The sequence below is a fragment of the Sanguibacter antarcticus genome (assembly GCF_002564005.1).
GTDB classification, from domain to species: Bacteria; Actinomycetota; Actinomycetes; order Actinomycetales; family Cellulomonadaceae; genus Sanguibacter; species Sanguibacter antarcticus.
On record NZ_PDJG01000001.1, the window covers coordinates 1,897,026 to 1,954,696 of the forward strand.

Sequence of the window (57,671 nt, forward strand, 5' to 3'; positions counted from 1 at the left end):
CTCGACGTGCACCACGTGCTCCCGGTCCCTGGCCCGGACGGCTTCGACTGCGCTGTGGCCATCGACTCCGAGAGCCGACGCTGGGTGGTGCGCGCACCGAGCACAGCCGCTGCCGGCGCAGCGCTCGAGGCCGAGGCCGCGTTCCTCGCGGGCCTCGAGGCGCACGTCGACTCCGGGCTCCTCCCGTTCGTCGTCCCGCGCCCTGCAGGCTTCGTCGCGCTCCCCGACGGCGGCCGGGCGGTCGTGTACGAGGAGCCTCCGGGCCACCCTGTGAAGGTCCACCGCCTGCAGCCTGGGCCTGGTATGGCGGCGAGCGTCGGCCGTGCTGTCGCCGCCCTCCACGAGCTTCCCGTCTCGCTCGTCGAAGCATCGGGGCATCCGACGTACTCCGCCGAGGAGTATCGCCAACGGCGGCTGTCCGAGGTCGACGAAGCGGCGAAGACCGGTCGTGTCCCCGCGACGCTCCTGCGCCGGTGGGAACGTTCCCTCGAAGACGTCTCCGTCTGGCGCTTCCGGCCGACGATCACCCACACGGCGCTCTGCCCGGAGAACGTCCTCGTCCAAGCAGGTCAGGTCAGCGCACTGACCGACTTCTTCGAGGTGCAGGTCGGTGACCCCGCCGACGACCTCGCGTGGTTGCTCGTCTCCGCGACGCAGGAGGCCGCCGACTCCCTCATGGAGGCATACCAGATCCGCCGCACCGAGCTCATCGACCCGCACCTCGTCGACCGTGCGCTGCTCGCGAGCGAGCTGGCCCTGGCACGCTGGCTCCTGCACGGCGTCCGCAACGACGCACCCGACGTCGTCGAGGACGCTGTCGGGATGCTCAAGGACCTCGACCGGGCAGCCACCGAGGTCGGTGCCTTCAGCGTCGCGTCCGCCGGCTGGGACGACCCCGCGCCGGAGTCCCACGAGACCCCTGCACCAGCGTCCGACGAGACGGCTGACGAGGAGCCCGACGAGCTGCCCGACGAGGAGCCGTACGCGGTCCCGGACTACGAGCGGGTCATGCCGCGGCCGCTGGGCGACGTCGCCACCACGAGTTACTCCGTCGTGGGACAGGACGCGCCCGGTCCTGCGGAGACCGGCGACGAGCCCGCAGGCGACGAGCCGGGTCGCTCCGCCGAGCACGATGGCAACGAGGACGGCTCGCGCGAAACCTAGTCGGCCTCACCCCGGGTCCGTCTCACCGCGAGATCGGCTCACTGGAGGTCTGTCTCCCCGCGGACGAGGCGCTCGAGCTCGGACCTGTCGGCGAGCCGTTCCGGACGGACGGTCGTGTCGTCGGCGACGTAGTAGAACGCTGCGGACACGTCGTCGAGCGGCACGCCCGCCCACTGCGACCAGGCGAGCCGGTACACGGCGAGCTGTACCTCTCGGGCGCGCCGAGCGTCCGGGTCGCTCGGTGCCCGGCCAGTCTTCCAGTCGACCACGACGACCCCGCCGGGGTGCCCGTCGCGAGGTGGGCGCTCGGGATCGGGGAAGACTGCGTCGATCCGCGTCCGCGCGATGACGTCGCCGATGACCGTGTCGATGGCGACCTCGACCTCCAGAGGCTCGATGCTTGCCCACACCGACGCCTCGAAGGTTCGCTGGAGCTCGACGAGCGCCTGGTCGCCGTCGATGTGGTCGTCGTCCGCGCCGGGCATGTCGCCGACGTCGAAGAGCGAGGTCGCCCCGTAGAAGCGCTCCACCCACAGGTGGAACGCGGTCCCTCGCCGGGAGTGCACGGACGGTTCCCGAGGGACGGGGCGACGCAGCGCCAGCGCGAAGGCAGACCGGTCGCGGGCGATCTCGACGAGCCCGGAGGCCGAGATGTGGCTCGGGAACTCGATACCCTGCGCCCCTCCGCGGGCCGCGGCTCGTTCGGCGAGCAGGATCGCGCTCAGCTCGACGAGATCGGTGCCGTCGCGTCCGCGGACGGGGGCCGTGCCTGCGTCGGGGTCCGGGGCCGGGAGCTCGAGCGCCTCGAGCACGACATCGCGGGACAACCGCACGAGATCGAGCGACGAGACGCGAGCGTCGTCGTCGTCGAGCGCGTCCAGGTCCTGCTCACCCGGCTCGCTCGTCGGGGCTCCTGGTGGCCACCACGCGTTCCGCACGTCGTCGTCGCGCGGGTTGGTCGCTCCGGGTGCGGGCTCGTCGGTGATCGTCAGCTCGTCGAGCGCACCGGCGTCTTGAAGCTCGGTGAGGAAGACGGACGGTGTCGTGGGCTTGAGCGCTGTGCGCCACCAGGCGCCGCTGAGCAGCAGGTGCGACCGCGCACGGGTGAACGCGACGTAGGCCAGCCGCCGTTCTTCGAGCACCTCGTGCTCACCGCAGCGGTGACGGAAGTCGGCCAGCCGTGCATTGAGGTCGGCGGAGTCCTCTGCCCCTGCGAGCTCGAGATCGGGAAGGTCGCCCGCGTCACCGCGCAACGGGAACGGCAGCGCACCGAGACCGGTCAGCCACCCGCTCGACGTGGGGCCCGCGTCGCTGTTCGTCCGTGTGGACGGGAACCCGCCGTCGACGAGCCCGGGGACAGCGACCACGTCCCACTCGAGCCCCTTCGAGGCGTGCACGGTGATGAGCTGGACGGCAGCAGGGTCAGGGGTGCTCACCGGTCGTCCGAGGCCCCGCTCACGCTGCTCCGCGGTCGTCAACCAGGCCAGGAAGGCGCCGAGCGTCGCGGTCTCGGCTGCGTCGGAGAAGGACGCTGCCACCGAGCGGAAGGCGTCGAGGTGCGCGCGGCCTCGCGGGTCCGAGGCAGGACGTGGCGCACCGGTGGCGTAGACCCGCTCGGCGGCGAGCGCCACCTCGATGTCGAGGCCGAGCGCCCGTTCCGCACGGTCGACGAGCTCCGGGAGGGAGAGGTAGGTCACGGCCCGGATCTCGCGCAGGGTCGCGGCGAGCGACCGGAGCCTGGCCCACCCCTCGTCCGTGAACGACCTGCCGTCCGGTCCGCGCCAGGAGGCGGGTGGCATGTCGTCCAGCGCATCGATGACGGAGCGCTCGTCGGTCGCGTCCCCTTGGGCCCTGGTGGCCGTCGTGTGCCTGCGGGCCAGCTCCTTCGCACGCGCGCCGAGCGCATGGAGGTCGCTCGCTCCGAGGTTGACGCGAGGCCCGGTGAGGAGCCGCATGAGCGAGTCGCCCCGGGAGGGGTCGTGCACCACCTCGAGGAGCGCGACGACGTCGACGATCTCCGGCGTGGTGAGCAGGCCTCCGAGGCCGACGACCTCGACGGGCAGGCCACGCCCGCGCAGCGCGGCCTCGATGACGGGGAACTGGCTGCGGGCCCGGCACAGGACCGCAGCGCTGGCCCGTCCGCCGTCACGGTGCTTGACCACGAAGTCGGCCACCGCCTCGGCCTCCTCCTCGAGCGTCGCTGCGTAGACCGCGTGCACGGTGCCGATGCCGGCTGCGGGGCGGGCGTCGAGAGACGGGAGCGAGTTCGCCGGGTCGGCCGAGTAGAGCGGAGCAGCCGTCGTGTTGGCGACGCGGAGGATCGCGAGGTCGTTCCTCCAGGACGTGCTCAGGTGGTGGACGGGCGCGCGTGCACCGTCGGCCGTGACGAACTGTTCCGGGAACCGCGCCGGCCCGGAGGCGCTCGCGCCGCGCCAGCCGTAGATCGACTGGTTGGGGTCGCCGACCGCGGTGACTGGATGACCGTCGCCGAAGAGCGCGGCCAGGAGCCGGATCTGGGCGTACGACGTGTCCTGGTACTCGTCGAGGAGGACCACCTTGAAGCGGTCTCGCTCGCCGACGGCGACGGCGGGCACTCCCTCGGCGAGCTGCGCGGCCAGAGCGACCTGGTCTCCGAAGTCCATCGCATCCGACGCGCGCTTGCGCGACTGGTACGCCTCGACCACGTCCAGCAGCCGGTGACGTTCCATGAGCGACTGGGCGAGCTTGACGATGTCGGCGTGCAGCGAGGTACGACGGCCGCCGAACGGGGTCGCCTCGATCGCTTCGACGAGCCGGCCGAGACCTGCGCGTGCGTCGTCGACGTCGAGCAGGTGCTCGCTCAGTGCACCGGAGAGGTCGAGCACAGCGCCCACGACGGTCGAGACTGCCGCGTCCGTGCCGAGGTCGTCGTGCCAGCTCTCGACGACGGTGCTCGCGATCTGCCACTGGCTCGCCTCGGTGAGGAGACGCGCGCCGGGCTCACGCCCGATCCGGAGACCGTGGTCCTGGACGAGCGACGCCGCGTAGGCGTTGTACGTCGAGACGGTCGGGCGGTCGAGCGCGTCGAGCGCACCTGCTGCCGCGCCAGGGCGGGCGCGCCGCAGCTGTCGCAAGCGCTTCGTGACGCGTTCGGAGAGCTCGCCGGCCGCTTTGCGGGTGAAGGTCAGCCCGAGGACCTCTTGGGGCTGGACGTGCCCGTTCGCGATGAGCCACACGACGCGCGCCGACATCGTCTCGGTCTTGCCGGACCCTGCTCCGGCGACGACGAGCATGGGACCGAGCGGTGCCTCGATGACGGCCGTCTGCTCGGGGGTGGGACGGTGCTGACCGAGCAGGTCGGCGATCTGTGCCGCGCTCGTCGGCGCGTCCCCTGGGAGAGGTGCGTTCATGACGTGGTCTCCTCTCGTCGGTCGCCGACGCCCGGCAGGCTCGGCGGGCCCGGCCGGCTCGGTTCGTCCGTCTCGTCTGTCTCGTCGGCCTCGTCGGCCTCGTCCGGAGCGTCGACCGCGTCCGGCTCGAGGCTGATGACGTGGCGGCCTTCGCTCTGGAGCGGGCAGGAGCGCCGGACCCCGCACATCGAGCACATCGCGTTCTCGACCGCCGAGAACCCGGCCCCTGCCATCGTCTCGGCCGCGTCCTCGACGAGAGCGCGCGCCCAGCTGGTCTCGGGGTCTCCGAGCGCGCCCTGAGCGCGCTTGGTCGCACGGACGCCCTCGCTGATGAAGACGAGCTGCGCGCCCGTGCTGCGCGTCCCGGCCGGCAGCGACGCGAACGCGCCCTCTTCGACTGCGAGCTGGTAGGCGCCGAGCTGCGCGTTCGTCTCGGCGTCGCGGACGCTCGGGATCCCCTTGCCGGTCTTGAGGTCTGTCACGCGCACACCACCGTCGGTGAGTTCGAGACGGTCGACCGCACCACGCAGGACGGCGCGCCCCACCTGGACCTCGAACGTCTCCTCGACGACGACCTCGCCGGTCACCTCCTTGTAGTACTCGGCGAGCCTGCGCACCATGCCGTCCGCGCGACGTCGGGCCTGGACCGTCGGCCAGCCGGCGGGCATCCGCAGCTCGTCCCAGCGACGGTCGAGCTCGGCAGCGAGCAGCGCGTGACCGGCGGCAGGAAGCTCGCGCGCGATGTCGTGGATGAGTGTCCCGACAGACTGCGAGAGAGCGTCGGCGCTGGTACCACCAGCGCTCTCGAGCGCCCAGCGCAAGGCGCACCGGTGCACCTGCTCGACCTTCGACGGTGAGACCGGGACCAGGGCCTCGGGTTCCCGGAGCGGTGTGGTCGAGGAGACCTCGCTCGATCCGTACCAGGTCCGGGGATCGGCCTCTGGGAGGCCCTCGCGGGCGAGCGACGCGAGGAGTGCCCCGATCGCGGGAGCCTCACCCGGGTGTCCGGTGCGTGCTGAGGTGGCGAGGTCGGCAGCAAGCTCCGTCCGCAAGGTGGCGACGACGCCTCGGAGGTCGAGCGGGGCGGCGAGGAGCGGCGAGGGCGCCTCGCCGGCAGCGTCTGCGTCCGGTTCGTCGTCAGACGGCGGGGCGAGAAGGTCGACGAGCACGGACGGTTCGTTGTCCGCGTCCCGCGTCGCTGTGACGACGAGCCGACGACGGGCCCGGGAGACGGCCACGGCGAAGGCCCGGAGCTCGTCGGCGAGCACAGACCGACGCGCCTCGGGCCCGACGCTGCTGGCGGTGTCAGCACGACCAGCGAGCAGCTCGACGAGCGCCTGGGAGCCCAGGAGCGAGTCGCGCAGGCGCAGGTCGGGCCAGGTCCCGTCCTGGACGCCGGCGACGACGATCACGTCCCACTCACCGCCGGCTGCGCCCGCGGGCGTGAGGAGCTGGACGGTCTCACCCGCGACGGCCCGGGCGGCGAGGCTGTCCGCCGGCAGGTCTTGTGACTCCAGGTACTCCGCGAAGGCGAGCGGTGGTGACTGAGGCATCCGATCGACGAACTGCTCTGCCGCCCGGAAGAGCGCCATGACGGCATCGAGGTCGCTGTCCGCACGCGCGGACCCCGGCCCTCCGTTGACCGCGATCGTGCGCCACGTCTCAGACACGTCTGCTGCCGACCACACGGCCCACAGCACCGTCTGCGAGGTCGCTCCGTCGACGTCGACGGCTGCGCGCCCGGCGGCAAGCATCGCGGCGACCCGTCGGGGCGCACGGCCGACGTCAGAGCGCAGCGAGGCCGCGTGCGCCGGGTCTGCGAGGAGCTCGACGAGCAGCGTGTCCGAGGATCGTCCACCACCCGCCGCGAGCTCTTCGCCGCGCAGCGCCCGTCGCAGACGCCGCAGGCCGACGGCGTCGAGACCCCCGAGCGGCGACGTGAGGAGGTCGACGACGACCTCGACGGTCAGGTCACCGGTGACCGCTGCACGCAGGGCCGCGAGCAACGGCCGGACGGCTGGCTCGTCGCGCAGCGGGACGTCGGCACCCAAGAGCGCGACCGGGACGCTCGCGCTGGCCAGCGCCCGACGCAGACGGACGAGCGTGCCACCGGAGCGCGCCACCACGGCCATCTGCGACCACGGCGTCCCTCGCAACAGGTGCTCGGCCCGCAGGGTGCGCGCGACGAGCGCCTCCTCACCGGCCGGGCTCGGCAGGACGACCACCTCGACGGCGTCCCCCTCGACTGTTCCCGGGCGTGCTCGTCGGTGCTCGGCACTCACCACGGAACCGATCTCTTGCGTGACGCGCGACGTCGCCCGACGGATCTCGGGACCGTGACGCCACGCCGTCTCGAGGACGAACACCTCGGCACCGAGCTCTCCCACGGCAGCGCCCACGTCGGGACGCGACCCGGGAGCAGGAGGGCGACCCGCCGCCGCACGGCCCACGAGCGCCGGGCTCGCGCCGCGGAAGGCCTGGACCGCCGAGTCGGGGTCAGCGAGGAGCACGAGCCGTGCCCCGTCCACGGCCATGAGGTGGCAGAGCCGTGCGGTCGCGGCCGTGCTCTCCTGGTAGTCGTCGACGACGACCAGCCGCCAGCGAGGCTTGTCCTCGCCGTCCCAGGTCGCGAGGGTCCGTGCGGCCTCGTCGACGACGACCGCCGGGTCGAACCGGGCACCCGCATCGGGAGTGAGCTCACGCAGCGCCATGACGTCGAGGTACTCCTCGTAGATCGCGGCTGCGGCCACCCACTCCGGGCGCCCGTGCCGTTCTCCGAGCTCAGCGAGCCCACGGGGACCGACCCCGCGTTCGGCCGACCGCATGAGCAGGTCGCGGAGCTCGTCCCGAAAACCGCGCAGGGCCAGCGTCTCAGGCGGGATCGTCGCGGGCCAGCCTGCCGGGATGCCCTCCCCCCGGGAGTGGCCGAGGAGCAGCTCGGAGAGCACGAGGTCCTGCTCAGGACCGGTGATGAGGGTGGGTGCGGGGTCGCCGAACGACTGCGCGCTCTTCGCGAGGATCGCGAACGCGGCGGACGGCGCCGTCCTGACGACCGCCCCGCGCACCGTCATCCCCAGCCGCGCAGCGAGCGCGTCGCGGAGCACGCCGGCGCCACGGCGGGTCGCGCTCAAGACGAGGATCTCGTCGGGCCGCAGCCCGTCGTCAGAGACTGCTGCCGCGACGAGCTCTAGCGCGAGGGTCGTCTTGCCCGTGCCCGCTGCACCGAGGACGAGCGCCACCGGGGCCTCGCGTGCCCCCTCGAGGGCGCGCTGCTGCGACGGGTCCAGCGCACCGGGGGTGCTCGCGGGGCCGGTGTCGAGCCCAGTCGACGGTGACAGGTGCAGCGCACGAGGGGGGAGGAGATCCACACCGAGATCTCATCACACACCACTGACATGTCGAGGCGCCGACACCCTGCGCGCCGGGTGGCGCGTACGGCAGTCAGGTCAGGGGAAAGGCCATCCGTTCGGGATGCAGGAGAGCGAGGCGCCGCTCTGCTGGACCATGACGTCCGCGAGGTTGTTGCTGCCCGTGCACAGCACGTGCTTGTAGCCGAGCACGTGACCGACCTCGTGGTTGATGAGGTACTGCCGGTAGGAGACCCGGTCGACGTCGTAGATCCCTGAGCCCTCGTACCACCGCATCGCGTTGAGCACAGCGTGCCCCTCGACCCCGCAGGACCACAGGCCCTCGGTGTCGAGCGGTGCGCAGAGCTCGTCGACCATGTCAGGGCTCGCGAGGGACACGGTCAGGGTGGCGTCGGCCGATTCGGTCCGGGCGAACGTCTGGGACCCGTCGCCGCCCCAGCTCCGTGAGTCGTTGAGGGTCGCGAGGACGAGGTCGGCGAACTTCTGGGCATCGACCTCGAGGCCGTTCTCGACCTGGATCCGGATCGTCGTGACCTCACCAGCACCCGGTGCGGCAACCTCGCCGGGGACGACGAGGAAGGTCCCGTCCCCCTCGTACGTGGACGACGCCGAGAGGATGCCTGCCATGAAGTCCGACTCGCTCACCCCGTCGGGGAGCGCCTCGGCTGCGGCGAGCGCAGCGGACTGCGCGGCCTCCACCTCGAGCGCCTCAGCATCAGCGTCGATCTGGGCCTGCGCAGCAGCGAGCGCCTCGGCGTCCGGCTCGACGACCTCAGCAGGCTCGACGACGGGCGACGGGGTCGGGGCGACCTCGCTCTCCAGCGCCTCGCGCGCGTGCCCACGGCTGGCTGCCCTGACGACAGGCGTCTCGCCGGGAGCGGCACTGACCCTGTCGACAGTGTCTGCGGCGTTGTCACGGACGAGCGCGGCCAGCCCGGTGATCCCGTCGTCGGAGGTGGAGGCACCTGCCCCCACGCCGGTGAGGATCCCGAGCAGCGTGAGCGTGACCACCGGCTGAGCGCGCATGCCGCTGCGGCGGGATGCGTGCGCGGCGGTGGCGGCCGTCTTCCGTGTCGTCGAGGACGCCTTCGCGGGCCGTCGCGAGCCACGTGCTGCCAGTGCTGCGGCCTCGCGCCGTGCGCGCCGGGTGCCGGGCGCGGCAGCGACATCGCTGGCGATGCCGTCTGCAGGAGCGTCCGGTGGGCGTGTCACCTGTCTATCGTGCCAGAAAACTGAGGCATTCCCCTAGTGTGGTGGCGTGACCCGCCCCACCCCGCGCGATCCCCCACGGAGGCTCAAGCCGCGGATGCCCCGCGTCGAGCGGCAGGCCCAGCTCTTGGCGATCGCGCAGGACCTCTTTGCCGCACAGGGCTTTCACCACATCTCCATGGACGACATCGCCGAGCGTGCTCAGGTGTCGAAGCCCATCCTCTACCGTCACTTCCCGTCCAAGCTCGACCTCTACCTCGCGGTCATCGACGACCGTGGGCAGGCGCTCGTCGATGCTGTGAGCACGGCGCTCGTCCCGGTCCGCGAACCACGAGACGGTCCAGGATCGTCCGCCGACGGGTATGACGTCGTCCACGCGGTCGTCCGCGCCTACGTGGAGTTCGCCGAAGGATCCGGGGTCGCCGCCTCGTTGCTCTTCGAGTCGGACGTCACCCGGGACGCCGTCGTCCGCAACCGTGTCGAGCAGCCCAACCGCCGCAACGCGGAGCTCTTCGCCCAGGTCCTCATCGATCTCACCGACCTCTCTCCGTCCCAGGCGCTCACGGTGGCACGCACGTCCACGGCCATGGCCCGCGTCGCGGCGGCGCACGCGCTGCCGCACGTCTGTGCGGACGACACGGGTGTCCCTGAGCCGTCGACCACCGAGACGGTCGATCTCATCGCGCAGTTCGCTTGGCGCGGAATACACGGGATGTTGCGCCGTGACGGAGAGAGCGGGAGCTCGACCTCAGCCTAGGATCAGAGGAGCCGGGCTGAGTACTCAGCCCTTGCACCAACGGAAAGTGGGACCTTGTGGAAATCACGATCGGCGTTCAGAACCTGGCACGCGAGCTCACCATCGAGACGGACGCGACGGCAGAAGAGATCAGCAAGGCCGTCACCGATGCGCTGAACGGGAAGCCGGTCCTCGAGCTGACCGACTCCCGGGGACGCAAGATCCTCGTGCCCTCCGCGACGATCGGCTACGTCGAGATCGGTGCCGAAGAACAGCGCAAGGTCGGTTTCGGTTCGCTCTGACCCTGCTCAGACCCCAGCACCACGGCTCGCGGCCGCTCGCTCCGCACGTGCCGGCCGCGAGCCACCGACGAGCGTGACGAGCCTGACGAGCCTCAGGCGGCCAGGCCCAGACGCCCCATGCGGCGGGTGTGCTCGGCAGTGAGCTGCGAGAAGACCCACGCCTGGTCGACCTCGGCAGACTCTTGGTGCTTGCGCGCACCTTCCACGACGAGGCGCCCGAGCGCCGGGTGGGCGACCAGGAGGTGCTGGACGAGCCCGAGCGCCTCACCGACGAGGCGCCGACCCCACAGCGCGAGCCGTGAGGCCAGGACCGTGTCCGCCTCTGATGCTTCGCCGAGAACCGCGACAGAGAGCTCCGCGCTGCGGTTGTCGTCGAGCACCTCGACGACGAGCGCCCGGGTCTGCTCGTCCAGGCCGTCGACAGCGATGCGGCAGAAGTCGTCCGCGACGCCGTTGCCCACGTATCCCTTGAGGACTCCTTCCCACCACGTCTGTGGTTCGGTGCGCGAGTCGTAGTCGTCGAAGGTGCCGGTGAACTGCAGCATCTCAGCGTCGGCGTCACCGCCGAGCTCGCTGATCCGGCGCAGGATCTGCTCCTGGCGATCGAGCGCAGCACCGGCGAGCCGGACCACGTGGAGGTGCTGGGCCGGCGTCGGCGCACCTGTCGCGACCGCCGCGAGCCGGGTGAAGGTTGCCAGCTCGGTGAAGGCGATGAGACCGAGGAGCCGGAGCACGTCCGCTCGCTCGGCCTCGCCCATCGGCGGTCCCTGCGAGTCGAGCGCTAGGTGGTCCCCCGCGCCGTCGCGGGTCGTCTTGGCGGGCGTCGTTCTCACGTCGTTCATGCAACCAGAGTAGGCGCGCGACGAGCGTGGCACGCTCGTGAGCCCGGCTGCGCGACGAGCGGAGGCGTCTGCACGCGCCGTCGTGACCGCCTTCACACGCCACGAGGCTGCGGTCCGATAGAGTGATGATGTACATCGGTTGCCCGGTCGTCTCGACCATGGTCGGACTGCACGCTCGAGAGAGCACCGCAGGCCCGACACCGCATACTCACGATCGGCTGCCGGCCACAGGCGAGCTTGCCCGTCCTGCCCTCGGATCGTCGTGATCTCTTCACGCCCGAGCCTCGCAGCGACGTGTGGCGCCGCCCAGACCTACATGAGGCAACGTGACAACCACTTCTAGCAGCATCCAGGCTGCTGACGCAACGTTCAGCGACTTCGGGGTCCGCCCCGAGATCGTCGAGGCGTTGGCCGAGGCGGGGATCACCTCCCCGTTCCCCATCCAGGCGATGACGCTCCCCGTCGCGATGGCCGGCCACGACATCATCGGCCAGGCCAAGACGGGAACGGGCAAGACGCTCGGTTTCGGCGTCCCGCTCCTGCACCGCGTCATCGCCCCCGGAGAGCCCGGGTTCGAGGACCTGCCGTCTCCCGGAAAGCCCCAGGCTCTCGTCATCGTCCCGACGCGCGAGCTCGCGGTCCAGGTCGCCAAGGACCTCATGGCCGCCTCGGTGAAGCGCTCGGTCCGCATCGTCCAGCTCTACGGCGGCCGGGCCTACGAGCCTCAGGTCACCGCGCTCACGCAGGGCGTCGAGGTCGTCGTCGGGACCCCGGGTCGTATGATCGACCTGCTCAACCAGGGCCACCTCAACCTCACGCGCGCACAGTGCGTCGTGCTCGACGAGGCCGACGAGATGCTCGACCTGGGCTTCCTGCCCGACGTCGAGAAGCTGCTCGCCCGCACGCCTGCCGTCCGCCACACGATGCTCTTCTCTGCGACGATGCCGGGCGCGATCGTCACGATGGCGCGCAAGTACATGAAGCAGCCGACGCACATCCGTGCCAACGACCCGGACGACGGCGGCCAGACCGTCAAGAACATCAAGCAGGTCGTCTACCGGGCGCACGCGCTCGACAAGGTCGAGGTCCTCGCCCGGCTCCTCCAGTCGGAAGGCCGCGGCCTGTCGATCGTGTTCGCACGGACTAAGCGGACCGCAGCAAAGGTCGCAGACGACCTCACGGAGCGCGGCTTCGCCGCCGGCGCCATCCACGGAGACCTCGGCCAGGGCGCACGCGAGCAGGCGCTGCGCGCGTTCCGCAACGGCAAGGTCGACGTCCTCGTCGCCACCGACGTGGCGGCGCGCGGCATCGATGTCGACGACGTCACGCACGTGGTGAACTACCAGTGCCCCGAAGACGAGAAGACCTACCTCCACCGCACCGGTCGCACCGGGCGGGCGGGCCACAAGGGCACGGCCGTCACGTTCGTCGACTGGGACGACATGCCCCGGTGGTCGCTCATCGACAAGGCTCTCGACCTCGGTATCCCCGAGCCGGTCGAGACCTACTCGACCTCGCCGCACCTCTACTCCGACCTCGGTATCCCTGAGGGCACGAAGGGGCGTCTGCCCAAGTCCGCGCAGGTCCGCGAGGGCCTCGGCGCCGAGACGCTCGAAGACCTCGGCGAGACGGGCAAGCGTGGCGGCAAGCCCGCGCGCGACAGCGGCTCACGCACCAGCGGTCCCCGCGACGGGGGCGACTCGCACGGCGCCCGGTCCGGAAGCCGGTCGACGCCGCGCGACGGCGAACGTCGTCCGCGTACACGCGGTGGCGAGCGCTCCGCCCAGGGTGCGAGCGCTGCCGGAGGAGCACCGTCGCACGACAGCGCTCCTGCTACCAGCTCTACCGGGCCCGACGCGAACGCGGCACCCGCCGTGAAGTCGGAGAACGGCGAGTCCACCAGGCCCCGCCGCAACCGCAACCGTCGCCGCACCCGCAGCGGCGGAGCAGACGGTGGGCAGTCGGTCACGACGCCGAGCACCGACGCTTCCTGACGACAGAGCACCTGCACCACCGCCACGCCGTCCGTCCCTCGTCCCGCTCACGCGGACGAGGAACGGGCGGCGTGCGTCGTCTATGCCGCCTGGACGAAGGCCGTGACAGCGTCCGCGACGAGCTGGACGGCGATCGCCGCGAGGAGGAGACCGGCGATGCGTGCGACGAGGAGCGTCCCGCTCTCCCCGAGGATCCGGTGGACGATGTTCGCGAACCGCATCGCAGCCCAGAGGCACACGCAGACGAGCACGAACGCGAGCACGATGGCCAGCCAGTCGCGCGACGACCCGTCGGCACGCTGGACGAAGAGCATCGAGGCAACGATCGCACCGGGGCCGGCCAGGAGCGGCGTCCCGAGCGGCACCATCGCGACGTTGACGCCCTTCGTCCCAGGCTGCGGCTCTTCCATCTTTCCGGTGAGCAGCTCCATGGCGATGAGCAGCAGCAGCAGCCCGCCCGAGGCCTGGAGGGCGGGCAAGGAGATGTGCATATAGCTGAGGAGCTGTTGACCGAAGAGCGCAAAGCTGACGATCACCCCGGCAGCGACGAAGATCGCGGTCCGCGCGGCGTGCGAGCGCTGCTTGTGCGTCATGGCCCCCGTGAGGCCGAGGAAGATCGGCACCGTCCCCGGCGGGTCCATGATGACGAACAGGGTGATGAAGACCTCGGTGAACAGCCGGACGTGCACGATGTCGTTCATGGTCGGACCACCGCGATGCGACCGAGCTCCTCGATCGCGTCGAGCACCTCGGGTGTCGTGGTGTTCTCGCCGAGGCGGTTCGGCTTGCCTGCGCCGTGATAGTCGCTCGACCCCGTGACGAGCAGCCCGAGCGAGACAGCGATCTCGCTCAGCCGTCTCTGCTGCTCCGGACCGTTGTCACGGTGCCTGACCTCGAGACCGACAAGACCTGCTGCGGCCATCTCTTCGATGACTGCGTCGGCGACCACCCGTCCACGCTGCTCGGCACCGGGGTGGGCGAACACGGCGACGCCGCCCGCAGCGCGCACCGCGCGGATCGCGTCGATCGCGTCGGGCGCGTAGTGCGGCACGTAGTACTCCGACCCCGCGTGGAGCATCGAGGCGAACGCCGCCGAGCGATCGACGACGTACCCGGCCGCGACGAGGGCGTCGGCGATGTGCGGGCGCCCGATCGTCGTCCCGAGCTCGGTCTGGTCCAGGACGTCTGCCCACGTGATCGCGAAGTCGCGACCGAGCCGACTGACGATGGTCCGAGCGCGCTCCGTGCGGGCGGTACGGACGCGGTCGTTCTGCTCCAGGAGAGCCGGGTGCTCGGGGTCGTGGAGGTAGCTGAGCAGGTGGACGCTCACGCCGTCGGCGCGCGCAGAGATCTCGGCGCCACGCACGAGGACCACACCGGTCCGCACGGCGGCTTCCTCGGCGGCGGCCCAGCCGGCTGTCGTGTCGTGGTCGGTCAGCGCGACGACGCTCAGCCCCGCGCGGGCAGCCTGCTCCACGACGACCGACGGGCTCTCCGTCCCGTCCGACGCTGTGGAGTGGGTATGGAGGTCGAGGAGGGGTTCCGTGGGCACAGGCACACTGTACTTTCACTGCGCCGCCCCGGTTCACGCCGCGCGGGGCGCAAGCCTGGCGACCTCCCACGAGACCTCACCGGTCAGGTCCGTGCTGCACCGAGGTGGGAGGATGGATCCATGAGCTCGGACACCACACACCAGCACACCCAGACCACCTCACCAGACGGGCAGCCGCTCAGCGACCGCGGGAGCAACCGCTCGCAGCGCCCCGCCTCCCCAGCCTTCCGATCGTTCATCATGAGCGCCTGGGAGCCGCGCGCGGACACCGCCGCACAGCCGTCGACGGCCGCCCCCTTCACGCAGGCACGACGCGACGCTCTCTCAGCAGCGTTTCCCGGCGACCGGCTGGTCGTCCCGGCAGGATCGCTCAAGCAGCGCTCCAACGACACCGACTACCGGTTCCGCCCGCACTCGGCGTTCGCGCACCTCACCGGGTTCGGCACGGACCAGGAGCCAGACGCGGTCCTCGTCCTGCACCCGCGCGCCGGCGCCGACAAGGGGACGACCGACGGCCACGAGGCCGTCCTCTACGTCCGCCCGCTCGCTCCGCGAGACACCGAGGAGTTCTACGCAGACTCCCGCTACGGCGAGTTCTGGGTCGGCGCACGCCCGTCCCTCGACGACGTCGCCCAGACGACCGGGATCCGCGCGGCACACATCGACGAGCTGCCGGACGCGCTCGCCAAGGACACCGGCCACGGCGGCGTCCGGCTGCGCGTGGTGCCCGGAGCAGACCAGACCACCGAGATCCTCGTCGAGTCGCTGCGCGCGATCGCCGGGACCGAGACCAGCGGCGACACGACGGACGTCGACGCACAGCTGGCCGAGACGCTCTCCGAGCTCCGTCTCATCAAGGACGAGCACGAGGTCGGCCAGATGCGTGAGGCGGTGGCTCGCACGATCGACGGCTTCGCCGAGGTCGTCCGCGCTCTGCCGCGCGCCACGACGCACCGTCGCGGCGAGCGCGTCATCGAGACGACGTTCGACGCGCACGCCCGGCTCGAGGGCAACACGGTCGGCTACGAGACCATCGCGGCCGCGGGCGACCACGCGACCACCCTGCACTGGATCCGCAACGACGGGACGGTGCACAGCGGAGACCTCGTGCTGCTCGACGCCGGCGTCGAGGTGGACTCTCTCTACACCGCAGACGTGACCCGTACCCTGCCCGTCGACGGGACGTTCACGGACGTCCAGCGCCGGATCTACACCGCGGTGCTGGACGCCGCCGACGCCGCCTTCGCGGTCGCACGTCCCGGAGCGAAGTTCTCCGACGTGCACGCCGCCGCGATGGAGGTCATCGCCGACCGCCTCGAGAGCTGGGGCCTCCTGCCGGGCACGGCCGAGGAGTCGCTGCTGCCCGAAGGTCAGTTCCACCGCCGCTGGATGGTGCACGGCACGAGCCACCACCTGGGCATGGACGTCCACGACTGCGCTCAGGCCCGCCGCGAGATGTACCTCGACGCGCGGATCGAGCCCGGGATGGTCTTCACGATCGAGCCTGGCCTGTACTTCAAGAGCGACGACCTCGCCGTTCCCGAGGAGTACCGCGGCATCGGCATCCGCATCGAGGACGACGTCCTCATCACGGAGACCGGGAACGAGAACCTCTCCGCAGCGCTCCCCCGACGCCCCGAGGACGTCGAGAGCTGGATGGCCTCGTTGCGCGCGTGACACCTGGCGCGACAGCCTCCGGCCTGCACGTGCGGGCCGGGGCTGTCGTCCTAGCGGGGGGTCCCTGCGCTGGCGTCGTCGTCCGGGGTCTCGCTCGTGCGAGGCGGCAGCCCGTCCGCGGTACGGACGCCGTAGCGCGGCTCGGGGAGCGGCAGACGCGGGCCCGGGGCGGTGGTCGACGGCGTGGACGGCTCAGGAGCAGGCGCAGCGACCGGGCCTGGGTTCATCAGCGTCGGGGTCGCGTGCACCGACGCGGCCTGGGCTCCGCCGAGACCGGACGCGTGGTTGTCCTGGAGGATGCGAGACGCCTCTCCAGACCGCTCGTGGTCGCACAGCAAGGCATAGGACGACGCCACGATCTGGCTCGCGGAGGTGAAGTCGCGCTTCCCACGCGTCATCGTGAACGACAGCACCGAGAAGAGCAGACCGAACCCCGCACCGATCCCGACCGCAGCGAAGATCGGCAGCGCGGTGGTCTCGCCCCCGAACAACGAGAGCACCAGCCCGACGAACAGCCCGAACCAGGCGCCTGATGCCAGGCCAGCGGCTGCGACGCGCGAGTAAGTCAGGCGTCCGGTCACCCGCTCGACCATCTTGAGGTCGGTGCCGACGATCGTCACGTGCTGGACCGGGAACCCCTTGTCAGACAGCAGCTCGACACCCTTCTGCGCCTCGAGATACGTGACGAAAGCGGCGATCTGGTCACCACGAGGAAGAGTGGGCAGCTTGGGCGGTGCGGTGCTCTTGAACATGCTCATGCCCCATCTTCCCGCACAGCCCACCCGGACGCGACGGGCAGCATAGGCTTACGGGCGTGAGCAGCGTCGGAACACACGTCTTTGTCGCGCGCCTCGCCGGGACGCTGGTCTTCGATCCGATCGGAGACCAGGTCGGGCGCGTGCGCGACGTCGTCGTGCTCATCCGGCCCAAGGGTGCTCCGCGGGCTGTCGGGCTCGTCGTGGAGGTCCCTGGCCGACGCCGCGTCTTCCTCCCGCTGACACGAGTCACGAGCATCGATGCCGGCCAGGTCATCAGCACAGGACTGCTCAACATGCGCCGGTTCGAGCAGCGGATGATGGAGACCCTCGCCGTCGGCGAGCTCCTCGACCGCACCGTCGAGCTCGTCGACGGTTCTGGCAGCGCGACGATCGAGGACCTCGCGATCGAGCAGCAGCGGACCGGAGACTGGTTGGTCAAGAGGCTCTTCGTCCGCCGCTCGCCCACCGGCAAGAGCGCGCTCGGCCTGCGTCGTCGTGGGCACACGCTCGTGGTCGACGTCGACGCCGTCACCGGTCTCGCCGACAGCTCGAGCGCACAGGGTGCAGCGCTCCTGCTCGCTGCCTACGACGACCTCAAGCCGGCGGCCCTGGCCGACGTCCTCCACGACCTGGGCTCGACGCGCCGCGTGGAGGTGGCGACCGCGCTCGACAACGAACGGCTCGCCGACGTCCTCGAGGAGCTCGGCGGGGACGACCAGGTCTCGATCCTCTCGTCTCTCGGCAACGACCGGGCCGCCGACGTCCTCGAGGCGATGCAGCCGGACGACGCCGCCGACCTCCTGCACGAGCTCTCGGACGACCAGGCCGCCCAGCTGCTCGAGCTCATGGAGCCGGACGAGGCGCGTGGCGTGCGACGCCTCCTCGCGTACGCCGAGAACACGGCCGGCGGCATGATGACGACCGAGCCGGTCGTCCTCTCGCCAGAGACCCCGATCGCGGCTGCGATGGCTCACGTGCGGCGGGCTGACCTCTCCCCCGCCCTGGCGTCCATGGTCTTCGTCGTGCGGCCCCCGCTCGAGACCCCGACGGGACGCTTCCTCGGCGTCGTCCACTTCCAGAAGATGCTCCGCGAGCCCCCGCACGAGCCGTTGGGCGCTGTCATGGACTCCGACATCGAGCACGTCACGACCGACGCCCCCTTGGGGCGTGTCGCGCGGCTGCTGGCTGCCTACAACCTGCTCGCGCTGCCGGTGCTCGACTCCGAACGACGCCTCGTCGGAGCAGTGAGCGTCGACGACGCCCTCGACCACATGCTGCCCGAAGACTGGCGAGAGACCGACGACCTAGACCTGGCGCCCCCGCGCGAGGCGCCCGCCGCGGCCGCCGGGGCGAGCGAGCACGCGAACGCTCCCACACCGCCACGAGCGATGCGAGCAGGTGGTCGCCGTGGCTGAGCGCCTCGACACGCCGAAGGAGTCCCGACGGCTCCTCATCCCGCAGATCAAGTTCCAGCAGGACGCCTTCGGACGGATCGCCGAAGGCATCGCACGGTTCATGGGGACGCCACGGTTCCTCATGTACATGACCGTGTTCTGCATCGCGTGGCTCCTGTGGAACACGGTCGCCGCACCGGAGTACCGCTTCGACAAGGCAGCGAACGGCTTCACTGCGCTGACGCTCATGCTCTCGCTCCAGGCCTCGTACTCGGCGCCGCTCATCCTTCTCGCCCAGAACCGGCAGACGGACCGCGACCGGGTCACCGCCGAGCAGGACCGGCAGCTGGGCGAGCGGAACCTCGCCGACACGGAGTACCTGGCGCGCGAGATGGCCGCGCTGCGGATCGCGCTCAACGAGGTCGCGACCCGCGACTTCCTCCGCTCGGAGATGCGCAACCTCCTCGAAGAGCTCGACGCCAAGTACGCCGAGCGCGACGCGGAGCGCGACGCCGAGCGCGAACCCTCTTCTGCACAGGTCGCCGAGGCGGCTCCTGGGACGAAACGCACACCGGAGGGTCAGCAGCGCTGAGTACGATGGGCTCATGTCTGACGCTCCCTCCGAACCGGTCGACCTGAACCTCGACGCCCTCGAGACCGCGGTCCGCGACGCTCTGACCCGGGTGATCGACCCGGAGATCCGGCGCCCGGTCACCGAGCTCGGGATGGTGCGCTCTGTCGAGATCCAGCCGACCGAGAGCGGCGCCCGCGCGGTGGTCGGGATCGACCTGACGGTCGCAGGGTGCCCGATGAAGGGGACGCTGACCCGCGACGTCACGGCCGCGGGCCTCTCGGTCGAGGGCGTCGACGACGTGGTGGTCGAGCTCGGCACGATGAGCGCCGAGCAGCGTGCGGGGCTGCGGTCGATGCTTCGCGGCGGCGCAGGCGAACCGAACATCCCGTTCTCCAAGCCAGGGTCCCTGACGAAGGTGTACGCGATCGCGTCCGGGAAGGGCGGCGTCGGGAAGTCGACCGTCACAGCGAACCTGGCGGCCGCGATGGCCGCAGACGGCCTCAAGGTGGGTGTGCTCGACGCCGACATCTACGGCTTCTCCATCCCTCGCCTCCTCGGGGTCACCAGCCAGCCCACACGGGTCGACAGCATGCTCCTGCCGCCGATCTCCCACGACATCAAGGTCGTGTCCATCGGGATGTTCGTGCCCGCGGGCCAACCTGTCGTGTGGCGTGGACCGATGCTCCACCGTGCTCTCGAGCAGTTCCTCTCCGACGTCTTCTGGGGCGATCTCGACGTCCTGCTCCTCGACCTCCCACCAGGGACCGGCGACATCGCGATCTCGGTCGCCCAGCTTCTGCCGTCGAGCGAGATCGTCGTCGTGACGACGCCGCAGGTCGCCGCGGCGGAGGTCGCCGAACGTGCAGGTTCCGTCGCGACGCAGACGAACCAGGGCCTCGCTGGTGTCATCGAGAACATGTCGTGGCTCGAGCAGCCCGACGGCACCCGTCTCGAGGTCTTCGGCACGGGCGGCGGCGGACGGGTCGCCGAGAACCTCAGCTCGCTCACGGGAACGACCGTCGAGCTCCTCGGGCAGATCCCGCTCGACATGGCGCTGCGCGAGTCGGGTGACGTAGGCCTGCCGATCGTCCTCGCAGCGCCGGACTCCCCGAGCGCTGTCGCGCTGCGCGAGATCGCACGGTCGCTCGCGTCCCGCTCCCGCGGGCTGGCCGGCCGTTCCCTCGGGCTGTCGCCCGTCTGAGCCACGGCGGCACCACACCGTCCGAGCCACTCCAGCCGCTGCGTGCGACGGGCCTCCGTGGTAGGACCGAGAGATGTGGTTCGACTCGTGGTCCGATCTTCTCCGCGTCCTGGCTGTAGGTTCGGCCGCCTACGTCACGCTGGTCCTCGTGCTCCGCGTCTCCGGGAAGAGGACCCTCGCGAAGCTCAACGCGTTCGACCTCGTCGTGACGGTGGCGCTGGGGTCGACGCTCGCGACGATCCTTCTCAGCTCCGAGGTCTCGTGGTCTGAGGGCGTCGTCGCGATGGTTCTCCTCGCCGCGCTCCAGGTGACCGTCTCGTGGTCCTCGGCACACCTTCCGCGAGGTCGCTCCGTCGTCACGGCCCGCCCGACGACGGTGCTGCGCGACGGACAGGTTCTCCATGACGTCATGCGCGCCGAGCGCCTGACGGAGGCGGACCTCCGACAGGCCGTCCGCGCCGCGGGTACCGGTGGGTTCGACCAGGTCGCTGCGGTCGTCCTCGAGAGCGACGGTTCGCTGAGCGTCATCTCGACGACGTCCTTGGGGGACGGTTCGGCGCTCGACTACACGTCGTAGTCGACGAGCAGCGGGGCGTGGTCGCTCCACCGCTCTGCGTACGACGCGGCCCGGTCGACGCGAGCGTTGGACGCCACCTCGGCCATGGACCGAGAGCCGAGCTGGTAGTCGATGCGCCACCCGGAGTCGTTGTCGAACGCCTGGCCACGATTGGACCACCAGGTGTACGGCCCAGGGCCTGGGCCGGCGAGGCGTCGCCCGAGATCGGCCCAGCCGAGCTCGTCGAACCACGTGTCGAGGTACGCGCGCTCCTCGGGGAGGAAGCCCGCAGACTTGAGGTTGCCCTTCCAGTTCTTGATGTCGTCGTTCGTGTGCGCGATGTTGAGGTCGCCGGCGACGACGACGTGGCCGCCTGCGTCCGTCAGCTCACGCAGGCGCTCGGTGACCTTGACGAGGTAGGCGTACTTCTCGTCCATCTTCGGTGTGCCTGCGGTGCCGGAGTGGATGTACGCCGAGACCACGGTCACGTGCTCGCCGGAAGGCAGGCGGACATCGGCCTCGACCCATCGCCCGGTGTCGACGGGCACCTCGGGCTCGCCCTTGCCCAGCCCGATCCGCACGGCGTCGAGCGGGAGCGCCGTGACGACGGCGACGCCCGCACGCCCCTTGATCTCGCACGCCTGGTGGACGCTGTTCCAGCCCTCCCCGAGCAGGCCTGAGAGGATCTCGTCCGTCGCCCGGACCTCTTGCAGCAGGAGGATGTCAGGCTTGCGGTCCGCGAGCCACCCGCCCATCCCGTGTCGGTAGGCTGCGCGGACTCCGTTGACGTTCACTGAGGCGATGGTGAGCATGTGCCCATCCAACCTCATCCCACCCACAGCCAGGGCGCACGTCCGCCGCGGTGCGCCGCCCACCGTGGTCGTGCGTGGACGAGCGCCCCGCCGGTCAGGCTCACCGTGCGGCGGCAGCCAGCCGTTCGGCCGTGTCGACGACGTTCGCGAGGAGCATCGCGCGGGTCATCGGTCCGACACCGCCAGGGTTGGGCGAGATCCACCCAGCCACCTCTGCGGCGGCAGGCTCGACGTCCCCGACGACCCGAGACCGTCCCGTCTCAGGGTCCGTCGTGCGGCTCACGCCGACGTCGATGACGACAGCGCCGGGTGCGACGTCCTGCGCCCGGACGATCCCGGGGACCCCTGCTGCAGCGACGATGACGTCCGCTGAGCGCAAGAGCGCAGGCAGGTCGCGCGTCCCGGTGTGGGTGAGCGTCACGGTCGCGTTGACGGCCTTGCGCGTGAGGAGCAGGCCGATCGACCGACCGACCGTGGTGCCACGACCGACGACGACGACGTGCTTGCCTGCCAACGAGATCCCGTTGCGCTCGACGAGGTCGATGATGCCGGCCGGGGTGCACGGCAGCGACGACGTGATCGGTTCGCTCGTGCGCAGCACGAGGCGGCCGAGGTTGGTCGGGTGCAGGCCGTCTGCGTCTTTCTCCGGGTCGACAAGCTCGAGCACCCGGTTCGTGTCGATGCCCGCAGGCAGCGGCAGCTGGACGATGTAGCCCGTGCAGGTCGGGTCGTCGTTGAGGCGGCGGACGGCTGCCTCGATCTCCTCCTGGGTCACCTCGGCAGGAAGGTCCACGCGGATGGACTCGATCCCCACCTCCGCGCAGTCGCGGTGCTTTCCCGCGACGTACCAGGTGGACCCGGGGTCCGAGCCCACGAGCAGCGTCCCGAGGCCGGGCACCGTCCCCTGCTCGCGGAGCGCAGCGACCCGGGTGGTCAGCTCGGACTTGATCTGGGCGGCCGCAGCCTTCCCGTCAAGAATCTGTGCAGTCACAAGAGTCCTCTCTCCTCGCGTCGGCCGCTCGCTCGACGCCTGCCGACAGGACGCACCACCGAGAGCACGGTGGTGCGTCCTGGGCGGCGTGTCCCAGCGGTCGCGCGCGCTCGTCAGTACTGGTGCAGCTGCGGGTACAGCGGGAAGTCGGCAGTGAGCCTGTCGACGCGCGCCTTGAGCGCGTCGACGTCCGTCGCCTGGCCGTCCTTGAGCGCGGTCGCGATGATGTCCGCGACCTCGGTGAACTCGGCGTCGCCGAAGCCGCGCGACGCGAGCGCGGGCGTCCCGATCCGCAGGCCCGACGTGACGCGCGGAGGACGCGGGTCGAACGGGACGGCGTTGCGGTTCACGGTGATGCCGACCGCGTGCAGGAGGTCTTCCGCCTGCTGTCCGTCGAGGACAGACGCGCGCAGGTCGACGAGCACGAGGTGCACGTCCGTCCCGCCAGTGAGGACCGAGACGCCAGCAGCAGCGACGTCCGGCGCGACGAGGCGCTCGGCGATGATCTTCGCCCCGCGCAGCACGCGGTGCTGCCGTTCGGCGAACTCCTCCGAGCCGGCGATCTTGAAGGACACGGCCTTCGCGGCGATGACGTGCATGAGCGGACCGCCCTGCTGGCCCGGGAAGACCGCAGAGTCGATCTTCTTCGCGTACGCCTCGCGCGAGAGGATGAACCCGGAGCGCGGTCCGCCGAGCGTCTTGTGGACCGTCGATGAGACGACGTCAGCGTGCGGGACCGGGCTCGGGTGCAGGTCTGCAGCGACGAGACCTGCGAAGTGCGCCATGTCGACCCAGAGCTTCGCGCCGACCTCGTCGGCGATCGAGCGGAACGCCGCGAAGTCGAGGTGGCGCGGGTAGGCGGACCAGCCGCCGATGATCACGTCAGGGCGGGTCGCGAGCGCAGTCTCACGCACCTTGTCCATGTCGACGAGGTGCGTCTGAGGGTCGACGCCATAGGCCGAGACCTCGTAGAGCTTGCCGGAGAAGTTGATCTTCATCCCGTGCGTGAGGTGACCGCCGTGGGCGAGCTCGAGACCGAGGATCTTGTCGCCCTTGTTGATGAGGGCGTGCAGCACGGCCGCGTTGGCGGTCGCGCCGGAGTGCGGCTGGACGTTCGCGTGCTCGGCACCGAAGAGCGCCTTCGCACGCGTGATCGCGAGCGTCTCGGCGACGTCCACCTGCTCGCACCCGCCGTAGTAGCGCTTGCCGGGGTAGCCCTCGGCGTACTTGTTCGTCAGGACGGAGCCCTGGGCCTCGAGGACGGCGCGAGGCACGAAGTTCTCGGACGCGATCATCTCGAGGGTGTCGCGCTGACGATCGAGCTCGCCGTCGAGGACTGCGGCGATCTCTGGGTCGACCTCGGCGAGGCCCTTGTTCATCACGGTGGTGTCTGTCTGGGCAGTCATTCTTCTCCTTGCAGCGTGAGGCGGCAGGCTGATCCCGTCGGGGACCTGCGCAGTCGGGCATCTGCTGTGCGGGCCGTGCCCGGTCGAGATCGTCCGGGCACCGCACACACGTGTGTGGTGACCCGGGGCCCAGGCGAACGACCCGAAGTCTGAAGAAAGCGTCGCTCCCCGGTGGTGGTCCACCAAGCCCTCACGCCTGCTCACGGCAGGTCGCTGCAGGTTGCGCCAGTCACGACAGGGAAACTCTACTGCACCACGGCGTGCGCTGACCAAGGCCGTCTCACGCCTGTGCCGACCCGCAGGCTAGTCTTCTCCTCGTGAACGCAAAGCAAGCGACGCCGGGGTCGCAGTCTTCGCTTCGCGAATCCAACCGGGCTCGCATCGTCGAGGCGATCAAGCACTACGGCGGGCTGACCCAGGTCGAGCTCGCCGGCGCGACGGGGCTGTCGCCCGCGACGGTCTCGAACATCGTCAAGGAGCTCGCTGTCGCGGGCATCGTCCACACCACGCCGAGCACACGCAGCGGGCGTCGCGCGCAGCACGTGACGCTCGCCCGGACCCTCGGGCTCGTCGTGGGCGTCCAGGTCGCGCTCCGGCACATGCGGGTGGCCCTCGCCGACGCGAGCGGCACCATCGTCACCGAGCACAGGCTCCCGCTCGGCAATGACCACCGTGCCGACGCCGGGCTCGACCGCGCGGCCCTGCTCATCGCCGACATGCTCGAGTCCGTCGACGCGATGAGCTCGGACGTCCTCGCCGTGACGATCGGTCTCCCGGCTCCGATCGATGCCCGGCGCGCCACGGTGAGCACACCCGGGATCCTCCGGGGCTGGGACAACGTCCCCGTCGCAGAGGTGATGCGCAAGCGCGTCGGCCGACCGGTCTACGTCGAGAACGAGTCCAACCTGGGCGCGCTCGGCGAGCTGCGCTATGGTGCGGCGCAAGGCTGCCAGCAGGCCGTCTACGTCCGCGTCTCCCAGAGGATCGGTGCCGGCATCATCATCGACGGTCGGGTCTACACCGGAGCGCAGGGCACTGCCGGCGAGATCGGGCACACGACCACCGACGACGACGGGCCGATCTGCAGGTGCGGCAACCGCGGGTGCCTCGAGACCCAGGCCGGGGCGCACGTGCTCCTCGAGTCCTTGCGCGGCAGCCACGGGGTGCTCACGATGCGCGACATGATCAACCTGGCGATCGAGGGCGACCCCGGCTGCCAGCGCGTCATCGCCGACGCCGGCCACCACATCGGCGCGGCCGTCGCCAACCTCTGCAACCTCCTCAACCCGACCCGGATCATCGTCGGCGGAGAGTTCGCCCGCACCGGCGACATCCTGCTCGACCCGATGCGTGACACGGTAGAGCGCAGCGCCCTCGCCAGCGTCGCCGAGTCGACAGAGATCGTCACCGGGACGCTCGGGGACGACGCAGAGATCCGCGGCGCGATCGCGCACGCGATCGACAAGGCCGGCATCCACGCCGACGTGGGTGCGACCGCGCTGGAGGTCCCGACCTTCAGCTACGAGACGACGAAGGCGGACCGGTGACCGAGACCGACAAGACCACGGCCCCCCTGAAGACCGAGCCACGCCCTGTGCTGTCGCTGCAGAAGATCTCCAAGCGGTTCGGCGCCGTCCACGCCCTCACGGACGTCGACCTCGATGTCCACGCAGGCGAGGTCGTCGCGATCGTCGGCGACAACGGGGCCGGGAAGTCGACGCTCGTCAAGGTCATGGCCGGAGTGCACCCCCAGGACGGAGGCACCGTCGTCTTCGAGGGCCGCACCGTGACTCTTCCGTCGCCCGGTGCGTCACAGAGCCTCGGGATCGCGACCGTCTACCAAGACCTCGCCCTGTGCGACAACCTCGACATCGTCGGCAACCTGTTCCTCGGCCACGAGGCCCTGAACGGCCCGTTCCTCGCGGACGGGTACATGGAGCAGGAGGCCATCCGCCTGCTCCGGACGCTCTCCGCCCGGCTCCCCTCGGTGCGGACGCCGGTGTCACAGCTCTCCGGCGGCCAGCGTCAGGCGGTCGCCGTGGCTCGCTCGCTGCTCGGCAAGCCGAAGGTCGTCATCCTCGACGAGCCGACCGCGTCGCTCGGGGTGTCTCAGGCCGCCGAGGTGCTCAACCTCATCGGGCGGCTCCGCGAGAGCGGGCACGCCGTGGTCCTCATCAGCCACAACATGGCCGACATCCAAGCGGTCTCCGACCGCATCGCGGTCCTGCGCCTCGGGCGCAACAACGGCACGTTCCACACGGCAGACGTGAGCTACGAGGAGATCATCGCGGCCATCACCGGCGCCACCGACGTGGCTCCTCGGCGCCTGGTGCCACCGCACGGCGACTGAACCGATCGACCCGGCCGGCTGTCCGTGCGAGCGTCGGCTAGACGCCGGAGCGTTCCTCGACCGCCGCGCCTGCCTGCTCCTCGTCCGTCTCTTCAGGGTCGCCGGCGTCGCCGAGGATCCTGCGGAGGTAGGCATAGGTGAGGTCGCCGGCGACCTGGTCGTGCTGGTGCTCGTACCCGGCCTTCTGGTACATCGCGAGGTTCTGCTTCGAGTCCTTGCCCGTGAAGACCCAGATCTCCGTGGTCTCCTCCGGGAGGTGCGGGAGGACCGCGAACATCATCTGCGTGCCGATGCCCTTTCCCTGGAGATCGGGAGCGACAGCGAGCCTGCCGAGCGTCGCCTTGTCGTCTTCGATCTCGACACGCACGGACCCGACGAGTCGCGTCCCTGCCCACGCACCGAGCGTGACGACCCCGTCAGAGGCAAGGTCGGCACGCACCTCCTTGAGCGTCTGGGTCAACGGCGGGATGTTCGGGTCCCCGTAGACCTGTGCTTCGGTGACGAACGCCGCACGACGCAACGTGAGGAGCTCACCGGCAGCGTCGTCGGTCACAAGTCCGATGGTGATGTCTAGGGCGCTCATGGGTCCATGATCTCAGACTTCCGAACGCCTCGGAGTGAGGCGACGGGATGAGGTCCACGGGCACGGCACTAACCTTGTGGGGTGACCACGCTCCCCCTCCCTGAACTCTCCGACGCCTCCAGCCACTGGGTGCTGACCCTCTCCTGCCCCGATCGCCCGGGCATCGTCCACGCTGTCGCCGGCCTGCTGGCCGAGCACGGAGGGAACATCACGGAGTCCCAGCAGTTCGGGGACCCCGACACCGACCTCTTCTTCATGCGGGTGCAGGTCCGGTCGTCGGCGTCCCGCGAGGAGCTCACCGACGCGCTCGACGCGCTCGCGTCGACCTTCTCCATGACCTGGACGCTCGACGTGGTCGGGCGCCCCGTCCGCACCCTCGTCATGGTGAGCAAGGCCGCGCACTGCCTCAACGACCTCCTCTTCCGCGAGCGCACCGAGGGACTGCCGATCGAGGTCGTCGCAGTCGCGGGGAACCACCGCGACCTCGAGGCGCTGACAGCGTTCTACGGCAAAGACTTCCACCACCTCCCGGTCACCCGGGAGACCAAGGCGGAGGCGGAGGCGGCCCTCCTCGCGCTCGTGCGCGAGCTCGACGTCGAGCTCGTCGTCCTGGCCCGGTACATGCAGGTGCTCTCCGACGACCTGTGCCGCACGCTCCACGGCCAGGTCATCAACATCCACCACTCGTTCCTGCCGAGCTTCAAGGGCGCCAAGCCCTACCACCAGGCGCACGACAGAGGCGTGAAGCTCATCGGTGCGACGTCCCACTTCGTCACCGGCGACCTCGACGAGGGCCCGATCATCGAGCAGGACGTCGAGCGGGTCGACCACACCCGCACGGTCGAGGACCTCGTCGCGCTGGGCCAGGACGTCGAGCGACGTGTGCTCTCCCGTGCGGTCCGGTGGCACGCAGAGCACCGAGTGGTGCTCAACGGCCACCGGACGGTCGTGTTCCGCTGACGGTGCGTGCCCGCTCGTCCTGACGGGCGTCGGTCACGCCTCGGCGTGCGCGCGCCGCCGTGCGCGCACCACGAGGACGACCGCGGCGCCCCCGAGCAGGAGCGTGATCCCGACCGCGACGATCCCGCCAGAGAATCCGGTCGTCCCGAGGAAGCCTGGCGACCCGGCGCCGGGTACGACGGTCACCTCCTGGGACACCTCCACCCCTGAGGTGAGCCCCACGAGGCGGACAGTGTGCACACCCGCCGCCGTGTCACGCGGGATGGTGACGGACACGGTCACCGTTCCGTCTGCAGCGGCCGTCTGCGCCACCAAGAGCTGGGGCGTGGAGTGGAGCCACACCTGGACGATCTCGCCGCCGGTGAAGCCCGATGCCGTGAGCTCGAGACGCCCTCCGGCAGCGATGGTCGTGCTCCGCACCGACATGGTGCCCTTGCCCGGCGTACCGGGCGTCCCGTGACCGGGGGTCCCTGCGCCCGGGGCCCCGCTCTCGGGTGCGCCGGTGCCTGGTGTGCCCGTGCCTGGGCTTCCGTGCCCTGGGGTGCCGTTCCCGGGGTTCTCGTCCCCAGGGCCCCCGCTGCCCGGCGTGCCGTCGCCCGGCGTGCCGTCGCCGGGGGTGCCGTCTCCCGGGGCTCCGTCGCCGGGAGCCGCCGCGTGTGCCTCGGTGAGGACGGCGACGCTCCGCGCCGGGACAGTCACGGTCCCGGTCTCCGTGCTCCACGCCGTCTGCCGCACGACGCTGTCCGCGCCTGCCGCCTGCACGCTCGAGAGCGTGAGCTCGTGCCCCGCCAGGCCGTCGACGGTCTGGGTCACCGGTTCCGGGCTCGCGTTGAAGACCACGAGGACACCGTCGAGGTCGGTGTCGACGTCTGTGCCTACGGTGTCGTCGATACGCATGACCACGACGCCGGGGGTGGCCGCAGGGCCAGAGCCTGGGAACGTGACCTTCTCGGTGATGAGGCCTGCGTCACCGAGACGGAAGAGCGGCGTCGAGTACCGCAGGCGGAGGAGGTCCTGGGCCGCCGCCGAGGACGCAGCCATGTCCTCGGCTCCGGGCTGGAGCGCAGGGTCGGCGAGCAGCGGGGCATAGAGCGACCAGCTCTCGCCGTTCTTGCCCTCGGGCGGGAGCCCGACCCCGAACGTGCTCGTCTGCCCGGTCCAGTCGATCGCGTTGAACCAGTCCCCGGAGTTGTAGCTGTCCCGGTCGAGAGACTTGCTGCGCAGGAGGTCGGTGCCGGCGTGCCAGAACGACGGCGTCTGCGCGAGCGCGGTCATCGACAAGGAGAGCGTGTTCATCCGCACCCGGTCCTCCATCGTCGTGGCGACGGGGAGCTTGAGCGTGAGGATGTCGAACAACGTCTGGTTGTCGTGAGCGTCGACGTACGAGACGACCTCGCCCGGCTCGTCTGCGTACCCCGCCGGTGAGCCGCGATAGTCGAGCTCGTCCCCCTGCTGGACGGTGCCGGCCGAGGTGAGGAAGGAGTAGCTCTTGAGGTTGCCTGCCAGGCCGAGCCGGACGAGGTCGCTCTGGTGAGCGAGGTCCGCCAGCTCTGCGGCAGACCCGTCGTTGACGACCGTCGGGTCAGCCAGGTTGGTCGGCTGTCCGTTCGGGTCGGTCGCGAGGCCTGTCCCGAAGCCCTGCTGGAAGAGCGAGCCACCGTCGACCGGGCTGCCGCCGTGCACGGCGTCGCGCAACCGGTCCGAGAACGTCCCGATGCCGGTGCCGCCGAGCTGGCCCTGGGTCGCTTGCGTGAAGAGCGCGTTGTCCGCGACCTCACCGAAGTTCCAGCCCTCGCCGTAGAGATAGACGGACGAGCCGTCCACGCCGTCGTCCTCGAGAGTGAGCTCGTCGAGACCAGCGCGCACCGCGAGGAGGTTCTCGACGGAGTGGTGGCCCATGAGGTCGAAGCGGAAGCCGTCCACGTGGTAGTCCCGTGCCCACAGCACGACGGAGTCGACCATGAGCTTCTGCGCCATCTCGTGCTCGGTCGCGACGTTCTGGCAGCACGTGGACGTCTGGACCGAGCCGTTGGCGTCGAGCCGGTGGTAGTAGCCGGGGACGACCTTGTCGAGAACCGACGTGTCGGCCTGCCCGCTCGACGCGGTGTGGTTGAACACCTGGTCGAGCACGACCTGGAGCCCGCTGCCGTGCAGCGCACCGACCATCGACCGGAACTCGGCGACGCGCGCCCCACCCGCCTGGGCGTCCGTCGTCGCGTACGAGCCTTCGGGCACCTGGAAGTGGTACGGGTCGTAGCCCCAGTTGAAGCCGTCTGTCTCGGCCACCGCGGTGACCGCGGCCTGCTGCTCGGTCGAGTCTGGGGCGAGCCCGCTGAGGTCGCCGACCGTCGCCTGGGCGCTGCGGTCCTCCTCGATGGTCGCGATGTCGAAGGTCGGGAGCAGGTGCACCGTGTTGAGGCCGGCGGACGCGAGCTCGCGCAGGTGCTCCATCCCGTCGGAGTCTCGGGTGAACGCCTTGTACGTGCCCCGCTCTGCCTCGGGGACGGTGGCGTCGCCGATGGAGAAGTCCCGCACGTGCAGCTCGTAGATGCTGCGGTCGACCGCGCGCTCCACGAGCGGCGCGGGAGTCGTGGCCCAGAGGTCCGGCTGGAAGTCCGGGTCGGCAAGGTCTGTCGCGACCGAGCGGGTGGAGTTCGTCGTTAGCGCCACGGAGTACGGGTCGGTGACCTCGTTGTGCTCGACCGTGCCGGTCGTCGGCACGTACACCTCGATGTCGTAGAGGTACTGCGCCCCCTGCAGGTCGGCGCTCCCGGCGACGGACCACGTGCCGTCGTCGCCGCGAACCATGGAGATCCTCTCCCCCGCGCCTGTCCCGTCGCCGGTCCACACCAGGAGAGCGGCAGAGCGCGCGGTCGGGGCCCACACCGTGAACGTGGGTGCCCCGTCGGTCCAGGTGAGGCCGAGCTCCGCGTCCGCAGCAGCGTCGCCGTAGAGGTCGTCGAGGACGCCGGGCACCTGCACGGCGGTGAGGGCGGCGAGCGCCCCGTCTGCACCGGTTGCAGAGACCTGCACCTCCTCCGTGAGCACCGCCTCGACGGCCGCGCGGTCGAGGTCGGTCCGCAGCGCGACGGAGTCGGCCAGCGCCGGGAAGAGCGCCACCACGTCGGCTGGGAGACCGGCCGGGTCGTACGCCAGCGGGACGCTCGCGCCGTCCGGCACGACGACCTCGCCGTCGACCGCCTCGATCCCACCGTCGGGGGCGTGGTGCAGCGCCCACGTCTGCGCTGCCGGGTCGGAGCCCGTCGGCAGGAGGTCACGGGGTACGGCGAGCAGCCCCTGGGCGAGCCAGTGCGCACGAGCCTGCCCTGTGCCGGGGAACGGCGGGTCGGTGACGTCGACGGTCAGCACGTGGCTCCCCGGGTCGTAGGAGAAGACGACGAGCTTGCCCGCCGATGCTGCAAAGCTGTAGTTGGCGCCGCCTGACGCCCCTCCCACACCGTAGTTGACGTCCCACGACAGGCTCTCGGAGACCTTGGCCTCGTAGGTCCCGGTCGCCAGGGCATCGGTCGAGTACGTGAACACCCCGTCGCCGTCGAGGTCCTGGAGCCACGTCGCCAGGCAGTCCGGCGACCACGCCGCGGCGCAGCCGACCTGGTCCTGGTAGGACCCGGGCAGGGTCATGATCGGGCCGTCGGCGCTCGTCGTGAAGTAGTGGGTCTCGGGGTCGAAGTAGAACGTCACGGAACCGTCCGCGGGGACCGTGTACGTCGCGTCGGCGCCGCCCAGGACACCACCGACGCCGTAGTTGACGTCCCAGGTGCCACCGACCGCGACCTTGTACTCGAACTCCGAGCCTGCCGGGAGAGAGAACGTCCCGGCATACACGCCGTCAGGGCGCTCCGAGAGCTGTGCGCTCGTGCACGCGACGTCCCAGTCGCTCGCGCACCCCATCGCCGCGTTGTGGCTGCCCGGCACCGTCACCGTGAGGGCGCCCGGGTCCGGGACCGGCCCTGTGGTTCCGGCGACAGAGCTGCCCACGCTCGCGTAGGTCGATGCAGCTGCGTGCTGCCCCGCTGCGTCGGTGGTCACCGCGCGGTACTCGAGGAGCGTGCCGTCCGCCAGGCCCGACGTGTCGTGGAAGACGCGCGGCGTCGTGTCTTCAGCCGTTCCGAGAGGCGTCCAGCCCGTGGCGCCGACGGTGCGGTACGCAAAGCTCGTCTCGGCCCACCGGTCGGCCTCGATCGTCGCGCTCACCGGCGTCACGCCCTCGAGCCCGGCTCCCGGTGCAGGCACAGCCACCGTGAGCGTCGGCGTCGCGGTGGCCGCGACAGGACGGTCAGCCACGAAGACGACTGCACCGAGCGCAGGCACGGTGACCGAGACGGCACCCGAGGCGTCCGTCGTGAGCGGCGTGGTCGTGCCGTAGAGCGGCGCGAGCTCGGCGTCCGGCGTGAGCGAGGTGATCGTCACCGTCCGCTCGTCGGTGGTGTTGTTGAGCGCGACGAGGTGCTCGACCTTCTCCGTGCGGTCCACCCGAGAGAAGGCATAGACACCGGCGCCGTCCTCGACGTACCGCTCGATCTGCGCGCCGCTGCTCAGCGCAGGATGGTCAGCACGCAGCCGGGCCAGGCCCGCGATGTGCTCGTAGAGCACCGAGCCGGTGTCGAGGCGGTTCTGCGTCCCGAGCGTGGTCCCGTCCAGGAGCGGCTGCGACGCGTACTCGTCGACCTGCGTCCCGAACAGCGACTGCCGGGCGTTCTTGTCCTTGCCGTCCCCGGCACCCGCGAACCCCTGCTCGTCGCCGTAGTAGACGACCGGCTGCCCACGAGTGAGGTACATGAGGGAGTGCCCCAGTGCGGAGCGCTGCTCAGGGCTGCCCGACCCGGCGACCATGTACCCGATCCGGCCCATGTCGTGGTTGCCGAGGAACGTCGGCAGAGCGTCGGCGCTCGTCGACGGCGTCGTGTACATGTCGTCGGACGCGAAGAGCGAAGCCAGGCCCTTCGCGGTGTATCCCTTGGCGTAGCCCGATCCGGCCGCCTGGAAGGTGAAGTCGAGGACCGAGCTCATGTCGGTCGTGCGGACGTAGGGCGAGAGCTTCGCGGCGTCGGCGTCGTACACCTCGCCGAACATGAAGAAGTCAGGCTTGCCGTGCGCACGGGCGTAGTCGAGGACCTCGTGCGTCCAGGTCTCCCAGAACTCGATGTTCACGTGCTTGACCGTGTCGATGCGGAACCCGTCGATGCCGAGGTCGACCCAGGCCTCGTAGACATCGACGAAGCCGTCGACGACGCGAGGGTCCTCGGTCATGAGGTCGTCGAGCCCGTCGAAGTCGCCATAGGTCACGGACTCGCCGGTCCAGGTCGAGTTCCCGCGGTTGTGGTAGAGCGTGACGTCGTTGAGCCACTGCGGAGACTTCGCCGCGGTCTGCTCCGGTGCGACGACCGGGGTGAGCGGGAAGGACGTCGCCGGGTCGAGCGCGGGGAAGGTGCCGGTGCCCGCGAAGTCGGCGGGGTCGAACGCGGTCCCCGCGTCGTCCGTGTAGGGCGCCGTCGCCTGGTCGATGTAGTCGTACGTGCCCTGCGCGTTGTCGATGACGTCCGCGGTGTGGTTGGTGATGATGTCGAAGTACACCTTGATGCCGCGCGCGTGCGCGTCGTCGATGAGCGCCTCGAGCTCCGCGTTCGTGCCCAGGTGCGGGTCGATCTGCGTGAAGTCGGTGACCCAGTACCCGTGGTACCCGGCCGAGGCGTTCTCCCCGACCCCCTGGACGGGGTTGTTCTTGAAGGAGGGCGTGAGCCAGAGGGCTGTTGTCCCGAGGCCGTCGATGTAGTCGAGGTTGGCGTGGAGACCAGCGATGTCGCCACCGTTGTAGAAGCCCTTGTCGGTGGGGTCGTAGCCCGAGACGAGGCGGTCGTCACCGAGGCCCGCGGTGTTGTTCGTCGTGTCGCCGTCGGCGAACCTGTCGGTGAGGACGAAGTAGAACTGCTCGTCGCCTCCGGCCTGACGGACGGGCGGCGCGACGAGGGCGTCGTCAGCCTCGGTGTAGGCGCCGGCGAGATCGAGCGGGACCAGCGCTGTGCGGTGGCTCACGTCCTCGTAGACGACGCGGATCGTCGTGGTCCCGGCGAGCGTGAGGGGGATGTTCTCTGTGCCGCCGTCGAGCCCGTAGGCCTCGTCCCAGGCGTCGTCCGCTGCGACCTTGTACTCGTACGTCCCGGCGGGGAGCGAGAACTCACCGGTGTACGTGCCGTCAGGTGCGAGCGCGAGCTCGCTCTCCGCGCACTCCGGCTGCCAGTCGTCAGAGCAGCCGATCTCGCTCTGGAGGCTGCCGACGAGCGCGAGGCTGCGGGTCTCGGCTGCGGCCGGCGCGAGCGCGGCCTGGTCGATCGCCGCGAGGCCGACGGCCCCGACGGCGAGTGCGGTCAGGGCGGAGGCCACCCTGCGGGCGCGCTGCGTTGCGCTGACGAACATGTCGACTCCCTCGTCGATCACCGGAGCGTGATGCGAAGACTGTACCCATTTCTGCAACTTGCAGCAACGAGATGCGGCAATCTTGCACGCGATCGATCCGCAACCGCTCTAGAAAGCGCATTCCTTCATGAAACGTCACACCACGCTTGCATCAGCGAAGGGCTTATACCCCACTCTGCGGCTAATCACCGCATCGCTGCAACCACGTTGCACCCCAAAACGTTTAGGCTATCGCGAAAGTTCCCGAAAGTTCCCGAAAGGCGTTGACCTGCGCTTCTGCCCCGGTCACGGTAGGACCTGGCGTCGAACCGACGCCTCTTCCCCGAGCGACGACGCTCGCGAGAAGACCGGACCCACGTGGAGGATCCATGACCACCGAAGAACCACTGGCACCACGACGCACGTCGCGGCGCCGGCCCCTGCGGCGCAGCCTGGTCGGCACCGTCGCCGCGACCAGCATCCTCGCGCTCGGCATGACCGCGCTGCCGGCCGTCGCAGCGGGCACGACGCTCGCAGACGCTGCAGACGGGTCGGGCCGATACTTCGGCGCCGCGATCGCCGCCCACAAGCTGGACGACTCGACCTACTCGACCATCGCGAACCGCGAGTTCTCGATGATCACGGCCGAGAACGAGATGAAGATCGACGCGACCGAGCCCAGCCAGGGCCAGTTCAGCTACACCGACGGCGACCGCATCGTGAGCTGGGCGCTGAGCAACGGCAAGCAGGTCCGCGGCCACACGCTCGCCTGGCACTCCCAGCAGCCCGGCTGGATGCAAGCCATGTCCGGCACCGCTCTGCGCGACGCCATGCTCGACCACGTCACCCAGGTCGCCACCCACTACAAGGGCAAGATCTACGCCTGGGACGTCGTCAACGAAGCGTTCGCCGACGGGTCGTCCGGCGCACGTCGTGACTCCAACCTCCAGCGCACCGGCGACGACTGGATCGAGGCCTCGTTCCGCGCCGCGCGCGCCGCCGACCCCGCCGCCAAGCTCTGCTACAACGACTACAACACCGACGACTGGAGCCATGCCAAGACCCAGGCCGTCTACACGATGGTCAAGGACTTCAAGGACCGCGGCGTGCCCATCGACTGCGTCGGCTTCCAGTCCCACTTCAACAGCCAGTCCCCCGTCCCGAGCGACTACCAGACGACGCTGCAGAGCTTCGCCGACCTCGGCGTGGACGTCCAGATCACCGAGCTCGACATCGAGGGGTCCGGGACCTCCCAGGCCCAGCAGTACCAGCACGTCGTCCAGGCCTGCCAGGCTGTCGACCGGTGCACCGGCATCAGCGTCTGGGGAGTGCGCGACACCGACTCTTGGCGAGCGAGCGGCACCCCGCTCCTGTTCGACGGTGATGGCACCAAGAATGCTGCCTACACTGCGGTGCTCGACCAGCTGAACTCCGTCACGACGGAGCCGACGCCGACGCCGACGCCTGTTCCGACACCGACACCGACACCGACCCCTACGCCTGTTCCGACACCGACACCGACGCCTGAGCCCGGCGACGGCTGCACAGCAGCGCTGAGCGTCGCGAACTCCTGGCCCGGTGGCTACCAGGCGAGCGTCACCGTCAGTGCCGGGCCCACCGCGATCAGCGGCTGGTCGGTCACGCTGCCTGCGGGAACCACCGTGGGTCAGGTGTGGAACGGACAGCTCAGCGGCTCGACCGTGACCAACGCGCCCTACAACGCGACAGTCGCTGCCGGGTCCTCGACGACCTTCGGACTCATCGGCGCGGGAACCGCACCGGCGCCGTCAGCGGTGTCCTGCACGACCGGCTGACCGCACGACCTGCACGAGAGAGGGGCGGTGACGGGCCGACCCGTCACCGCCCCTCTCTGCACGCAGATCCGCATCACCGTGCGCAGCACGATCTCGTCGTACGACCTTCTACACCCTCGAAGAGACGATCTAGACGAGACCGAGCGCGCGGACCGCGTCACGTTCTTCGACGAGCTCGGCGACCGAGGCGTCGATGCGCGCTCGCGAGAACTCACCGATCTCCAAGCCCTGGACGATCTCCCAGTCGCCGCCGTGCGAGACGACCGGGAACGAGGACACGAGGCCCTCCGGCACGCCGTAGGAACCGTCAGAGACGATCCCGGCGGAGGTCCAGTCGCCCTCGCGCGTCCCGTTCACCCAGTCGTGCACGTGATCGATCGCAGCATTCGCCGCCGACGCGGCCGACGAGGCGCCGCGCGCCTCGATGATCGCCGCCCCACGCGTCGCCACCACCGGGATGAACTCGTCGACGAGCCACGGCTCGTCGGCGGTGAGGGACGTCGTGGGAGAACCAGCGACCTTGGCGTGGAAGATGTCCGGGTACTGGGTCGCCGAGTGGTTGCCCCAGATCGTCAGACGCCGGACCTCGTCGACCGAGACCCCCGCACGTTTCGCCACCTGGGTCAGCGCACGGTTGTGGTCCAGCCGCGTCATCGCGCTGAACCGCGAGGACGGGACGTCCGGAGCGTGGGACGCCGCGATGAGAGCGTTCGTGTTCGCCGGGTTCCCGACGACGAGCACGCGGATGTCGTCAGCCGCGCCCGCATTGATCGCCTCACCCTGCGGCTTGAAGATCCCCCCGTTGGCCTCGAGGAGATCGGCACGCTCCATCCCCTTGGTCCGGGGGCGTGCACCGACGAGAAGGCCGATGTTGGCACCGTCGAAGCCCTCACGGGGATTGTCGAAGATGTCGATGCCGGCGAGCAGCGGAAAAGCACAGTCGTCGAGCTCCATCGCTGTGCCCTCCGCCGCCTTGACGCCCTGCGGGATCTCCAAGAGACGCAGCCGGACGGGGACGTCCGGCCCCAGGAGCTGGCCGGACGCGATCCGGAAGAGCAGCGCGTAGCCGATCTGGCCGGCAGCACCGGTCACGGTGACGTTCACGGGGGTGGGGCTCATGTCACAACTCCTTTGTCAGAACACAGACCGGCCAGCAGGCAGGCGCAAGAGAACGAGTGCGTGACCGCTGACCACGACAGACGTCTCAGGTCAACGATCACGCACTCGGCGGGGAATTGCTACCTCAGGCGAGGCGTGCCGCGAGGTTCTCGTCCAGCGCTGCGAGGAACGCCTCGGTGGTGAGCCACTCCTGGTCCTTGCTGATGAGGAGCGCGAGGTCCTTCGTCATCTTGCCGGACTCGACCGTCGTGATGACGACGTCTTCGAGCGTCTGGGCGAAGGTGATGACCTCAGGCGTGCCGTCGATCTTTCCACGGTGCATGAGCCCGCGCGTCCACGCGAAGATCGACGCGATCGGGTTCGTCGACGTCGGCTTGCCCTGCTGGTGCTGACGATAGTGACGCGTCACCGTGCCGTGAGCCGCCTCGGCCTCGACGGTCTGGCCGTCGGGCGTCATGAGGACGCTCGTCATGAGACCGAGCGAGCCGAAACCCTGCGCCACGGTGTCGGACTGGACGTCTCCGTCGTAGTTCTTGCAGGCCCAGACGTATCCGCCCTCCCACTTCATGGCCGACGCGACCATGTCGTCGATCAGGCGGTGCTCATAGGTGAGCCCGGCGGCCGCGAACTGCTCGGCGAACTCCGCGTCGAAGACCTCCTGGAAGAGATCCTTGAACTGGCCGTCGTAGGCCTTGAGGATCGTGTTCTTCGTCGAGAGGTACACGGGGTAGCTGCGCTGGAGACCGTACGCGAACGAGGCACGAGCGAAGTCGCGGATCGAGTCGTTGAAGTTGTACATGCCCATCGCGACGCCGCCGTCGTCACCGTAGGTGACGACCTCGGTCTTGATCTCTTCCGAGCCGTCCGACGGCGTGAACGTCAGCGTCAGCTTTCCAGCACCCGGAACCTTGAAGTTCGTCGCCTTGTACTGGTCGCCGTGCGCGTGACGGCCGATGATGATCGGCTTGTTCCACCCCGGGACCAGCCGCGGGATGTTGGAGATGATGATGGGCTCGCGGAAGACGACACCGCCGAGGATGTTGCGGATGGTCCCGTTCGGCGAGACCCACATCTTCTTGAGGCCGAACTCCTCGACGCGAGCCTCGTCCGGAGTGATCGTCGCGCACTTGACGCCGACGTGGTGCTCCTTGATCGCGTTCGCTGCGTCGATCGTCACCTGGTCGTCCGTGGCGTCACGGTTCTCGATCGACAGGTCGAAGTACCGAAGGTCGATGTCGAGGTACGGGTGGATGAGACGATCCTTGATGAACTGCCAGATGATCCGTGTCATCTCGTCGCCGTCGAGCTCGACGACCGGCCCTACTACCTTGATCTTGCCCATGCGAGGCACGCTCCTGTATCTCTGGTGATTGCCACCGTCCAGATTACTTGATTTTTCTCGACGTCAAGAGATCTTGCGCTCGATGGTCCGCCTCCTGGGAAGATGACCTGCGTTCATACGCTTCTCAGACTGAGGTGGAACGATGCTCGATGGTGCCGCGCTCTGCGTGACACCTGACGCACACCGCAGTCCGCCCCACCCGAACCTCACACACGACAGGATCCACATGTCTCAGGATGCGTCTGCGCAGCAGACCCTCATCGAGGACCGTACGGTCTCCGACCGTCGGCTCTCCCCAGCAGACGACCTCGCGCGTCCCAGCACCTTCGCGGTCATCGGCGCAGAGCTTTTCGGCACCTTCCTCCTCGTCTTCGTCGGCCTCGGCATCACGCTCTACGCCACGTTGAGCGGCGCCGGCGCGATCGGTATCGCGCTCGGCTTCGGTGTTGCGCTCATGGCCGGCATGGCGTCGGTCGGCCACATCTCTGGCGGACACCTCAACCCGGCCGTCACCCTCGGGTACGCGGTCGCCGGCCGGACCGCCTGGAAGGACGTCCCGGTCTACTGGATCGCCCAGATCGTCGGAGCGGTCGCGGCTGCAGCCACCCTCTTCACCACCATCCCCAAGTCCTTCGCCTCCGGCGAGGGCGCTGCCTACAGCAGCCTCAAGGAGTTCTTCTCCATCACTGCCAACGGATTCGGCGACCACTCGCCGTCGTTGACCGCTGCGAGCGCCGCATTCTTCAAGACGTACATCGACCAGGGCGCGACCCAGGCTCAGATCGACGAGGCCGTGGCCGCCGGCCAGCTCGTCGTCCCGACGTTCGCGAAGTTCGACGCCGCCGCCGTCGGCATCATCGAGATCGTGGCCACCGCGCTCTTCGTCGGCGTCATCCTCGCCGTGACGGACAAGCGGTCGCGCGTCCGTTTCACGTCCGTCGTCGTCGGTCTGACGTTCGGCTTCCTGCTCCTGCTCGCCTACCCCCTCTCGGGTGGATCGCTCAACCCCGCCCGTTCGCTCGCTGCTGCGCTGTTCTCCGACAGCTGGGCGCTCAGCGACGTGTGGATCTTCTGGGCCGCGCCGCTCGTCGGCGCCGTCGTGGCCGCGCTGTTCTACCGCGGCTTCACGACGACCGAGCCCGTGGTCGAGTACGTCTACCGTGACGACGCCCTCGAGGGCGAAGACGACGACGTGAACGTCGTCACCGAGGTCGAGACCGCCGGGGTGGTCGTCGTCACCGAGGTCGTGACTGCCGACGAGCCGTCCACCGAGACGGCCACCACGGAGCCGACGAGCCCGGAGCCTGAGACCACGGAGCCCGTGAGCCCCGAGCCTGAAATCACGGAGCCTGCGGTCACAGAGCCCGCGAGCACCGAGCCCGCGACCTCCGCTGCCACCTCCGGCGAGCCTGTCCCGAGCAGCGAGGCTGCGACGGAGCCTGCTCCCACGCCCGAGGCTGCTCCCGCACCCGAGATGGCTCCGACGTCCGAGACCGCTGCAGCGACGACCCCTGAGGTCGCCCCTGCAGCGACGCCCGAGGCGACGCCGGCTCCGGTGAAGAAGGCCCCGGCCAAGAAGGCTCCGGCCAAGGCCACCACTCCCCGGAAGGCCCCGGTCAAGAAGGCCACGGCTGCTGCCAAGGCTCCCGCCGCTGACGCGGTGCCTGCCACCGACGCTGCCCCCGTGACGGAATCCACCGCCACGCCAGGCACCGTCGACAGCGGATCCGACGGTTCGGCCGAGTCCACGAAGTAGCACGACAGGCCGATGCCCGGCGTCGTCTGCACCAGCCTGTGGTGCAGACGACGCCGGGCATCGTCGTACCTGGGCGCTCCCGTGGGCTCGACCGTCGGGCGCCGCGGCAGACTAGATGTTCGGAGCAGTCTGCGCGAGGACGGCGATCATCAGACCGAGGGCCGCGAACATGAAGACGTCGACGGCGCGGGAGCGGACGGTGATCCCGATCGGTCCGGGACCAGGGATCACAGCACGCGCGACGCTTCCCCCGACGAGGAGCGCGGCCAGAGCCAGCGCCGACTCGCGCGCACCGAAGACGAGCGCGACGAGGACCACTCCGACCACGCCGACGCACACGACCCACATCGCGGTCTCGCGGCGCACCACAGGCTTGGGAGCATGCCGGGGAGACTGCGCACTGTCCACCCCGACGCCCGTCGGGCGCCAGGCGACCGGGCCGTCAGCGTCCTCTGGTGCCACGCCGGGCTCCTCCGGCTCGTCGACCGGCCCAGGGCTCGGCCGAGCCTGCGCTGCGCTCTCGCGCAGCCTGCCCAGTCCTTCGTCGTCGACCATCACGCTACCCGTCGCATTCACACGCTCTCCACCGCACTGAGACTACCGTTGCCTCCATGCACCTCACGCCTTCGTCCGTCCCTGACGTGCGTCCGATGCCGTCCTCGATCCTCGTGGTCGGTGCTGGCCTGGCCGGTGCGCAGACCGTCGCTGCGTTGCGCACGCACGGTTTCAGCGGCAGGTTGACGGTGCTCGGCGACGAAGGCCTCCTCCCCTACGATCGCCCGCCGCTCTCTAAGGCCCTGTTCTCACTGCCCGAGCCGGCATGGGTCTCCGACGAGCTGGGCGTCGATGTCACGGTCCTGGCGGACGAGGTCGTCCTCGACGACGCAGCGGCCAGTCTCACGGTGGGAGCGCGCGACGCGACCGTGCGGACCGTCGGCGGGCGGGCGATCACCGCTGACGTGGTCGTCGTGGCCTGCGGTTCTCGCCCTGTTCGGCCGGTGGACTGGAGACCTGCGCTCTCGCTGCACGACGCGCACGACGCCGAGGTGCTTCGGGAGAGGCTGCGCCCAGGGACCCGTCTCGTGTGCGTCGGTGCTGGCTGGATCGGTGCCGAGGTGGCCGGCGCTGCCGTCGCGGCCGGCTGTCGCGTGAGCGTGGTGGAAGCGGCTCCGGTGCCGTTGCACCGCCAGCTCGGCGACCGTGTCGGCGCGCTGCTGACCCCGTGGTTTGCGGCGGCGGGGGTCGACCTCGTGACGTCGAGCGCCGTGACGAGCGTCGGTCCCGAGGGCGTGAACGTCCTCACCGGTGACGGGAGGGCGCGCCTCGTCGAGGCCGATGTCGTCCTTGCAGCGATCGGGGCCAGACCTGCCACGGACTGGTTGCAGGGTGTCCTGCCGATGGACGCCCGTGGGGCGATCGAGACCGGCGCCGACGGACGGGTGCTTTCCCATCCCGACGAAGGCGCGGTGGAGCGTGCCCCGGTGTTCGCCGTCGGCGACTGCGCCACGCGTGAGGACCCTGCGTGGGAGCGGGTGCCGGGCGGCCACTGGTCCGCAGCCCTGCTCGACCCCGACCGGGTGGCACGCAGCGTCCTCGGTGTGCCACCCGTCGGAGCGACGGCGGCACCGTACGTCTTCTCTCGCCAGCTCGGCCACGACCTCGCCCTGTTCGGGCTGCCGGACCCGGCACGCGACCAGGTCGTCCTGCGGGGTGGACCCACGACGCAGGACGAGGGCTGGAGCGCCCTCTACGTCGCCCCGTACGGGGCGGTGACCGGGATCCTCGTGGTCGACTCTCCGCGAGAGGTCGGTGGTGCGCGGCGGCTCATGGCGGACGGACCGGTGACGGTCGACCTCGACCTGGCCGGCGACGCGAGCAGGCCGCTGCGGTCGCTCGTACCTGCCTCGCCTCGAGCCTGAGACCGGGTCGCCGCAGCGAGACCGGTCCGGTGGGCGGGAGCCCACCGGACCGACCTGCTCAGCCTCTCGACCTGCTCAGTGCGCGAAGTGGCGCGTACCGGTGAGGTAGAGCGTGACGCCTGCTGCGTCCGCTGCGGCGACGACCTCGGCGTCGCGCACCGACCCGCCAGGCTGCACGACGGCACGGACGCCCGCGTCGAGGAGGACCTGGAGCCCGTCGGCGAACGGGAAGAACGCGTCGGACGCCGCGACTGCGCCACGGGCGCGCTCAACGTCTCCCGAGCTCGCCCGCTCGACCGCGAGCCGGCAGGAGTCGACCCTGTTGACCTGTCCCATGCCGACTCCGACAGACGCGCCGCCAGAGGCGAGGAGGATCGCGTTGGACTTCACCGCACGCACGGCACGCCATGCGAACTCGAGGTCCGCGAGCGTCTCCGGGTCGGCGGCCGGGCCTGCCGCGAGCGTCCACGACGAGGGCGCGTCGCCGCCGTCCGGGCCTGCGGCGTCGACGCGGTCGACCGCTTGGACGAGCAGCCCGCCGCTGATGGCTCGCGTCTCGATCCCGGCGCGGGGCGGCCCGTCCACCTGGAGGAGGCGGATGTTCTTCTTGGCGGTGAGGATCTCCAGGGCTTCTGGCTCGAAGCCGGGAGCGACGACGACCTCGGTGAACACCGGCGCGATCTGCTCGGCGGCCGCCCGCGTGACGACGCCGTTGGACGCGATGACGCCGCCGAACGCGGAGAGCGGGTCGCACGCGTGGGCCTTGGCGTGCGCGTCGGCGATGTCGGTGCCGACAGCGATCCCGCACGGGTTGGCGTGCTTGATGATCGCGACGGCGGGGCGCGCGTGGTCGTGCGCAGCGCGCCAGGCGGCGTCGGCGTCGACGTAGTTGTTGTAGCTCATCGCCTTGCCGTGGAGCTGGGTCGCCTGCGCGAGGCCGGGGGCTCCGTCACCGTCGGTGTAGAGGGCCGCGCGCTGGTGGGGGTTCTCTCCGTAGCGCAGGACGTCGGAGCGGTTCCACGTGGCCCCGATCCAGGCCGGGAAGCCGGAGGCGACGGGTCCGTCAGGTGTGACGACGGCGTCTGTCGGCGACACGACGCTGCTCATCCAGCTCGCGACAGCGACGTCGTACGTCGCGGTGTGGACGAACGCCTCGGCGGCGAGCGCCTTGCGCTGGGCGTAGGTGAACCCGCCAGACTGCACCGCCTGGACGACCGCGGGGTAGCCGGCCGGGTCGACGACGACGGCCACGCTCGGGTGGTTCTTCGCTGCGGCGCGCACCATGGACGGCCCGCCGATGTCGATCTGCTCGACGCACTCGTCGGCGCTGGCTCCCGATGCGACCGTCGCGGTGAACGGGTAGAGGTTCACGACGACGAGCTCGAACGGCGCGATGTCGAGGTCCGCGAGCTGCTGGAGGTGGTCCTCTTTGCGGGTGTCCGCGAGGATGCCTGCGTGCACGCGGGGATGGAGGGTCTTGACCCGGCCTTCGAGGCACTCGGGAAACCCGGTGAGCGTCTCGACGCCGACGACGGGGACTCCGGCCGCGGCGATGGTCGCTGCGGTCGATCCGGTCGAGACGATCTCGACGCCGGCGGCGTGCAGCGCCTGGGCGAGCTCGCTCAGGCCGCTCTTGTCGTAGACGCTGACGAGCGCACGTCGGACGGGGCGCTGCGCGTCGTCAGAGAGCGCCGGGGCGGCGGCCGTCGGGTGGGCGGACGAGGTGGGTGTGGTCGGGCTGGGTGCTGCAGACATCTGCGTACTCCTGTCGTGGCGGGTCGATCGTGAGGGGCGGAGGCCACGGTGGTCTCCGACGGGTCACTACGAATGCCCAGGCGCCCAGGCGGACGGCGCTGCACAGGGACGATCGGCCGCTCCCCGGTGGTGAACCCCACCCTCGCCAGTCGCGACCGCCACCGATCCTATCGGCTCAGTCGAGATCGATGAAGAGCCCGACGCCTGCGGCTGCCGTCGCGATGGTCACGTCGAAGGTCCGCGCGTAGTCGGTGACGACCTTGTGCAGGTGTCCGAAGAGCTCGGTGCTGATGGCTCCGACGAGGGAGGAGAAGAGGGTGAAGGACCGGAGGGTGGCGACCTCGAGCGCTCGGCGGTCCTCGGGGTCGGTGCCTGCGGTGGTGCCGAGGAACGCGAGGGTGTCGTCGGCGAGCAGCCCGGTGGTGTCGAAGTCGGGTCCCGGGCTCTGGAGGGAGCCGTCGGCGATGGCACCGCGGACGGTCGTCAGGAGGACCTGCCAGATCCGGGTAGCGGAGTCGACGGTCTCCTGCGGGGCCTCGTATCCCGGGACGGGCGTGCCGTAGACGAGCTCGAAGATGCGTGGGTTCGCGATCGCCCAGGCACGGACGCCGCGAGCCACCTCGAGCCAGGTCTGTGCGGCGTCGGCCCCGTGGGCCCGGGCACGCGCGGCGGTGTCTTCGCACACTGCGCCGACGGCGTCGTATCCCTCGATGACGAGGAGGGTGAGGAGCGCGTCGCGGGAGTCGACGTACCGATAGACGGCGGAGGACGCCATGCCGAGGTCGCGTGCGACGGCGCGGAGGGAGAGCGCCGCTGCTCCCTCGGTGTCGAGCCGTGCTCTGGCTGCGGAGACGAGCTCGGCCATCACTTCTGCGCGTGCACGGTCGCGTGCGGTACGGGGAGCGTTCATCAGGACAGTCTGCCTTGCGAGAGCGCTGCTCGCACAGCCGATCACTGCTCTTGACAGCGTCAGGACACTTCTGCGAGCATCGATCACATTAGAGAGCAGTGCTCACACTTTGGAGAGAACCATGACCCTGCACGTCATCCTCGGCAAGGGGCCGATCGGCACCACCACCGCAGCCCAGCTACTCGCGGCAGGCGACGAGGTCCGCATCGTCAGCCGCTCAGGACGCCCCGAGAAAGGAGACGCCTCGACCGCCGGAGCCCAGCACGTCGCCGCAGACGCGGCCGACGCGGCACACCTGGTCCGCGCCACCCAGGGCGCCGACGTCCTCTACAACTGCGCCAACCCGGCCTACCACCGCTGGCTCACCGACTGGCCACCGGTCGCCGAAGCGCTCCTCGCCGCTGCCGAGGCACACGACGCGATCCTCGTCACCGCCGCCAACCTCTACGTCTACGGCCCCACGAATGGCCCGATGACCGAGACGACCCCGATGTCCAGCACGCTCCCGAAGTCCCAGGTCCGCGCCGACATGTGGCGCGAGGCCCAGCGCCGGCACCTCGCCGGTCGCGTCCGCGCGACCGAGGTCCGCGCGAGCGACTACATCGGACCACGCGCCCTCGTCACGTCCCACGTCGGCGAACGCCTCATCAGCCCCCTCCTCGCTGGACGCACGATCCGTCCCATCGGCAACGCCGACGCCCCGCACACCTGGACGTACCTGCCAGACCTCGCCGCAGCGCTCGTCGCCGCCGGCCGGACGGAGAGCGCCTGGGGCCACGCCTGGCACGTCCCCTCGCCAGAGCCGCGCTCGTTCCGCGAGGTCGCCGACATCTTCGCCGTCGCCGCCCGGCGCGCCGGCCCTGTCCCCGAGCCCCGGGTCAGCGCCATCCCCCTGTGGGCGATCGCAGCAGCAGGCGCCGCCGTCCCGATGATGCGCGAGATCCACAAGATCGGCTACCAGTTCTCGCGGTCGTTCGTCATGGACTCGACCGCGTCGCAGCACGCCCTCGGCCTCTCCCCCACGTCGTGGAAGGCCATCGCGAGCGAGACCCTGGACTGGTGGTACGCCGCGCAGCCGGTGTAGGAGGACGCCTGTCAGAGAGTCGGCGACACCGTCCGGTCGCTCCCGACGACGGCGTCTCGCCCGTCCACGTGCAGGCCACCCCGGGCGATGCGCCCGACCCACTCCACGAGCAGACGACGCTCCTGCGTCTTGATCCGCTCGTGCAGCGTGGCCTCGTCGTCGTCGGGCTCTACGGGAACAGCGACCTGCGCGATGATCGGCCCGGTGTCGACCCCTGCATCGACCACGTGCAGCGTGCACCCCGTGACACGCACCCGGTAGGCGAGCGCGTCACGGACACCGTGCGCACCAGGAAACGCCGGGAGGAGCGCCGGGTGGGTGTTGACCGTCCGCCCCCCGAAACGAGCGAGGAAGGCCGGGCCGAGGATGCGCATGAACCCTGCGCTCACCACGTAGTCGGCGTGGAAGACGGACACGGTCTCTGCCAGAGCCACGTCCCACTCGCCGCGGTCGGCGAAGGACCGCGGCTCGACGACCGCGCTCGCGACACCGGCGTCGCGAGCGAGCTCGAGCGCTCCGGCCTGGGGCGTGTCCGTCACCACGGCGACGACGCGTGCGCCGTACCCGGCGTCGTCGTGCGCGGCCAAGAGTGCGGCGAGGTTGCTGCCACCACCCGAGGCGAGGACGACGAGCCGCGCGGTCGCCGAGCCTGTCCCGACCACCTCGACAGCGTGGCCAGACGGCGTGCGCACGCCCTTCGCGTGACCGTGCGCGGTCGGGTTCGATCGGGGAGCAGGGCGCGATGACGTCACCCCCGGAACTCTAGCCGGTGAACGTCTCACGACGGCGAGGCACCTGCGGAGATGGGCGACAATGGTCACATGGCAAACCCGTACGCGCCGAAGCCTCCGGGCAGCTCCGCCCCTCCTCGCGACCACGAGGACCCACCCACCGGACCGCCACCCGACGGGCAGGGCAGCGACGCACCGGCCAGCCGGCCTCCCGAACGGCAGAAGGACGGCAGCCGACGCCGCACACCACGCACGCCTGTCGACCCCGCGATCATGGTTCCCCTCTCACGTCGGATCATGCTCTTCGCCCTCGTCCTGCTGGCGTGCCTCCTCCTCAGCACCGCACCGCTCCCGTGGCGGATGGGCAGCGTCGCGCTCGCGGCGGCCGCCCTCGTCCTCGGCGGGACGGCGCTCCGACGCGCCTGGCGCGCCAAGGTGCGCGGCGCGCTCATCGTCGCGATCGCCGCCGGGATGGCGGTCTCGGTGACGCTCGGTCTCGCGACGCTCGCCGTCATCCCGGTCTGGGACATCGAGATGGCACGCCAGACCTGCATGGACGGGGCGATCACCCACTCGGCCCAGATCGGCTGCTTCACCGACTACCGCGACGCGCTCGAGACGTATCAGGACTCCCTCACGGGGTAGGGGCGCTGCTCCCGTCCGCGGCAGCCCCGGCGCCACCGGGGCGGCGCGCCACCAGGCGGCGCAGCGCGCCGTGCACCTCCGGCCGCACCGCGACGAGGACGAGAAGGCACCCGAGCGCGACGAGCGCCGCGACGCACAGCCCGACGAAGGTTCCTGACGCACCGACGTCCTGGAGCCGGCCAGGACCCGCAGCACCTGACGCGAAGGCGACGAGCGCCCCGCTGAGGACCCCAGCCCCGAGCCCGCACACCGGTGCCAGCACGAGCACGTGCCACCACGCGATCCGCTCGAGCGCGCGATGGACGACCAGCCCTGCGACGACGCCCACGACCACCACGACGACCGGTGCCCATGCGCCCGGCCCACCGCCCGCCGACGGACCAGGGAGCGCCCCGAGGAGCGGGAGCGCCGGGAGCGGTCCCGACGTGACGCCCTCGATCCCGAAGTGTGTCCCCGTACCGACCGCGAAACCGGGACCCGCGAGCCACGTGAGCGCCCAGACGACGAGGTCCGGGACGAGCGCGAGCTGGGCGACCGCGAGCGACACACCGCTCAGCCCGTCGAGCCCGAGCGCCGCGACGACGTCCCGGCTCGCAGACCGGCCGGAGAGCACCCACACGAGCACGAGGAGCGAGGACGTCAGGACGAGCAGCGCAGCGGCGACGAAGGCACCGCGCAGGCCGACGGAGAGGCTCAGCGGCAGCCGCCCGATGAGTGCGGCGGAGCTCCGACGGAGGTGACCGGCGTCCGGGCGCGTGAGCACCCCTGCCCCGAGCCCGAGAGCCCCGACCAGAAGACCGCCTCCGAGCGCGGCGACCACCTGGGAGACCTCGCCCGCACCCGCCACGAGCGCGACGAAGCAGACCCCGACCGTATAGGCGAGCACCCCCGCGACCAGGGCCGGCCACGTCGATCGCATCGTCCGGCGAGCCGAGGCGAACGCTCCGAAGACCGCGACGGCGCTCAGCCCCAGCGGGACGAGCGTCAGGGTCGCCGGTCCGGTGACGAACGGGACCCCGTGGGCGAGCAGCCAGACGCCGCTCGCTGTGCCCAGCGCCCCGCCCCACGGTGTGGGCTGGTCACCGGCCTGGGCCGCACCGGCGACCGCGATCGCGACCGCCGGGACGAGCATCACCGCGAGCGAGAAGAGGAATGCTTGGACGCCGCTGAGCGCACCCGACACCCACGACGACGGTGCGCCGGGGACCGAGCCCGACGAGGAGTCCGACGGGAAGCGCTGCTCGAGGGTGCGCCGGAACGCACCGAAGCGGTCGACGACCACAGGCTCCGGTGGCGGCGACGCGGCGGGGGGGCGTGGGGACACCCCCTCATGGTCCCCCGAGAGGTCCGCACGCCGCGGCAGGCAGTCCGGCGAGCCGCCCGAGAACCACGCACCGGCACCGGCCCGCGAGCCGGAGCAGCCCGTGGGACGACGAAGGGCCGTCCTGCACGTGGCAGGACGACCCTTCAGGCTCGCGCCCGTGACGGCTACGCGAGGGTGGTGCAGATGGTGCAGGTCAGGACAGGATCTCGCGCATGAGCGCAGCCGTCTCGGACGGCGTCTTGCCGACCTTGACGCCGGCGGCCTCGAGCGCTTCCTTCTTGGCCTGCGCCGTGCCCGACGAGCCGGAGACGATGGCGCCAGCGTGGCCCATCGTCTTGCCCTCGGGTGCGGTGAAGCCTGCGACGTAGCCCACGACGGGCTTCGTCACGTGCTCCTTGATGTATGCCGCTGCACGCTCTTCGGCGTCGCCGCCGATCTCGCCGATCATGACGATCGCAGCGGTGTCGGGGTCGGCCTCGAACGCCTCGAGAGCGTCGATGTGCGTCGTCCCGATGATCGGGTCTCCGCCGATGCCGATCGCGGTGGAGAAGCCGAAGTCCCGGAGCTCGTACATCATCTGGTACGTGAGCGTCCCCGACTTCGACACGAGCCCGACCTTGCCCGGGCCCGTGATGTTCGCCGGGATGATGCCGACGTTGGAGAGTCCGGGGCTGATGAGGCCGGGGCAGTTGGGGCCGATGAGCCGCACGCCCTTCTCCTGCGCGAGCGTGAAGAACTCAGCGGTGTCCTTGACGGGCACACCCTCGGTGATGATGACGACGAGCGGGATCTGAGCCTCGATCGCCTCGACCACGGCGGCCTTGGTGAAGGCCGGCGGGACGAAGATCACGGAGACGTCAGCGCCTGTGGCGGCGATCGCGTCGGAGACCGACCCGAAGACCGGGACGTCCACGGTGGACTCGCCCGACGCGAAGGACACGGACGTGCCGGCCTTGCGCGGGTTGACGCCGCCGACGACGTTGGTGCCCGAGGCGAGCATGCGCGTGGTGTGCTTCTGCCCCTCGGAACCGGTCATGCCCTGGACGATGACCTTGGAGTCCGCAGTGATGAAGATTGCCATGGTGTCTGCTTCTGCTCTCGTACTCGGGCCGTCAGGCGTTCGTCGCGGCAGCGTGGGCGAGCTCGGCCGCCTTGTCGGCGCCGCCGTCCATCGTGTCCGCAATGGTGATGAGCGGGTGAGCGGCGTCCGCGAGGATGCGGCGGCCCTCCTCGACGTTGTTGCCGTCGAGACGGACCACGAGCGGCTTCGTCGCGTGGTCCCCGAGGATCTCGAGCGCCTTGACGATGCCGTTGGCGACAGCGTCGCACGCCGTGATGCCACCGAAGACGTTGACGAACACCGACTTCACCTGAGCGTCACCGAGGATGACGTCGAGCCCAGCAGCCATGACCTCGGCAGAGGCGCCGCCCCCGATGTCGAGGAAGTTGGCGGGCTTGACGCCGCCGTGCTGCTCACCGGCGTAGGCGACGACGTCGAGGGTGCTCATGACGAGCCCTGCCCCGTTGCCGATGATGCCGACGGTGCCGTCGAGCTTGACGTAGTTGAGGTCGTTCTCCTTGGCCTTCGCCTCGAGAGGGTCGGCCGCAGCGGTGTCCTCGAGCTCTGCGTGGTCCGCATGACGGAACCCTGCGTTCTCGTCGAGGGTGACCTTGCCGTCGAGAGCGACGATGGAGCCGTCCTCGGTGCGGACGAGAGGGTTGACCTCGACGAGCGTCGCGTCTTCCTCCTTGTAGACCGTCCATAGCTTCTGGAAGGCGTCGGCGATCTGCGCCTTGATGTCGTCCGGGAATCCGGCCGCGGTCGCGATCTCGTCGGCCTTCGCCTGGTCGATGCCCACGAGCGGGTCGACAGCGACGCGTGCGAGGGCCTCCGGGCGCTCGACAGCGAGCTGCTCGATCTCCATGCCGCCCTCGACGCTCGCCATGGCGAGGTAGGTGCGGTTGGACCGGTCGAGGAGCACAGAGAAGTAGAACTCCTCCGCGATCTTCGCGCCCGCCGCGATCATGACGCGGTGGACCGTGTGGCCCTTGATGTCCATGCCGAGGATCTCTGCAGCCTTCTCGGCGGCCTCGTCGGGCGAGTGGGCGAGCTTGACGCCGCCCGCCTTTCCGCGGCCTCCGGTCTTGACCTGCGCCTTGACGACGACAGTTCCTCCGCCGAGCTTTTCTGCGCCTGTGCGAGCTTCTTCAGGGGTGGTGGCGACCACTCCCCCAAGCACGGGTACGCCGTGCTTCTCGAAGATGTCGCGCGCCTGGTATTCGAACAGGTCCACCCTGCTGCGTCCTTTCGTCGACCGGTACACAGGTGTCTCGACATCGAGACACTTTCTCCACAGCGTAGTGCCGAACGTCCTCTGGTGGTGCCCCCACGAGTGTTTGCTCGGCCACAGTGTGCTTTTCGGGACAGATCAGGCCCTTCCGGCAGACGCCGGCATGGCACCACCCTCGGACGGCTGGACGACGACGAAGCCCGGGCCGTAGAACGAGTACTGCACCGCTTCTCCGGACCCGCCACGGAGCATCGACCTGACGTTCATGCTGTTGACGAGGGTGGGCGTGATGCTCGCCGACCAGCAGACAGCAGCATCCGTGTCGACGAAGACCGGCTGCTGCGAGCAGTCGAGGATGAGGGGCGGCCCGTCGGAGGTGAGCGCGACCGTGCCGTGCCCGCCGACGACCGTGTTGAACAGCCCACCACCCATGATCCCGGCACCTCGGGTGCGGTGCACGTCCCACGTGAGACTCGCGTCGAACGCGAGGATCGAGCCACCACCCACGCTGATGCCCTCGCCTTCGAGGAGGAGCGTGAAGATCGTGCTCGCCGCGCGTGCGAAGTAGACCTCGCCCTGGCCGGCGACGCGCATGAGCGGCTGGTCCTCGGACGTGACGACGCGCTTCATGAGCTTGGCCACGCTGCCCGCACCCTCGTGGTGAAAGGTGACCGTCCCGGTGTAGGCGACCATGACGCCCTTCGCCGCCAAGACGTCGGGCCCGAGCGCCACCTTGAGCATCTTGGAGCTCTGGAGCGTGTATCGCTCGCCGGTGTTCACCGCATTGTGAACCTGGTTGAAGAGTTCGCTTCGCATGGTGACGAGTATGCGTGCAGTCGGCTGTGTCAGAGCTTTGTGACGGGGGCGAACCTCAAGAGCAGGCGCTTCTGGCCGTCAGCACCGAAGTCGATCTTCGCGACCGCCTTGGCTCCGGCGCCCTCGACGGCGACGACCGTACCGAGACCGAACGAGTCGTGCGTCACCCGGTCGCCGACCGCGAGGCTCGGGATGTCTCCCTCGGCCTTGCCCCCGCCCGCACCGAAGCTCGGGCTCGTGGGCTCGGCCTGCTTCTTCCAGGACGAGACCGTCGGGGTCGACGAACGCCCGCGGGCCGTGCCGCTGCCGATGGGTGCACCGAAGTCGTCGTCGTCGGACGAGCGCCGACGGGTGCCAGCGCCGTAGCCTCCCGAGCCGTACCCGCCGGTGAAGCCACCCGGTCCGCGCAGGACCGACATGCTCGACTCACGCCGCCGCCAGTCCCACAGCTCGTCAGGGATCTCGTCGAGGAACCTGCTCGGCGGGAACTCGTTCGGGGTCCCCCACGCCGACCGGACCGCGGAGCGCGAGATGTAGAGCCGTTCACGGGCGCGGGTGATCCCGACATAGGCGAGGCGGCGCTCTTCGGCGAGCTCCACCTCGTCGTGCATCGAGCGCATGTGCGGGAACGTGCCGTCTTCCATGCCGGTGAGGAACACCACCGGGAACTCGAGCCCCTTGGCCGTGTGCAGGGTCATGAGCGTGACGACGCCCGGGTCCACCGTCGGGACGCCCTCGTGGCCGTCGTCGTCGCTAGAGGGGATCTGGTCGGAGTCCGCGACGAGGGACACACGCTCGAGGAAGTCGGTGAGCGTCCCGTCGGGCTCGGACTCCTCGAACTCGCTCGCGACAGCGTGCAGCTCGGCCAGGTTCTCCACCCGGGTACCGTCCTGGGGATCGTCGCTGCCCCGTAGGTCAGCGAGGTATCCCGTGCGGTCGAGCACCTCGCCGAGGACTGTCGCGGGGCCGGCTCCGGTCTCGGCGAGCTCGCGCAGCCCGTACATGAGGTCGCGGAAGGTGCGCAGCGGGTTGAGCGCACGAGCGGTCAGGCCCGGGATGTCTTCGACATGGTCGAGGGCCTCGCCGAACGAGGAGCGGTTGCGCTCCGCCTGCGCGACGACCATCGCTTCCGCGCGGTCGCCGAGACCACGCTTGGGCACGTTGAGGACCCGACGGAGACTCACGTCGTCGTCGGGGTTCGCGACCGCGCGCAGGTACGCGATGACGTCCTTGATCTCGCGCCGCTCGTAGAAGCGTGTGCCACCGACGACCTTGTAGGGCAGCCCGACGCGGATGAGCACCTCTTCGAGCGCCCGCGACTGGGCGTTCGCGCGGTAGAAGATCGCGACGTCACCCGGGCGCACGCCGTCGCTGTCCCCGAGCCGGTCGATCTCCTGCGCGATGAACCGGGCTTCCTCGTGCTCGTTGTCCGCGACGTAGCCGATGATCTTCGCGCCGTCGCCGGCGTCGGTCCACAGCCGCTTGGCCTTGCGGTCCGGGTTGCGCGAGATCACCGCGTTGGCAGCAGAGAGGATGTTCTGGGTCGAGCGGTAGTTCTGCTCGAGGAGGATGGTGCGTGCGCTCGGGTAGTCGGCCTCGAACTCGAGGATGTTGCGGATCGTCGCACCGCGGAAGGCGTAGATCGACTGGTCGGCGTCACCGACGACCGTGAGCTCGGCGGTGCGGGAGTCGCTGATCGCTCCGGCGAGCTCACGGACGAGCGTGTACTGCGCGTGGTTCGTGTCCTGGTACTCGTCGACGAGGATGTGACGGAACCGGCGTCGGTAGTGCTCGGCGACCGCGGGGTGCTCCTGGAGCAGCCGGACGGTCGACATGATGAGGTCGTCGAAGTCGAGCGCGTGGGCCTGGCGCAGCCGCGCCTGGTAGCGCGTGTAGACGTTCGACAGCGTCTGGTCGAAGTCGTTCGCGGTCGAGCCCGACGGGTCTGCAGCACCGGACTCCAGCGCGTAGCGCTCCGGGGTGACGAGCTCGTCCTTGAGCGAGGAGATCTTGTGGCTGAGCTGCTTCGCCGGGTACTTCTTCGGGTCGAGGTCGAGCTCTCGCAAGACCATCGTCAGCAACCGTTGCGAGTCCGCAGAGTCGTAGATCGAGAAGCTCTGGCGCAGGTCGAGCGCCGCCGCCTCCCGGCGCAGGATCCGCACGCACGCCGAGTGGAAGGTCGAGACCCACATCCGGCCTGCAGCCGGCCCGACCAGGGCCGACACCCGCTCGCGCATCTCGGCGGCAGCCTTGTTCGTGAAGGTGATCGCGAGGATCTCGGCGGGGCGTGCTCGCCCGGTCGCGAGGAGGTGCGCGATGCGGTGGGTGAGGACGCGCGTCTTGCCGGAGCCTGCCCCAGCGACGATGAGCAGCGGCCCGCCGCTGTGGACCACGGCTTCGCGCTGCTCGGCGTTCAGCCCCTCGACCAGTGCGGCAGTCTGCTCCGCTCCCGCGGCCCGGACGTCCTGGGCCGATTCCTCCCACGCCACCGTCTGCGCCGCCGACGCCCGCGCCGAAGCGCGCGCGGGCGGAGCAGGTTCTGGCGCGCCGTCGTCCGAGCCGCCCGCCGGAGACGTCAGGGGCGTCGCGGGCTCGGGCACACCGAACGCAGCGTTGAAACCAGGAAGGTGATCGAAGAGCGATGTCATAGACATACAAGCCTAGGCCGGGTCGCCCACGCTGCTCGCCACGACCTACCGGGTGAAGGCCGCCACGGCTGTCTGGAGCTTGTCCGAGGTCTCGGCCAGCTCGCGCGCAGCATCACGGATCGTGCCGATCTCGCGGGACGTGGTCCTCGACGCGTCCTCGACGCTCTGCAGGGTCGTGGCGATGCTCCGCCCGCCGCCGGCGACGGCCGCGACCGTCTGCGCCATGGTGTTCGTCGTCGCGGTCTGCTCCTCGACCGCGCCGGCGATCGTCACCTGGAAGTCGTTGATCCTGCCGATGATGTCGGAGATCTGCGAGATCTCTCCTGCCGCCTGCTCGACCGCGCTCTGGATGGCGACCACCTGCTCGGAGATCCCGTCGGTCGCTCGCGCAGTCTCCTGGGCGAGGTCCTTGACCTCCCCCGCGACGACCGCGAACCCCTTCCCTGCGTCGCCGGCGCGTGCGGCCTCGATCGTCGCGTTGAGCGCGAGGAGGTTGGTCTGCGCCGCGATCGACGTGATGACCTTCACGACGCTGCTGATCTGGGCCGACGACTCACCGAGCGCGCTCACCGTCCGGTTCGTCGCGTCAGCAGCCCGGACCGCGTCCGACGCGATGCGTGCCGCCGAGTGCGCGTTCTGGGCGATCTCCGCGATCGAGGCGCCCATCTCGCTGGCTCCGGCCGCCACCGAGTCGATCCCCGAGGAGACCTCGCTCGCAGCCCCTGCGACCGCGACGGTCTGAGCCGTCGCGGAATCTGCCGCTGCCGCGATGCCGTCGCCGCTCTCGATGAGCCGAGACGCGGCGGTCGCGAGCTGGTCGGCCACCACCGAGACCTCTGCGGCTACGGAGGAGGACCGGTCGAGCATCGTGTTGAGCGAGACTGCGAGGTGCTCGAGCTCTGTGCGCCCGCGCCCCTCGTCGAGGCGGGCATTGAGGTCACCAGCAGACAGGACGTCGGCGGCGCGGCGGATCGGGCGCACGATCGACCGGGCGATCCCGACGCACAGAACGGTGGTGACGACCATGATCGCGGCTGCGCTGAGCAAGAGCCTGCCTGCGTCGGCGAGCGCTGCACCCTGGACGTCGTCCACATAGACGCCTGACCCGAGGATCCAGCCCCAGGGCTCGTACCCCTTGACGAAGGAGACCTTCGGCTGGGGGTCCTCGGAGTCAGGCTTGGGCCACTGGTAGGCGACAATCCCAGCGCCGTCAGCCGCGACGACGTCGACCATCTCGACGAAGAGGAGCTTGCCGTCGGGGTCGGCGTTCTGCGACAGGTCTGTGCCCTCGAGCTCCGGCTTGATGGGATGCATGATCATCGTCGGGCTCATGTCGTTGATCCAGAAGTACTCGCTCTCGGAGTACCGCAGGTCCCGCACGGCGGCGATCGCGGCGGCCTTCGCCTCGTCTTGGGTCATGCTGCCGGACTGTGCCTGCGCACCGAAGTACTCGATGACGCCGGACGCGGTCTCGACGACGGTCCGGGTGGCGTCCTGCCGCTCGGACATGATCCGGTCGCGCACGATGAGCGACGCGACGAGAGACAGGGCTCCCATCCCGACGGCGGACAAGACGACGACGACCACGAGGCGGGTCATGATCGACGTGGAGCTCAAGCGTGACATCAGTGGCACTCGCTAACCTCGGGTATGCGGTCAGCAACCCATCGACCGCACGCACCGGTTGATGAGGTTCACGTCACGAGCAGCCCCACCACCCATGCTCCGGTCGCCACCAGCGCCCCGGCGAGCTCGACGACGATCGTGATTCCTGTCGCTGCGAGCGCCGCCTTGGTCGAGGTCCAGGCGAGGCGCTGGTCGTGGCGGCGGGAGAGCTCGGCGAGGTAGACGCCGCCGACGAACCCGATGGGGAGCCCGACGACCGGGACGACGAAGAAGCCGACGATGCCGAGCACGCCTCCGACGACGAGGGTCGAGCCGGGCACCTCGGCGTTCTTGAGGTGCCGTCCGGCGAGCACGTACTTGATGATCGCTGCGACGACGACGGCGACGAGACCGACGCCGAAGACGACCCATGCGGCGACCCCTCCGGTGACGGCGGACCAGACGCCGACAGCGACGAGGACGATGATGCTGCCCGGGATGATCTGGGTGACCGCACCGAAGAGCCCGACGAGGATGACGAGCCCGACGAGGAGCTCGAAGAGACCGTTCATCTAGACGAGAACCGCGATGACGATGTTGACGAGGGTGAGCCCGCCGATGGCGTGCTTGACCCCGGGGGCGACGTCGGTCCCCTTGCGGCGGGCGACGACAGCGAGGGCGGTGACGGCGAGCGCGACGAGGAGCTTGATGGCGACCTTGGTGGTGTTCGGGTCGTGGACCTCGTCGGAGGCGCTGGCGATCCCGACCATGAGGATGCCCGTGACGAGCGCGGTGAGGACCCCGTGCAGGGTGCCGCGGTAGACGCCTGGGTCTTTGAGGGTGGCGAACCAGCCACCGAGGACGATGGCCCATCCGACGAGGTGGAGGACGAGGAGGAGGTCGTACAGGATTTCCATGTGCCGATCGTAGGGACTCGTAGTGTGCGGGGCGACTCTCTGCAGGTCCGTCCAGGGGGTGTTCGGACGCCTCTCGCGTCGCCATAGGACCTTCGTCTCACCATCCAGGACGTTCGTCCGCTATACGGACGGTGTCGACAGTGTCCCGATCTACACCGTATCTTCGTCGCTATGACCACCACGCGGAGCGCACTGGCAGTGACATCTCGTCACGCCCTGCCGACCCGTGGTTCCGACAGCATCTGTTGCTGTTGTTGACACGCGCCTGACCTGACGCCCCGGACTCTGCCGGGAGCGACATCCCAGACCAGGGCGCGCGAGATCAGCCGCCCGGTCGAGAACTCTGCGACGCCCAGGCTGATCCTCGTGCCATCGAAGACTCCACGAGGAAACCATGACGCCCTCCCAGGCCACCGCTGTCGAGCGCTCTGCCGACGAACCCACCGCCTCTGCACGCCCCGCACGTCCTGCGCGCGCTGCCCGTCCCAACGGGCAGTGGAAGGTCGACGGCACAGCCCCGCTCAACGGCAACGAGGCCTGGAAACAAGAAGACGGCGGGCTCAGCGTCCGCGAACGGATCGAGACGATCTACTCGAAGGAGGGCTTCGACTCGATCACGGGCGACGACCTCCACGGCCGTTTTCGCTGGTGGGGCCTCTACACGCAGCGCAAGCCCGGCATCGACGGCGGGAAGACCGCCACGCTCGAGCCGCACGAGCTCGAGGACCGCTACTTCATGCTGCGCGTCCGCATCGACGGCGGC

At 70.1% G+C, this 57,671-nt stretch carries 44 protein-coding genes and 2 riboswitches (2 of these 46 cut by a window edge); of the genes, 18 read left to right on the forward strand and 26 right to left on the reverse strand.

The genetic code is table 11. The features are described from left to right. Positions 1-1,164: the 3' portion of a phosphotransferase gene (locus tag ATL42_RS08650; RefSeq protein WP_098454999.1), read on the forward strand. 54 nt of this gene lie to the left of the window's left edge; 1,164 of the gene's 1,218 nt are visible here — the last part of the coding sequence; the start codon falls outside the window, past its left edge; it ends in the stop codon at positions 1,162-1,164. A 38-nt stretch (positions 1,165-1,202) separates the two neighbouring features. Here the strand turns inward: ATL42_RS08650 and ATL42_RS08655 are convergent, their stop codons facing one another. The 3 genes from ATL42_RS08655 to ATL42_RS08665 form a co-directional block, all read right to left on the reverse strand. Continuing rightward, entirely contained in the window at positions 1,203-4,553 is a 3,351-nt protein-coding gene (locus tag ATL42_RS08655; RefSeq protein ID WP_098455000.1) for an ATP-dependent DNA helicase, read from the reverse strand. Continuing rightward, entirely contained in the window at positions 4,550-7,921 is a 3,372-nt protein-coding gene (locus tag ATL42_RS08660; protein WP_245862343.1) for an ATP-dependent helicase, read from the reverse strand. The genes ATL42_RS08655 and ATL42_RS08660 overlap by 4 nt, the downstream gene beginning before the upstream one ends. 78 nt (positions 7,922-7,999) lie before the next feature. After that, positions 8,000-9,133: a DUF3152 domain-containing protein gene (locus ATL42_RS08665; RefSeq protein WP_098455001.1), complete on the reverse strand. Its 1,134-nt coding sequence runs from the start codon at positions 9,131-9,133 to the stop codon at positions 8,000-8,002. 46 nt (positions 9,134-9,179) lie between these two features. Between ATL42_RS08665 and ATL42_RS08670 the strand changes: the two genes are divergently transcribed. Beyond that, a complete protein-coding gene (locus tag ATL42_RS08670) occupies positions 9,180-9,887 on the forward strand; it encodes a TetR/AcrR family transcriptional regulator (RefSeq protein ID WP_245862346.1) in 708 nt (235 codons plus the stop codon). Positions 9,888-9,943: 56 nt separating this feature from the next. Further along, positions 9,944-10,168, forward strand: coding sequence for a DUF3107 domain-containing protein (locus ATL42_RS08675; protein WP_098455003.1), 225 nt, complete (start codon positions 9,944-9,946; stop codon positions 10,166-10,168). Positions 10,169-10,260: 92 nt separating this feature from the next. On the opposite strand, the gene ATL42_RS08680 is transcribed toward ATL42_RS08675, so the two are convergent. Beyond that, the gene (locus tag ATL42_RS08680; RefSeq protein ID WP_245862348.1) at positions 10,261-11,010 is read right to left on the reverse strand and encodes a ferritin-like fold-containing protein; all 750 of its coding nucleotides are present in this window, start codon (positions 11,008-11,010) and stop codon (positions 10,261-10,263) included. 326 nt (positions 11,011-11,336) lie between these two features. On the opposite strand from ATL42_RS08680, the gene ATL42_RS08685 reads away from it, so the two are divergent. Then, on the forward strand, positions 11,337-13,004 hold the full coding sequence (locus ATL42_RS08685; RefSeq protein ID WP_098455004.1) for a DEAD/DEAH box helicase: 1,668 nt from the start codon (positions 11,337-11,339) through the stop codon (positions 13,002-13,004). A gap of 80 nt (positions 13,005-13,084) precedes the next feature. On the opposite strand, the gene ATL42_RS08690 is transcribed toward ATL42_RS08685, so the two are convergent. Both ATL42_RS08690 and ATL42_RS08695 read right to left on the reverse strand, forming a co-directional pair. After that, the gene (locus ATL42_RS08690) at positions 13,085-13,705 is read right to left on the reverse strand and encodes a MarC family protein (protein WP_098455005.1); all 621 of its coding nucleotides are present in this window, start codon (positions 13,703-13,705) and stop codon (positions 13,085-13,087) included. Further along, complete coding sequence (locus ATL42_RS08695) at positions 13,702-14,556, reverse strand: PHP domain-containing protein (protein ID WP_098455006.1); 855 nt, start codon at positions 14,554-14,556, stop codon at positions 13,702-13,704. Before ATL42_RS08695 ends, ATL42_RS08690 begins: the two co-directional genes overlap by 4 nt. 120 nt (positions 14,557-14,676) lie before the next feature. On the opposite strand from ATL42_RS08695, the gene ATL42_RS08700 reads away from it, so the two are divergent. Next, a complete protein-coding gene (locus ATL42_RS08700; protein ID WP_098455007.1) occupies positions 14,677-16,233 on the forward strand; it encodes an aminopeptidase P family protein in 1,557 nt (518 codons plus the stop codon). 50 nt (positions 16,234-16,283) lie between these two features. Here the strand turns inward: ATL42_RS08700 and ATL42_RS08705 are convergent, their stop codons facing one another. Next, a complete protein-coding gene (locus ATL42_RS08705) occupies positions 16,284-16,991 on the reverse strand; it encodes a YflT domain-containing protein (protein WP_211281793.1) in 708 nt (235 codons plus the stop codon). Between the two features lie 56 nt (positions 16,992-17,047). Here ATL42_RS08705 and ATL42_RS08710 point away from each other — a divergent pair, with 56 nt between their 5' ends. From ATL42_RS08710 to ATL42_RS08725, 4 genes are all read left to right on the forward strand, one after another. After that, positions 17,048-18,406 carry a magnesium transporter MgtE N-terminal domain-containing protein gene (locus ATL42_RS08710; protein WP_098455008.1) on the forward strand — a complete coding sequence of 453 codons (1,359 nt, stop codon included), beginning with the start codon at positions 17,048-17,050 and terminating at the stop codon, positions 18,404-18,406. Continuing rightward, positions 18,399-18,977 (forward strand): DUF1003 domain-containing protein, encoded by a 579-nt coding sequence (locus ATL42_RS08715; RefSeq protein ID WP_098456453.1) that lies wholly within the window; start codon positions 18,399-18,401, stop codon positions 18,975-18,977. Before ATL42_RS08710 ends, ATL42_RS08715 begins: the two co-directional genes overlap by 8 nt. Positions 18,978-18,990: 13 nt before the next feature. Further along, positions 18,991-20,160 carry a P-loop NTPase gene (locus ATL42_RS08720; RefSeq protein ID WP_098455009.1) on the forward strand — a complete coding sequence of 390 codons (1,170 nt, stop codon included), beginning with the start codon at positions 18,991-18,993 and terminating at the stop codon, positions 20,158-20,160. A gap of 73 nt (positions 20,161-20,233) precedes the next feature. Further along, positions 20,234-20,737: a DUF421 domain-containing protein gene (locus tag ATL42_RS08725; RefSeq protein ID WP_098455010.1), complete on the forward strand. Its 504-nt coding sequence runs from the start codon at positions 20,234-20,236 to the stop codon at positions 20,735-20,737. Here ATL42_RS08725 and ATL42_RS08730 read toward each other — a convergent pair. From ATL42_RS08730 to glyA, 3 genes are all read right to left on the reverse strand, one after another. Continuing rightward, positions 20,725-21,528: an exodeoxyribonuclease III gene (locus ATL42_RS08730; protein ID WP_098455011.1), complete on the reverse strand. Its 804-nt coding sequence runs from the start codon at positions 21,526-21,528 to the stop codon at positions 20,725-20,727. The two genes, ATL42_RS08725 and ATL42_RS08730, sit on opposite strands and share 13 nt — an antisense overlap. A 100-nt stretch (positions 21,529-21,628) precedes the next feature. Further along, on the reverse strand, positions 21,629-22,519 hold the full coding sequence (locus ATL42_RS08735) for a bifunctional methylenetetrahydrofolate dehydrogenase/methenyltetrahydrofolate cyclohydrolase (RefSeq protein ID WP_098455012.1): 891 nt from the start codon (positions 22,517-22,519) through the stop codon (positions 21,629-21,631). A 113-nt stretch (positions 22,520-22,632) separates the two neighbouring features. Beyond that, positions 22,633-23,925 carry a serine hydroxymethyltransferase gene (glyA, locus tag ATL42_RS08740; RefSeq protein WP_098455013.1) on the reverse strand — a complete coding sequence of 431 codons (1,293 nt, stop codon included), beginning with the start codon at positions 23,923-23,925 and terminating at the stop codon, positions 22,633-22,635. A gap of 120 nt (positions 23,926-24,045) precedes the next feature. Then, a riboswitch (ZMP/ZTP riboswitch) is annotated at positions 24,046-24,168 on the reverse strand. Positions 24,169-24,242: 74 nt separating this feature from the next. Here glyA and ATL42_RS08745 point away from each other — a divergent pair. Then, the gene (locus tag ATL42_RS08745) at positions 24,243-25,472 is read left to right on the forward strand and encodes an ROK family transcriptional regulator (protein WP_098455014.1); all 1,230 of its coding nucleotides are present in this window, start codon (positions 24,243-24,245) and stop codon (positions 25,470-25,472) included. Then, a complete protein-coding gene (locus tag ATL42_RS08750; RefSeq protein WP_245862352.1) occupies positions 25,469-26,275 on the forward strand; it encodes an ATP-binding cassette domain-containing protein in 807 nt (268 codons plus the stop codon). The genes ATL42_RS08745 and ATL42_RS08750 overlap by 4 nt, the downstream gene beginning before the upstream one ends. Before the next feature lie 37 nt (positions 26,276-26,312). Here ATL42_RS08750 and ATL42_RS08755 read toward each other — a convergent pair whose 3' ends face one another. Beyond that, on the reverse strand, positions 26,313-26,858 hold the full coding sequence (locus ATL42_RS08755) for a GNAT family N-acetyltransferase (protein ID WP_245862355.1): 546 nt from the start codon (positions 26,856-26,858) through the stop codon (positions 26,313-26,315). Between the two features lie 81 nt (positions 26,859-26,939). On the opposite strand from ATL42_RS08755, the gene purU reads away from it, so the two are divergent. After that, positions 26,940-27,818: a formyltetrahydrofolate deformylase gene (purU, locus tag ATL42_RS08760; RefSeq protein WP_098455015.1), complete on the forward strand. Its 879-nt coding sequence runs from the start codon at positions 26,940-26,942 to the stop codon at positions 27,816-27,818. Between the two features lie 33 nt (positions 27,819-27,851). Here the strand turns inward: purU and pulA are convergent, their stop codons facing one another. Next, complete coding sequence (gene pulA, locus ATL42_RS08765) at positions 27,852-34,253, reverse strand: pullulanase-type alpha-1,6-glucosidase (protein WP_098455016.1); 6,402 nt, start codon at positions 34,251-34,253, stop codon at positions 27,852-27,854. A 368-nt stretch (positions 34,254-34,621) separates the two neighbouring features. Between pulA and ATL42_RS08770 the strand changes: the two genes are divergently transcribed. Beyond that, complete coding sequence (locus ATL42_RS08770) at positions 34,622-36,046, forward strand: glycoside hydrolase family 10 protein (RefSeq protein ID WP_098455017.1); 1,425 nt, start codon at positions 34,622-34,624, stop codon at positions 36,044-36,046. A gap of 129 nt (positions 36,047-36,175) precedes the next feature. On the opposite strand, the gene ATL42_RS08775 is transcribed toward ATL42_RS08770, so the two are convergent. Together ATL42_RS08775 and ATL42_RS08780 are read right to left on the reverse strand one after the other, a co-directional pair. Beyond that, a complete protein-coding gene (locus ATL42_RS08775) occupies positions 36,176-37,165 on the reverse strand; it encodes a malate dehydrogenase (protein WP_098455018.1) in 990 nt (329 codons plus the stop codon). A gap of 124 nt (positions 37,166-37,289) precedes the next feature. Continuing rightward, complete coding sequence (locus tag ATL42_RS08780; protein ID WP_098455019.1) at positions 37,290-38,507, reverse strand: NADP-dependent isocitrate dehydrogenase; 1,218 nt, start codon at positions 38,505-38,507, stop codon at positions 37,290-37,292. A gap of 226 nt (positions 38,508-38,733) precedes the next feature. Between ATL42_RS08780 and ATL42_RS08785 the strand changes: the two genes are divergently transcribed. Next, positions 38,734-40,263 carry an MIP/aquaporin family protein gene (locus ATL42_RS08785; RefSeq protein ID WP_169925370.1) on the forward strand — a complete coding sequence of 510 codons (1,530 nt, stop codon included), beginning with the start codon at positions 38,734-38,736 and terminating at the stop codon, positions 40,261-40,263. A 111-nt stretch (positions 40,264-40,374) separates the two neighbouring features. Here ATL42_RS08785 and ATL42_RS08790 read toward each other — a convergent pair whose 3' ends face one another. Next, positions 40,375-40,839, reverse strand: a complete 465-nt coding sequence (locus tag ATL42_RS08790) for a DUF3017 domain-containing protein (RefSeq protein WP_143556723.1) — start codon at positions 40,837-40,839, stop codon at positions 40,375-40,377. A 35-nt stretch (positions 40,840-40,874) separates the two neighbouring features. Here ATL42_RS08790 and ATL42_RS08795 point away from each other — a divergent pair, with 35 nt between their 5' ends. Next, positions 40,875-42,182 carry an NAD(P)/FAD-dependent oxidoreductase gene (locus ATL42_RS08795; RefSeq protein WP_245862357.1) on the forward strand — a complete coding sequence of 436 codons (1,308 nt, stop codon included), beginning with the start codon at positions 40,875-40,877 and terminating at the stop codon, positions 42,180-42,182. 75 nt (positions 42,183-42,257) lie between these two features. Here the strand turns inward: ATL42_RS08795 and purH are convergent, their stop codons facing one another. Then, the gene (gene purH / locus ATL42_RS08800; protein ID WP_098455022.1) at positions 42,258-43,937 is read right to left on the reverse strand and encodes a bifunctional phosphoribosylaminoimidazolecarboxamide formyltransferase/IMP cyclohydrolase; all 1,680 of its coding nucleotides are present in this window, start codon (positions 43,935-43,937) and stop codon (positions 42,258-42,260) included. A 75-nt stretch (positions 43,938-44,012) separates the two neighbouring features. Further along, positions 44,013-44,100: riboswitch (ZMP/ZTP riboswitch) on the reverse strand. 12 nt (positions 44,101-44,112) lie between these two features. Then, positions 44,113-44,847, reverse strand: a complete 735-nt coding sequence (locus ATL42_RS08805; protein ID WP_098456456.1) for a TetR/AcrR family transcriptional regulator — start codon at positions 44,845-44,847, stop codon at positions 44,113-44,115. Between the two features lie 121 nt (positions 44,848-44,968). Between ATL42_RS08805 and ATL42_RS08810 the strand changes: the two genes are divergently transcribed. Next, positions 44,969-45,931 (forward strand): NAD-dependent epimerase/dehydratase family protein, encoded by a 963-nt coding sequence (locus ATL42_RS08810; protein ID WP_098455023.1) that lies wholly within the window; start codon positions 44,969-44,971, stop codon positions 45,929-45,931. An 11-nt stretch (positions 45,932-45,942) separates the two neighbouring features. Here ATL42_RS08810 and purN read toward each other — a convergent pair whose 3' ends face one another. Beyond that, a complete protein-coding gene (purN, locus tag ATL42_RS08815; RefSeq protein ID WP_098456457.1) occupies positions 45,943-46,623 on the reverse strand; it encodes a phosphoribosylglycinamide formyltransferase in 681 nt (226 codons plus the stop codon). A gap of 129 nt (positions 46,624-46,752) precedes the next feature. On the opposite strand from purN, the gene ATL42_RS08820 reads away from it, so the two are divergent. Then, complete coding sequence (locus ATL42_RS08820; RefSeq protein ID WP_143556724.1) at positions 46,753-47,307, forward strand: hypothetical protein; 555 nt, start codon at positions 46,753-46,755, stop codon at positions 47,305-47,307. Here ATL42_RS08820 and ATL42_RS08825 read toward each other — a convergent pair. From ATL42_RS08825 to ATL42_RS08860, 8 genes are all read right to left on the reverse strand, one after another. Beyond that, positions 47,297-48,631, reverse strand: coding sequence for a cell division protein PerM (locus tag ATL42_RS08825; protein ID WP_143556725.1), 1,335 nt, complete (start codon positions 48,629-48,631; stop codon positions 47,297-47,299). The two genes, ATL42_RS08820 and ATL42_RS08825, sit on opposite strands and share 11 nt — an antisense overlap. Positions 48,632-48,824: 193 nt before the next feature. Beyond that, positions 48,825-49,712 carry a succinate--CoA ligase subunit alpha gene (sucD, locus tag ATL42_RS08830; RefSeq protein WP_098455026.1) on the reverse strand — a complete coding sequence of 296 codons (888 nt, stop codon included), beginning with the start codon at positions 49,710-49,712 and terminating at the stop codon, positions 48,825-48,827. 31 nt (positions 49,713-49,743) lie between these two features. Then, the gene (sucC, locus tag ATL42_RS08835) at positions 49,744-50,925 is read right to left on the reverse strand and encodes an ADP-forming succinate--CoA ligase subunit beta (protein ID WP_098455027.1); all 1,182 of its coding nucleotides are present in this window, start codon (positions 50,923-50,925) and stop codon (positions 49,744-49,746) included. A gap of 135 nt (positions 50,926-51,060) precedes the next feature. Then, positions 51,061-51,738: an AIM24 family protein gene (locus ATL42_RS08840; protein ID WP_098455028.1), complete on the reverse strand. Its 678-nt coding sequence runs from the start codon at positions 51,736-51,738 to the stop codon at positions 51,061-51,063. A gap of 29 nt (positions 51,739-51,767) precedes the next feature. Further along, positions 51,768-54,386, reverse strand: coding sequence for a DNA helicase PcrA (gene pcrA / locus ATL42_RS08845; protein ID WP_245862359.1), 2,619 nt, complete (start codon positions 54,384-54,386; stop codon positions 51,768-51,770). Between the two features lie 45 nt (positions 54,387-54,431). Beyond that, on the reverse strand, positions 54,432-56,012 hold the full coding sequence (locus tag ATL42_RS08850; protein WP_098455029.1) for a methyl-accepting chemotaxis protein: 1,581 nt from the start codon (positions 56,010-56,012) through the stop codon (positions 54,432-54,434). A 68-nt stretch (positions 56,013-56,080) separates the two neighbouring features. Then, the gene (locus tag ATL42_RS08855) at positions 56,081-56,563 is read right to left on the reverse strand and encodes a DUF456 domain-containing protein (protein ID WP_098455030.1); all 483 of its coding nucleotides are present in this window, start codon (positions 56,561-56,563) and stop codon (positions 56,081-56,083) included. Further along, positions 56,564-56,908 (reverse strand): hypothetical protein, encoded by a 345-nt coding sequence (locus tag ATL42_RS08860; RefSeq protein WP_098455031.1) that lies wholly within the window; start codon positions 56,906-56,908, stop codon positions 56,564-56,566. A gap of 394 nt (positions 56,909-57,302) precedes the next feature. Between ATL42_RS08860 and ATL42_RS08865 the strand changes: the two genes are divergently transcribed. Next, positions 57,303-57,671 carry the start of a nitrite/sulfite reductase gene (locus ATL42_RS08865; protein ID WP_098455032.1) on the forward strand. It continues 1,371 nt past the right edge of the window, so 369 of the gene's 1,740 nt are visible here — the first part of the coding sequence; it begins with the start codon at positions 57,303-57,305; its stop codon lies beyond the right edge, outside the window.

What these genes read in the sequence shown, in the direction of transcription:
- ATL42_RS08655 (WP_098455000.1), bottom strand. Translation starts at nt 4,553, where the DNA reads ATGAACGCACCTCTCCCAGGGGACGCGCCGACGAGCGCGGCACAGATC.
- ATL42_RS08680 (WP_245862348.1), bottom strand. Translation starts at nt 11,010, where the DNA reads ATGAACGACGTGAGAACGACGCCCGCCAAGACGACCCGCGACGGCGCG.
- ATL42_RS08690 (WP_098455005.1), bottom strand. Translation starts at nt 13,705, where the DNA reads ATGAACGACATCGTGCACGTCCGGCTGTTCACCGAGGTCTTCATCACC.
- ATL42_RS08700 (WP_098455007.1), top strand. Translation starts at nt 14,677, where the DNA reads ATGAGCTCGGACACCACACACCAGCACACCCAGACCACCTCACCAGAC.
- ATL42_RS08705 (WP_211281793.1), bottom strand. Translation starts at nt 16,991, where the DNA reads ATGAGCATGTTCAAGAGCACCGCACCGCCCAAGCTGCCCACTCTTCCT.
- ATL42_RS08720 (WP_098455009.1), top strand. Translation starts at nt 18,991, where the DNA reads ATGTCTGACGCTCCCTCCGAACCGGTCGACCTGAACCTCGACGCCCTC.
- ATL42_RS08725 (WP_098455010.1), top strand. Translation starts at nt 20,234, where the DNA reads ATGTGGTTCGACTCGTGGTCCGATCTTCTCCGCGTCCTGGCTGTAGGT.
- ATL42_RS08730 (WP_098455011.1), bottom strand. Translation starts at nt 21,528, where the DNA reads ATGCTCACCATCGCCTCAGTGAACGTCAACGGAGTCCGCGCAGCCTAC.
- glyA (WP_098455013.1), bottom strand. Translation starts at nt 23,925, where the DNA reads ATGACTGCCCAGACAGACACCACCGTGATGAACAAGGGCCTCGCCGAG.
- ATL42_RS08755 (WP_245862355.1), bottom strand. Translation starts at nt 26,858, where the DNA reads ATGAGCGCCCTAGACATCACCATCGGACTTGTGACCGACGACGCTGCC.
- pulA (WP_098455016.1), bottom strand. Translation starts at nt 34,253, where the DNA reads ATGTTCGTCAGCGCAACGCAGCGCGCCCGCAGGGTGGCCTCCGCCCTG.
- ATL42_RS08770 (WP_098455017.1), top strand. Translation starts at nt 34,622, where the DNA reads ATGACCACCGAAGAACCACTGGCACCACGACGCACGTCGCGGCGCCGG.
- ATL42_RS08775 (WP_098455018.1), bottom strand. Translation starts at nt 37,165, where the DNA reads ATGAGCCCCACCCCCGTGAACGTCACCGTGACCGGTGCTGCCGGCCAG.
- ATL42_RS08780 (WP_098455019.1), bottom strand. Translation starts at nt 38,507, where the DNA reads ATGGGCAAGATCAAGGTAGTAGGGCCGGTCGTCGAGCTCGACGGCGAC.
- ATL42_RS08785 (WP_169925370.1), top strand. Translation starts at nt 38,734, where the DNA reads ATGTCTCAGGATGCGTCTGCGCAGCAGACCCTCATCGAGGACCGTACG.
- ATL42_RS08795 (WP_245862357.1), top strand. Translation starts at nt 40,875, where the DNA reads ATGCACCTCACGCCTTCGTCCGTCCCTGACGTGCGTCCGATGCCGTCC.
- purH (WP_098455022.1), bottom strand. Translation starts at nt 43,937, where the DNA reads ATGTCTGCAGCACCCAGCCCGACCACACCCACCTCGTCCGCCCACCCG.
- ATL42_RS08805 (WP_098456456.1), bottom strand. Translation starts at nt 44,847, where the DNA reads ATGAACGCTCCCCGTACCGCACGCGACCGTGCACGCGCAGAAGTGATG.
- ATL42_RS08810 (WP_098455023.1), top strand. Translation starts at nt 44,969, where the DNA reads ATGACCCTGCACGTCATCCTCGGCAAGGGGCCGATCGGCACCACCACC.
- ATL42_RS08820 (WP_143556724.1), top strand. Translation starts at nt 46,753, where the DNA reads ATGGCAAACCCGTACGCGCCGAAGCCTCCGGGCAGCTCCGCCCCTCCT.
- sucD (WP_098455026.1), bottom strand. Translation starts at nt 49,712, where the DNA reads ATGGCAATCTTCATCACTGCGGACTCCAAGGTCATCGTCCAGGGCATG.
- ATL42_RS08840 (WP_098455028.1), bottom strand. Translation starts at nt 51,738, where the DNA reads ATGCGAAGCGAACTCTTCAACCAGGTTCACAATGCGGTGAACACCGGC.
- pcrA (WP_245862359.1), bottom strand. Translation starts at nt 54,386, where the DNA reads ATGACATCGCTCTTCGATCACCTTCCTGGTTTCAACGCTGCGTTCGGT.
- ATL42_RS08850 (WP_098455029.1), bottom strand. Translation starts at nt 56,012, where the DNA reads ATGTCACGCTTGAGCTCCACGTCGATCATGACCCGCCTCGTGGTCGTC.
- ATL42_RS08855 (WP_098455030.1), bottom strand. Translation starts at nt 56,563, where the DNA reads ATGAACGGTCTCTTCGAGCTCCTCGTCGGGCTCGTCATCCTCGTCGGG.
- ATL42_RS08860 (WP_098455031.1), bottom strand. Translation starts at nt 56,908, where the DNA reads ATGGAAATCCTGTACGACCTCCTCCTCGTCCTCCACCTCGTCGGATGG.